At 69.7% G+C, this 54817-nt stretch carries 56 protein-coding genes, 1 pseudogene and 1 riboswitch (1 of these 58 running past the window's edge); of the genes and pseudogenes, 30 read left to right on the top strand and 27 right to left on the bottom strand.

Annotated features, from left to right (window positions below; translation table 11 throughout):
• From ACZ5CR_RS01680 to ACZ5CR_RS01630, 11 genes are all read left to right on the top strand, one after another.
• Nucleotides 1-129 carry the 3' end of a hypothetical protein gene (locus ACZ5CR_RS01680; RefSeq protein ID WP_468852495.1) on the top strand. Its footprint begins 267 nt before the window's first position, so 129 of the gene's 396 nt are visible here — the last part of the coding sequence; its start codon lies off the left edge, out of view; it ends in the stop codon at nucleotides 127-129.
• Between the two features lie 38 nt (nucleotides 130-167).
• Entirely contained in the window at nucleotides 168-533 is a 366-nt protein-coding gene (locus ACZ5CR_RS01675) for an SFCGS family glycine-rich protein (RefSeq protein ID WP_468852494.1), read from the top strand.
• Complete coding sequence (locus tag ACZ5CR_RS01670) at nucleotides 530-865, top strand: DUF4312 family protein (protein ID WP_468852493.1); 336 nt, start codon at nucleotides 530-532, stop codon at nucleotides 863-865. Before ACZ5CR_RS01675 ends, ACZ5CR_RS01670 begins: the two co-directional genes overlap by 4 nt.
• Nucleotides 866-869: 4 nt before the next feature.
• The gene (locus ACZ5CR_RS01665; RefSeq protein WP_389906189.1) at nucleotides 870-1658 is read left to right on the top strand and encodes a DUF4311 domain-containing protein; all 789 of its coding nucleotides are present in this window, start codon (nucleotides 870-872) and stop codon (nucleotides 1656-1658) included.
• 13 nt (nucleotides 1659-1671) lie between these two features.
• Nucleotides 1672-2427: a DUF4310 family protein gene (locus ACZ5CR_RS01660; protein ID WP_468852491.1), complete on the top strand. Its 756-nt coding sequence runs from the start codon at nucleotides 1672-1674 to the stop codon at nucleotides 2425-2427.
• Nucleotides 2428-2480: 53 nt separating this feature from the next.
• Nucleotides 2481-3608 carry a DgaE family pyridoxal phosphate-dependent ammonia lyase gene (locus tag ACZ5CR_RS01655; protein ID WP_468852488.1) on the top strand — a complete coding sequence of 376 codons (1128 nt, stop codon included), beginning with the start codon at nucleotides 2481-2483 and terminating at the stop codon, nucleotides 3606-3608.
• Nucleotides 3605-3868, top strand: a complete 264-nt coding sequence (locus tag ACZ5CR_RS01650; protein WP_468852485.1) for an HPr family phosphocarrier protein — start codon at nucleotides 3605-3607, stop codon at nucleotides 3866-3868. The genes ACZ5CR_RS01655 and ACZ5CR_RS01650 overlap by 4 nt, the downstream gene beginning before the upstream one ends.
• Nucleotides 3865-4500, top strand: a complete 636-nt coding sequence (locus tag ACZ5CR_RS01645; RefSeq protein ID WP_468852482.1) for a bifunctional 4-hydroxy-2-oxoglutarate aldolase/2-dehydro-3-deoxy-phosphogluconate aldolase — start codon at nucleotides 3865-3867, stop codon at nucleotides 4498-4500. Before ACZ5CR_RS01650 ends, ACZ5CR_RS01645 begins: the two co-directional genes overlap by 4 nt.
• Nucleotides 4501-4698: 198 nt before the next feature.
• Entirely contained in the window at nucleotides 4699-5712 is a 1014-nt protein-coding gene (locus tag ACZ5CR_RS01640; RefSeq protein ID WP_468852481.1) for a mechanosensitive ion channel family protein, read from the top strand.
• 299 nt (nucleotides 5713-6011) lie between these two features.
• Nucleotides 6012-7334 carry an RICIN domain-containing protein gene (locus tag ACZ5CR_RS01635; protein ID WP_468852479.1) on the top strand — a complete coding sequence of 441 codons (1323 nt, stop codon included), beginning with the start codon at nucleotides 6012-6014 and terminating at the stop codon, nucleotides 7332-7334.
• Nucleotides 7335-7616: 282 nt separating this feature from the next.
• Nucleotides 7617-8138 carry a cupin domain-containing protein gene (locus ACZ5CR_RS01630; RefSeq protein WP_468852975.1) on the top strand — a complete coding sequence of 174 codons (522 nt, stop codon included), beginning with the start codon at nucleotides 7617-7619 and terminating at the stop codon, nucleotides 8136-8138.
• Between the two features lie 10 nt (nucleotides 8139-8148).
• Here ACZ5CR_RS01630 and ACZ5CR_RS01625 read toward each other — a convergent pair whose 3' ends face one another.
• From ACZ5CR_RS01625 to ACZ5CR_RS01615, 3 genes are all read right to left on the bottom strand, one after another.
• A complete protein-coding gene (locus tag ACZ5CR_RS01625; RefSeq protein WP_468852477.1) occupies nucleotides 8149-8754 on the bottom strand; it encodes an HAAS signaling domain-containing protein in 606 nt (201 codons plus the stop codon).
• Complete coding sequence (locus ACZ5CR_RS01620) at nucleotides 8751-9125, bottom strand: PadR family transcriptional regulator (RefSeq protein ID WP_383264966.1); 375 nt, start codon at nucleotides 9123-9125, stop codon at nucleotides 8751-8753. The genes ACZ5CR_RS01625 and ACZ5CR_RS01620 overlap by 4 nt, the downstream gene beginning before the upstream one ends.
• Before the next feature lie 117 nt (nucleotides 9126-9242).
• Nucleotides 9243-10019 (bottom strand): alpha/beta fold hydrolase, encoded by a 777-nt coding sequence (locus ACZ5CR_RS01615; RefSeq protein WP_468852474.1) that lies wholly within the window; start codon nucleotides 10017-10019, stop codon nucleotides 9243-9245.
• A 92-nt stretch (nucleotides 10020-10111) separates the two neighbouring features.
• Here ACZ5CR_RS01615 and ACZ5CR_RS01610 point away from each other — a divergent pair, with 92 nt between their 5' ends.
• Nucleotides 10112-10963, top strand: a complete 852-nt coding sequence (locus ACZ5CR_RS01610) for a helix-turn-helix domain-containing protein (protein ID WP_468852473.1) — start codon at nucleotides 10112-10114, stop codon at nucleotides 10961-10963.
• 206 nt (nucleotides 10964-11169) lie between these two features.
• On the opposite strand, the gene ACZ5CR_RS01605 is transcribed toward ACZ5CR_RS01610, so the two are convergent.
• Nucleotides 11170-11355, bottom strand: a complete 186-nt coding sequence (locus tag ACZ5CR_RS01605) for an antitoxin (protein WP_468852472.1) — start codon at nucleotides 11353-11355, stop codon at nucleotides 11170-11172.
• Nucleotides 11356-11549: 194 nt separating this feature from the next.
• On the opposite strand from ACZ5CR_RS01605, the pseudogene ACZ5CR_RS01600 reads away from it, so the two are divergent.
• Nucleotides 11550-13133, top strand: a pseudogene (locus ACZ5CR_RS01600) (oleate hydratase); the annotation flags it as partial.
• 67 nt (nucleotides 13134-13200) lie between these two features.
• Here the strand turns inward: ACZ5CR_RS01600 and ACZ5CR_RS01595 are convergent.
• The 7 genes from ACZ5CR_RS01595 to ACZ5CR_RS01565 form a co-directional block, all read right to left on the bottom strand.
• Nucleotides 13201-14241, bottom strand: a complete 1041-nt coding sequence (locus ACZ5CR_RS01595) for a LacI family DNA-binding transcriptional regulator (protein WP_468852470.1) — start codon at nucleotides 14239-14241, stop codon at nucleotides 13201-13203.
• 62 nt (nucleotides 14242-14303) lie between these two features.
• On the bottom strand, nucleotides 14304-16748 hold the full coding sequence (locus ACZ5CR_RS01590) for a glycoside hydrolase family 3 C-terminal domain-containing protein (protein ID WP_468852468.1): 2445 nt from the start codon (nucleotides 16746-16748) through the stop codon (nucleotides 14304-14306).
• A gap of 80 nt (nucleotides 16749-16828) precedes the next feature.
• Nucleotides 16829-18583: a discoidin domain-containing protein gene (locus ACZ5CR_RS01585; RefSeq protein ID WP_468852466.1), complete on the bottom strand. Its 1755-nt coding sequence runs from the start codon at nucleotides 18581-18583 to the stop codon at nucleotides 16829-16831.
• A 128-nt stretch (nucleotides 18584-18711) separates the two neighbouring features.
• A complete protein-coding gene (locus ACZ5CR_RS01580) occupies nucleotides 18712-19800 on the bottom strand; it encodes a DUF1996 domain-containing protein (protein WP_468852465.1) in 1089 nt (362 codons plus the stop codon).
• A 498-nt stretch (nucleotides 19801-20298) separates the two neighbouring features.
• Nucleotides 20299-20652, bottom strand: a complete 354-nt coding sequence (locus tag ACZ5CR_RS01575; RefSeq protein ID WP_468852463.1) for a hypothetical protein — start codon at nucleotides 20650-20652, stop codon at nucleotides 20299-20301.
• Nucleotides 20653-20861: 209 nt separating this feature from the next.
• Nucleotides 20862-21170 (bottom strand): hypothetical protein, encoded by a 309-nt coding sequence (locus ACZ5CR_RS01570; protein WP_468852462.1) that lies wholly within the window; start codon nucleotides 21168-21170, stop codon nucleotides 20862-20864.
• A gap of 115 nt (nucleotides 21171-21285) precedes the next feature.
• Nucleotides 21286-21516, bottom strand: coding sequence for a hypothetical protein (locus ACZ5CR_RS01565; RefSeq protein ID WP_468852460.1), 231 nt, complete (start codon nucleotides 21514-21516; stop codon nucleotides 21286-21288).
• A gap of 123 nt (nucleotides 21517-21639) precedes the next feature.
• Between ACZ5CR_RS01565 and ACZ5CR_RS01560 the strand changes: the two genes are divergently transcribed.
• Entirely contained in the window at nucleotides 21640-22659 is a 1020-nt protein-coding gene (locus tag ACZ5CR_RS01560) for a YdcF family protein (protein WP_468852458.1), read from the top strand.
• A 53-nt stretch (nucleotides 22660-22712) separates the two neighbouring features.
• Here the strand turns inward: ACZ5CR_RS01560 and ACZ5CR_RS01555 are convergent, their stop codons facing one another.
• The gene (locus ACZ5CR_RS01555; protein ID WP_468852457.1) at nucleotides 22713-23537 is read right to left on the bottom strand and encodes a LysR substrate-binding domain-containing protein; all 825 of its coding nucleotides are present in this window, start codon (nucleotides 23535-23537) and stop codon (nucleotides 22713-22715) included.
• A gap of 58 nt (nucleotides 23538-23595) precedes the next feature.
• Here ACZ5CR_RS01555 and ACZ5CR_RS01550 point away from each other — a divergent pair, with 58 nt between their 5' ends.
• Nucleotides 23596-24000: a DUF5997 family protein gene (locus ACZ5CR_RS01550; RefSeq protein WP_468852455.1), complete on the top strand. Its 405-nt coding sequence runs from the start codon at nucleotides 23596-23598 to the stop codon at nucleotides 23998-24000.
• A 164-nt stretch (nucleotides 24001-24164) separates the two neighbouring features.
• Complete coding sequence (locus ACZ5CR_RS01545) at nucleotides 24165-24929, top strand: YqjF family protein (protein WP_468852454.1); 765 nt, start codon at nucleotides 24165-24167, stop codon at nucleotides 24927-24929.
• A gap of 39 nt (nucleotides 24930-24968) precedes the next feature.
• On the opposite strand, the gene ACZ5CR_RS01540 is transcribed toward ACZ5CR_RS01545, so the two are convergent.
• Nucleotides 24969-25916, bottom strand: a complete 948-nt coding sequence (locus ACZ5CR_RS01540) for an SLC13 family permease (protein WP_468852453.1) — start codon at nucleotides 25914-25916, stop codon at nucleotides 24969-24971.
• Between ACZ5CR_RS01540 and ACZ5CR_RS01535 the strand changes: the two genes are divergently transcribed.
• Nucleotides 25903-26952 (top strand): heterodisulfide reductase-related iron-sulfur binding cluster, encoded by a 1050-nt coding sequence (locus ACZ5CR_RS01535; protein ID WP_468852451.1) that lies wholly within the window; start codon nucleotides 25903-25905, stop codon nucleotides 26950-26952. The two genes, ACZ5CR_RS01540 and ACZ5CR_RS01535, sit on opposite strands and share 14 nt — an antisense overlap.
• A 55-nt stretch (nucleotides 26953-27007) precedes the next feature.
• Here ACZ5CR_RS01535 and ACZ5CR_RS01530 read toward each other — a convergent pair whose 3' ends face one another.
• The 4 genes from ACZ5CR_RS01530 to ACZ5CR_RS01515 are packed head-to-tail and all read right to left on the bottom strand — an operon-like array spanning nucleotide 27008 to nucleotide 31815.
• Nucleotides 27008-28156 (bottom strand): XdhC family protein, encoded by a 1149-nt coding sequence (locus tag ACZ5CR_RS01530; RefSeq protein WP_468852450.1) that lies wholly within the window; start codon nucleotides 28154-28156, stop codon nucleotides 27008-27010.
• Nucleotides 28149-30275, bottom strand: coding sequence for a xanthine dehydrogenase family protein molybdopterin-binding subunit (locus ACZ5CR_RS01525; RefSeq protein ID WP_468852448.1), 2127 nt, complete (start codon nucleotides 30273-30275; stop codon nucleotides 28149-28151). The genes ACZ5CR_RS01530 and ACZ5CR_RS01525 overlap by 8 nt, the downstream gene beginning before the upstream one ends.
• Nucleotides 30272-31264: an FAD binding domain-containing protein gene (locus ACZ5CR_RS01520; RefSeq protein ID WP_468852447.1), complete on the bottom strand. Its 993-nt coding sequence runs from the start codon at nucleotides 31262-31264 to the stop codon at nucleotides 30272-30274. Before ACZ5CR_RS01520 ends, ACZ5CR_RS01525 begins: the two co-directional genes overlap by 4 nt.
• Nucleotides 31261-31815: a 2Fe-2S iron-sulfur cluster-binding protein gene (locus ACZ5CR_RS01515; protein ID WP_468852444.1), complete on the bottom strand. Its 555-nt coding sequence runs from the start codon at nucleotides 31813-31815 to the stop codon at nucleotides 31261-31263. Before ACZ5CR_RS01515 ends, ACZ5CR_RS01520 begins: the two co-directional genes overlap by 4 nt.
• Before the next feature lie 302 nt (nucleotides 31816-32117).
• On the opposite strand from ACZ5CR_RS01515, the gene ACZ5CR_RS01510 reads away from it, so the two are divergent.
• Nucleotides 32118-32696, top strand: a complete 579-nt coding sequence (locus tag ACZ5CR_RS01510) for a TetR/AcrR family transcriptional regulator (protein WP_468852443.1) — start codon at nucleotides 32118-32120, stop codon at nucleotides 32694-32696.
• A 12-nt stretch (nucleotides 32697-32708) separates the two neighbouring features.
• Here the strand turns inward: ACZ5CR_RS01510 and ACZ5CR_RS01505 are convergent, their stop codons facing one another.
• Nucleotides 32709-32843, bottom strand: coding sequence for a hypothetical protein (locus ACZ5CR_RS01505; protein ID WP_468852442.1), 135 nt, complete (start codon nucleotides 32841-32843; stop codon nucleotides 32709-32711).
• 220 nt (nucleotides 32844-33063) lie between these two features.
• Between ACZ5CR_RS01505 and ACZ5CR_RS01500 the strand changes: the two genes are divergently transcribed.
• Nucleotides 33064-35265: an FUSC family protein gene (locus ACZ5CR_RS01500; protein ID WP_468852973.1), complete on the top strand. Its 2202-nt coding sequence runs from the start codon at nucleotides 33064-33066 to the stop codon at nucleotides 35263-35265.
• 39 nt (nucleotides 35266-35304) lie between these two features.
• Here the strand turns inward: ACZ5CR_RS01500 and ACZ5CR_RS01495 are convergent, their stop codons facing one another.
• Entirely contained in the window at nucleotides 35305-35793 is a 489-nt protein-coding gene (locus ACZ5CR_RS01495; RefSeq protein WP_468852440.1) for a hypothetical protein, read from the bottom strand.
• Between the two features lie 254 nt (nucleotides 35794-36047).
• Nucleotides 36048-36749, bottom strand: coding sequence for a TetR/AcrR family transcriptional regulator (locus ACZ5CR_RS01490; RefSeq protein WP_468852438.1), 702 nt, complete (start codon nucleotides 36747-36749; stop codon nucleotides 36048-36050).
• Between the two features lie 106 nt (nucleotides 36750-36855).
• Here ACZ5CR_RS01490 and ACZ5CR_RS01485 point away from each other — a divergent pair, with 106 nt between their 5' ends.
• Nucleotides 36856-37842 (top strand): NAD(P)-dependent alcohol dehydrogenase, encoded by a 987-nt coding sequence (locus ACZ5CR_RS01485; protein ID WP_468852971.1) that lies wholly within the window; start codon nucleotides 36856-36858, stop codon nucleotides 37840-37842.
• 285 nt (nucleotides 37843-38127) lie between these two features.
• Here ACZ5CR_RS01485 and ACZ5CR_RS01480 read toward each other — a convergent pair whose 3' ends face one another.
• On the bottom strand, nucleotides 38128-39603 hold the full coding sequence (locus ACZ5CR_RS01480) for an FG-GAP and VCBS repeat-containing protein (protein WP_468852436.1): 1476 nt from the start codon (nucleotides 39601-39603) through the stop codon (nucleotides 38128-38130).
• 121 nt (nucleotides 39604-39724) lie between these two features.
• A complete protein-coding gene (locus ACZ5CR_RS01475; RefSeq protein ID WP_468852434.1) occupies nucleotides 39725-40270 on the bottom strand; it encodes a GNAT family N-acetyltransferase in 546 nt (181 codons plus the stop codon).
• 330 nt (nucleotides 40271-40600) lie between these two features.
• Here ACZ5CR_RS01475 and ACZ5CR_RS01470 point away from each other — a divergent pair, with 330 nt between their 5' ends.
• Nucleotides 40601-41164, top strand: a complete 564-nt coding sequence (locus tag ACZ5CR_RS01470) for a dihydrofolate reductase family protein (RefSeq protein ID WP_468852433.1) — start codon at nucleotides 40601-40603, stop codon at nucleotides 41162-41164.
• Here ACZ5CR_RS01470 and ACZ5CR_RS01465 read toward each other — a convergent pair.
• Nucleotides 41161-42138, bottom strand: a complete 978-nt coding sequence (locus ACZ5CR_RS01465) for a helix-turn-helix domain-containing protein (protein ID WP_468852432.1) — start codon at nucleotides 42136-42138, stop codon at nucleotides 41161-41163. The two genes, ACZ5CR_RS01470 and ACZ5CR_RS01465, sit on opposite strands and share 4 nt — an antisense overlap.
• Before the next feature lie 306 nt (nucleotides 42139-42444).
• Between ACZ5CR_RS01465 and ACZ5CR_RS01460 the strand changes: the two genes are divergently transcribed.
• The 7 genes from ACZ5CR_RS01460 (at nucleotide 42445) to ACZ5CR_RS01430 (ending at nucleotide 50449) form a co-directional block, all read left to right on the top strand.
• Nucleotides 42445-43269 (top strand): alpha/beta fold hydrolase, encoded by an 825-nt coding sequence (locus ACZ5CR_RS01460; RefSeq protein ID WP_468852431.1) that lies wholly within the window; start codon nucleotides 42445-42447, stop codon nucleotides 43267-43269.
• Between the two features lie 62 nt (nucleotides 43270-43331).
• Entirely contained in the window at nucleotides 43332-44171 is an 840-nt protein-coding gene (locus ACZ5CR_RS01455; RefSeq protein ID WP_468852430.1) for an alpha/beta fold hydrolase, read from the top strand.
• A 14-nt stretch (nucleotides 44172-44185) separates the two neighbouring features.
• Entirely contained in the window at nucleotides 44186-44977 is a 792-nt protein-coding gene (locus tag ACZ5CR_RS01450; RefSeq protein WP_468852428.1) for an alpha/beta hydrolase, read from the top strand.
• 167 nt (nucleotides 44978-45144) lie between these two features.
• Nucleotides 45145-45654 (top strand): MarR family winged helix-turn-helix transcriptional regulator, encoded by a 510-nt coding sequence (locus ACZ5CR_RS01445; RefSeq protein WP_468852426.1) that lies wholly within the window; start codon nucleotides 45145-45147, stop codon nucleotides 45652-45654.
• A gap of 249 nt (nucleotides 45655-45903) precedes the next feature.
• Entirely contained in the window at nucleotides 45904-48309 is a 2406-nt protein-coding gene (locus tag ACZ5CR_RS01440) for an MFS transporter (RefSeq protein WP_468852425.1), read from the top strand.
• A 305-nt stretch (nucleotides 48310-48614) separates the two neighbouring features.
• Nucleotides 48615-49715 (top strand): sulfite oxidase, encoded by a 1101-nt coding sequence (locus tag ACZ5CR_RS01435; RefSeq protein WP_468852423.1) that lies wholly within the window; start codon nucleotides 48615-48617, stop codon nucleotides 49713-49715.
• Between the two features lie 143 nt (nucleotides 49716-49858).
• Nucleotides 49859-50449 carry a histidine phosphatase family protein gene (locus ACZ5CR_RS01430; RefSeq protein WP_468852422.1) on the top strand — a complete coding sequence of 197 codons (591 nt, stop codon included), beginning with the start codon at nucleotides 49859-49861 and terminating at the stop codon, nucleotides 50447-50449.
• A 249-nt stretch (nucleotides 50450-50698) separates the two neighbouring features.
• Here ACZ5CR_RS01430 and ACZ5CR_RS01425 read toward each other — a convergent pair whose 3' ends face one another.
• Both ACZ5CR_RS01425 and ACZ5CR_RS01420 read right to left on the bottom strand, forming a co-directional pair.
• A complete protein-coding gene (locus ACZ5CR_RS01425; protein ID WP_468852420.1) occupies nucleotides 50699-51457 on the bottom strand; it encodes a CbtA family protein in 759 nt (252 codons plus the stop codon).
• 19 nt (nucleotides 51458-51476) lie between these two features.
• Nucleotides 51477-51698, bottom strand: a complete 222-nt coding sequence (locus tag ACZ5CR_RS01420; RefSeq protein ID WP_389906117.1) for a CbtB domain-containing protein — start codon at nucleotides 51696-51698, stop codon at nucleotides 51477-51479.
• Between the two features lie 56 nt (nucleotides 51699-51754).
• Nucleotides 51755-51893: riboswitch (cobalamin riboswitch) on the bottom strand.
• A 110-nt stretch (nucleotides 51894-52003) separates the two neighbouring features.
• Between ACZ5CR_RS01420 and ACZ5CR_RS01415 the strand changes: the two genes are divergently transcribed.
• The gene (locus ACZ5CR_RS01415) at nucleotides 52004-52873 is read left to right on the top strand and encodes an alpha/beta fold hydrolase (protein ID WP_468852417.1); all 870 of its coding nucleotides are present in this window, start codon (nucleotides 52004-52006) and stop codon (nucleotides 52871-52873) included.
• Between the two features lie 202 nt (nucleotides 52874-53075).
• Nucleotides 53076-53207, top strand: a complete 132-nt coding sequence (locus ACZ5CR_RS01410; RefSeq protein ID WP_468852416.1) for a hypothetical protein — start codon at nucleotides 53076-53078, stop codon at nucleotides 53205-53207.
• 137 nt (nucleotides 53208-53344) lie between these two features.
• On the opposite strand, the gene ACZ5CR_RS01405 is transcribed toward ACZ5CR_RS01410, so the two are convergent.
• Together ACZ5CR_RS01405 and ACZ5CR_RS01400 are read right to left on the bottom strand one after the other, a co-directional pair.
• A complete protein-coding gene (locus tag ACZ5CR_RS01405) occupies nucleotides 53345-53593 on the bottom strand; it encodes a hypothetical protein (protein WP_468852414.1) in 249 nt (82 codons plus the stop codon).
• Between the two features lie 328 nt (nucleotides 53594-53921).
• Nucleotides 53922-54689: a hypothetical protein gene (locus ACZ5CR_RS01400; RefSeq protein WP_468852413.1), complete on the bottom strand. Its 768-nt coding sequence runs from the start codon at nucleotides 54687-54689 to the stop codon at nucleotides 53922-53924.
• Nucleotides 54690-54817 lie beyond the last annotated feature (128 nt).

Here is a 54817-nt window from a genome sequence, read left to right as displayed (position 1 = left end):
GTACGTCAGCTCATCGACAGCTACTGCACACCGCGGGGATTCGCCGCGCGCGACACCGAAGTCCTGTTGCTCGCCCTGCACTTCGAGGCGGCGGCACAGCTACAGGACCACACCGACCAGCAGGCATGACCGACACAGGTATGACCGACACACCAGGGAGCACCGCCATGACAGTGAAGATCGTGATCGGACACCGGCTCGGCAAGGGAAACGCGGTCGCCGACGGAGTGCGTGCCGCGGGCGGCGACCCCGTCGTCATCCCCGGGCCCGGAGCCGACATGAAGGTGGGCGACGTGATGGCCGCCGAGGGCGCCGACCTCGGCATCTCCTTCTGCGGCAGCGGTGGCGCGGGGGCGGTGACCGCCAAGGCCAAGTACGGGCACGACATCGAGTTCGGCATGCGGTCGGCGCAGGCCGGCGTGACCGCCGTCGAACAGGGCCGCACCGTACTCGGCTTCGGCTTCCTCGACAGCGAGGAACTGGGATTCAAGGTCACCGAGGCCCTCCTGAAGAAGCTGGGGAGGACGGCGTGAAGCAGTCCCGCCACACACTCCGCCTCACCGGCTCGGGTCCTACCCGCGAGAAGGCCTTCGCCACCGCCATCGGCCAGGTCCAGTCGGCGGTCGGCAAGCGCTCGGAAGGGGTCTGCTTCCGGGTGGAGCCGCTGGAGCTCGAAGTGCTCTCCGCCGCTGAACACCGTTGGACCGAAAGGTTCTTGGGCCTGCTCTTCCCGCGTACCCGCCAACGCTTCGAGATCACCCTGCGCGTCGAGGTGCAGGTGGCCTCACTCGACCTGGATGCCGTCGACTTCACGGTGCGCGAGGAGCGGCTCTCGCCGCTCCAGCACGCCCTGCACATGAGGTGACCCGATGAACGAGACCCTCACCGTCCTGCTGCAGTCCCTCGTCATCGGCGGCCTCATCGGCTTCGGCGCGAGCGCGGGCGTGGCCCGGATGTTCCACGCGCCCAAGGTCCAGGGCATGGGCGCCTTCCGCACCCTCGGCGAGCTGAACGCCTGCCAGAACGACCCCGTCGCGCACTTCTCCTTCGGCCTCGGCTTCCTCTTCAACGCCTGGTCGAGCGCCGTCGGCACCGGAGCGCTGACCGGCGACGTCGACCACCGCATCGTGCCCCACTGGACGGCCTCGGTCGCGATGGTCAAGAACCGCAACCTCGACCAGACCCTGCACAACCCCCGCCGGATGGCCCTCACCGGCACCGTCGTCGGCATGGTCCTCATCGCGCTGCTCAACACGACGGCGGCCTCGATCCCGCACTCCCTTCAGGACGTCGCCGCCAAGGTCCTGGGACCGGCCTCGGAATGGCTCATCAACCCCGTGATGCCCATCATCTTCTGGATGGCCGCCGTCGACGCGGGCCGCCGCACCGGAGCCTGGGGAACCGTCCTGGGCGGGCTCGGTCACCTGGTGATGGGCAACGCGGTCCCGGGCATCGTGCTCGGCATCGTCATCGGCAAGGGAGTCGACGACCTGGGCTGGACCAAGGTCACCAAGTCTCTCGCGGGGGCGGTCATCGTCCTGTTCGCCGCCAGCACCGTCCTGCGCGGCGCCGACATCACTCTGCTCCAGCAGCTGAAGGTCGACGTCCCGCACTGGCTCCTGCAGTTCCACGACGCGACCGGCACCAAGCCCCAGTGAGGCAGGCAGCGACATGACCGACACATCGACCGCCGCCGCGGGCGACATACCCGCGAACGGCTCCGACGCGACCGGCACGACCGGCACGAAGCCGGAGAAGCCCGGCTTCCTCACCAAGGTGCCGGGAGAAGGCAGCTTCTGGCTCTCCGAGTGGGCCTTCCCCGTCTTCGTCGCCTGCCTGGCCGCCGGGATCTTCACCGGCACACACCTCTATTACGTCTACCACACGGGTGTCTTCAACGAAGTCGCCGTCGTATCCATGCTCAAGGCCGGTATGGAGGGCGGAAGTTACGGCGCCGCGGCGGCCTTCGGCGCGGGCTTCCTGTTCGCCAGGATCATCGAGGGCCCCATGGTCGGCATCCTCGACATCGGAGGCTCGCTCCAGACCGGCGTCGGCATCGGGATCCCCGCGATGATGCTGTCCGCCGGGTTCACCGCGCCCCTTGAGCACTTCTGGCTCGCGATCCCCGTCGGCGCCGTGCTCGGCGCCCTGATCGGCGTCGCCATCCTCGCCATCCGCCGCGCCACCGTGAACTCCACAGGCGGCACCTCCACGTTCGGCGCCGACGTGATGATGGGCGCGGGCAACTCCGCGGGCCGTTACCTGGGCCCGCTCGTCATCATCTCCGCCGCCACCGCGTCCCTGCCCGTCGGTCTCGGCTCGACCGTCGGCGCCGCGCTCTTCTACAAATGGCGCAAGCCCCTCACAGGTGGCGCCATCATCGGCGCGATGGCCGCCGGCTTCTTCTTCCCCATACCCGGCAAGTGACCACCCGCGCCTTTCGAACCACCCCGCCCGCCCACACAGTTCAGGGGATCAGTGTGCACACTCTCCACCAGGATCTTGACGTTCCCCCCGCGATCAATGCCAGCGGCAAGATGACCGCGCTCGGCGGCAGCGTGCTCAGCGAAGCCGTCATCACGGCGATGAGCGAGGGCGCCCGTCACCACGTCGTCATGGCCGACCTGCTCGCCGCGACCGGACAGGAGATCGCCCGGGCCACGGGCACCGAGGACGGCTGTCCCACCACCGGCGCCGCGTCCGGCGTCGCCATCGCCGTGGCGGCCCTCGTCGCGGGCACGGACCTGTCCCGCATCGAGGCCCTGCCCGACCCGGGCGACGCGCCGTGCGAGGTGATCCTGCCGCGCGGTCACTCCGTCCACTTCGGCGCCCCCATAAGGCAGTTGATCGCGCTCGGCGGCGGCCGTCCCGTCGAGGTCGGCTCGGCGAACAGGGTCACCGCAGAACACCTCTCCGGCGCCATCGGCCCCCGCACGGCGGCCCTGTTGTACGTCCAGTCGCACCACGCCGTACAGAAGGGCATGGTCTCCCTCGCCCAGACCGTCGACGTCGGCCGGGAGCACGGCATCCCGGTGATCGTCGATGCGGCCGCCGAGGAGGACCTGCGCCGCTGGCCCGCCACGGGAGCCGACCTCGTCGTCTACAGCGGCGGCAAGGCCGTCGGCGGGCCCACCTCCGGAATGATCTGCGGCAGCGCCCGCCACATGGAGGCCTGCCGCGCGCAGTACGCGGGCATCGCCCGCCCGATGAAGGTCGGGAAAGAGACCCTCTTCGGTCTCGTCCGCGCCCTGCGCGACTACGGTACGGACTCCCCCGGCGGACACCGCGACCGCATGGAGAAGCTGGCCGCGCGCCTGGCCCCGCTGCCCGGCATCACGACACGGGTCGTCAGCGACGAGGCGGGCCGGGACATCCACCGCACCGAACTCACCGTCGACCCTGCGGCCGCCGGCCGCGACGCCGTACACCTGGCCGCCGAACTGGCCACGGCCGGAGTGTACTTGCGCGACCACCACGCCTCTACGGGCCGCCTGTACATCGACCCGCGCCCACTGAACCCCGACGAGGAGGAGCAACTGGTGCACCACCTGGCCACGCTGCTCGATGGGCACACGGCCCACAAGGGAGTCGAGGGAGAAGACCTGTGACCGTCGCCGAACGCCGCCTGATCGTCACCGAGCAAGCCGGGCTCCATGCCCGACCAGCCGCAGCATTCGCCCAGACCGCGGCCCGCAGCAGCGCCGAGGTCACCGTCGCCCGCGAGGACGGCCACGAAGTGCCCGCCCGCAGCGTGCTCTCGCTCATGACCCTCAACATCCGCTGCGGCGACGCCATCGTGCTGCGCGCACACGGCGCCGACGCCGAATCCACCCTCGACGCCCTCGCACGCATCGCGGACCCCGCATGAGCGCCACCCCGTCGCCCCGGGCGACCCCCCTGAGCCAGGCCGTGATCGGCACCATCGACCGGCTGCGCCTGGCCCGCATCACCCCGACCGTGCGCGCCGCGGACGCCGACACAGCAGACGAACTGGCGCACACGCTCCTCGCGAACGGCATCAGCACCTTCGAGTTCACCGCCACCACACCCGGCTGGGAAAGGCTGGTGGAGACCTGGTCCCGGGAAACTCCGCAGGCGACCGTCGGACTCGGCACCGTCACCTCGCCCGACATCGCGCAGCGGGCCCTGGCAGCAGGGGCCCACTTCCTCGTCAGCCCGTTCCAGGTGCCGGAGGTCCGCCCGGTCGCGGACGCGGCCGACCGGCTCCTGGTGGAGGGCGGACTCACTCCCAGTGAGCTGCGCGTCGCCGCCCAGCGAGGCGTCGCCAAGCTCTTTCCCGCACACATCGGCGGCATCGCCTATCTGAAGTCGCTGCTGTCCGTCCTGCCGGGCGCCCACATCATGGCGACCGGCGGCGTCACGCTCGACGACGCGGGCGAGTGGCTGGCCGCGGGGGCCTTCACGGTGAGCGTCGGCAGCGATCTGACCAAGGGGGACGTGGAGGCGAACGTACGACGGCTGCGGGCACAGCTCGACTGAGGGAGACGGAGACGGCGGGGGGGTGTGGTCGGTTGAGCCGGTTGGGGGACGTCGGTCCATAAGGTGTCGGCACGCCTCACCCACTCCGGTGGCACACTCCTTTCACACCCTCTACACACCTTTTGACCTGATTCGGAATCCGTGACTACGGTCCCCGCTGCGACAGGTGCTCACTTCGACTGACTGGAGCGGAATCCCGTGTCACCCACCGGCGCGTCGGCGTCGTATGTCCTCAGCAGCGACGTCGCCGACCAGGCGATATCAGCCCCGAGCTGGCTACGGGACAACGTCGACACCCTGATAGGCGTCCCGCTGCGCATCGCGCTCATCGTCGTGGGAACGATGATCGTCCGGGGACTGGCCAAGAAGGCCATCACCCGAGTCGTGCAGCGCATCCTCCAGCCGCCGGAGGAGCAGAGCGAACCTCGCCGCACCAGCCGCGGCCCGGCCGTGCTGCAGCGCGACCGCAGCCGGGCCAACGAACGTCGCGAGCAGCGCGCTCGCACCATCGGCTCGGTGCTCAGCAGCATTGTCACCGTAGTGATCGGCGTCATGGCCATGGCCATGGTCCTCGACCAGATCGGCATCGCCCTCGGCCCGCTGCTGGCAAGCGCCGGTGTGGTGGGCCTTGCCATCGGCTTCGGTGCGCAGAACCTCGTCGCGGACTACCTCTCCGGCATGCTCATCATGCTCGAAGACCAGTACGGCGTCGGGGATTCCGTGGACCTTGGGGAAGCCATCGGCGAAGTGGAGCAAGTCGGCCTGCGCCTCACCCAGATCCGTGATCTCAACGGTGGCCTGTGGCACATCCGTAATGGTGAGATCCTCCGGGTCCGCAACGACAGCCAGGAGTGGGCCCGCGCCGTTCTGGACGTATCGGTGGCGTACGAGTCCCATCTCGACACTGTCTACAGCGTCTTGGAGGAAACCGGCCACGCAATGCGTCAGGACCCGCAGTTCGACGGGGTTCTGCTGGAGGACCCGTCGGTCTGGGGAGTGCAGTCCCTGGACGCGGACGGCGTCGTGATCCGTGTGGCCGTCAAGACCGTTCCCCTCAAGCAGTGGGCCGTCACTCGCGAGCTGCGTCGTCGCGTCAAGGAAGCGCTGGATGCGGCGGGCATCGAGATCCCCTTCCCGCAGCGCACCGTGTGGATGCGTACGGACAACGATCTCGCCGTCACCCCAGGCGGCAAGGTCGCGGCATCGAACTGACCGTTGCCCGGACGCCGGCATTCAGGAGGAGCGGTCCGTCGCCTCGGGCCGCGCTCTCCAGTGCCGTTCACGCTGCGTGTTGGTCGGTGCCGGTGATGCTCGCGCAGGGGCCATCGAGGGCGCTCAGAACCGTTCCCTCACTCACGTGAGGCTGCAAGGACCCAGGGCCTGGAACGCTGACGTATCGGTTCCATCACCCACAACGCGCGCGGGTCAACACACCTGACGGCATAAAGAGCAAGGGAGTTGGCCGGAAGCCTCTCTCGCGGGAGCATATGCATGGTGACATTGTTCCCTCCATGAGACTACCGAGAGTGCACCGTACGGGCGCGCCCCCTGCTGCACGCGCACACCGTACGAACACCCGATTACGTTCTCTGGTATCCGCGCTGGCAGCACTGCTGTTGGCGTCCACCGCCCTGGTCGCCTCGGCCACGACGGCGCAGGCGGCCAACCCCGACAGCCACGTCGTGGCCTCCTGGAACATGCAGGCCGGCCCGGACCGCTGGGCAGGCGCCTACAACCTCGCCGGCACGCACGACCTCGTGGCCCTACAGGAAGTACCGCTGGGCGCACCGGCCGGATCTCACTACCAGGGCCAGATCAACGGTGTCGAGCACTACCTGTGGGTGCAGGGTGACAACGGCCCGCTGCGGCACCTCTACATCCTGCGCACGGGCAGCCGCAACCTCGGAATGATCACCGCCTGGCAGCCCGACAACGTACTGAACATCGAAGGTGTGTACCGGCCCGCGCTCGGCGTCGTCAACCGCGCCGACGGCATCCTCTTCGCGTCCATGCACGCCGCGTCCAACGGCGGGCGGCCCAACGACGCCGGCGCCCTGCTGCGCCGCATCTCCGACGCCGCCGACCGCGAGGGGTTCCTGGAGTACGCGGCGCTCGGCGACTTCAACTACAACCCGCAGACCCTGCCCGGTCTGGGGCTGCCCCCGGACGCCCGGATCTACAACAGCGGCCAGGCCACCCAGCAGAACGGCAACGAGCTCGACTACCTGGTCTCCGACGTCGTCACCGACCGCTGGCAGGCCACCGTGCTGCCGAACTACGGAAGCGACCACTGGCCGATCCGCTTCGGCTCCCTCCAGGCCGCTGCTGAGCCTGTCGACCTGACCATCCACGCCGACAACAGTGACCGGCTGCTGGACGTCTACGAAGGACAGACCGGCAACGGCTCGCACGTCATCCAGTACCACGCGAACGGTGCCGCCAATCAGGAGTGGTACCTGGCCGCAGTCGGCTACAACTCCCCTTCCGGCAAGCCGCTCTACCGGATCGTCAGCAAGCCGAGCAACAAATGCCTGGACGTCTCCAACGGGCAGAGCTCGCGGGCCGGGGACTACCTCAACGTCTGGGACTGCCACGAGCGCGACGGCGAGCCGGGCGGCGGCGGATACCCCCGCGACACCCAGAACTTCACCCTGGAACACCCCAACGCCGCCCGCCCCAACCTCACCCTGCTGCGCAACAACGCCACCGGCCTCTATGCGAACATCAACCGCAACGAGACCGGTGACGGCGCCTGGGTCGTCCAGTGGCCCGATCAGTTCGGCCCCTTCCCCGCCCCGAACGAGACCTTCTACCTGCACCCCGTCGTCGACTGACCTCCACCCCCGCAGGTCAGCGAATTCCGTCGGTTGGCCCGAGTTCCTCCACCCGGCCAAGGGTGTGCGCGGCTGACCGAGGCTGACACCCGTCAGCTGAGTGTTCTGCCCTGGCTGGCGACGTTGGTGACGGCACCTTCGCCGGGGGGCGCTACGTCGCCGGGCCAGGGCTTAGGTCCCTGGTCCCGGACGTAGGACCGGCCATCGTCATGCTTGCGGCCGATGCCGGGCCCGTGGGCGAAGGCCACGATGCAGGTGAACCTCAACGACAAGGAGCGCACGATGTCGTACCCGGAGCACCTGCGGTACCCCGAGCCCCGCTACCACGGAGACAGGGGCGAGGTGACCGCGTCCTTCCGCACCGCCGACACCCCGCCGGACCTCACGTCGTCCGGCGGCGGCGCCACCCACTACCTCGCCACGCACGAGTCGACCGGCGGCGAGTTCGGCCTGTACAAGGTGGACCTGGCAGCGCGGTCCGCCGGTGCCAAGACCCATTTCCACAAGGCCATGTCGGAGTCCTTCTACGTCCTCTCCGGGGAGTTGGAGCTCTTCACCGGCGAGAAGTGGGTGACCGGCCGCGCCGGTGATTTCCTGTACGTACCGGTCGGCGGCCTGCACGCCTTCAAGAACGTGACGGCCGAGCCCATGTCGATGCTCATGCTCTTCTCCCCCGGCGCCCCACGCGAGGAGTACTTCGAAAGGGTCGCGGAGATGTCCCGGCGCGGCAGCGAGGAACTCAAGGAGTTCCGCGTGCGGCACGACAGCTACTTCGAAGAGGACTTCGAGTCGGGGGCGGTGTAGGCCGCCGCACTCAGGGTCGGCGGACCCGCCAGAGCCATGCTGCCGTGCCGGCCAGCAGGGCGAGCGTCGCCAGGTTGGCCAGGAGGGCCGGAGTGTCGCCCGACAGGTCGGCGCTGGACGAGATCCAGATACTGATGGCGACGGTCGGCAGGACGGCGGCGAGCAGAACGCCGGAGGTCTTCTGGACAGCGGTCCAGTGCACCGAGGTGCAGAGCAGCACCGCGCCGATGACGCGGAACAAGGTGCTGCAGAACTGTGCGGCGGGGACGTCGGGGAGGAACACCGCGACGAGGAACGGGAGGGTGAGCATCAGGAGCGGAACCAGGGGGTGCACCTTGCCGCGGCGGGCGGGCGCGGGCGCACCGGCGCCGCCCGCGGGCGAGGCCGCGGTGCCCCCGTGTCCCGCCTCGGCCAGCGCCGTCGCCGCGATCGTGCGCGGGTCTCCCAGCTCCGTCAGAACCTCGCCGATCGCGGCGTCGGGGCGTTCGGCGCGCGTCACCTCGATGTGTTCGGCGAGGTCGGCGAGGAGTTCCTGACGGCGGTCGGGGGTGAGTGCGGAGGCCTCGCGCTCGACGGCGGAGAGGTAGTCGCGTATGGGGTCGGCTGAGGTCTTCATGCGAGGTCTCCGGTGGTGGGGGGTGGGGTGGTCAGGAAGGCGTCGACTGCGTTGCGGAAGCCCGGCCAGACGCGGGTGAACTCGTCGAGTGCGGCCCGGCCGCTGTCGGTGAGCGCGTAGTAGCGACGGGGTGGCCCGGTGGCGGACTCCTGCCAGGTGGTGGTGACCAGGTCGTCGCGGCGGAGCCGGGAGAGCAGCGGGTAGACGGTGCCCTGGCTGGTGGCCAGGGCACCGGAGTCCTCCAGGGCGTGGAGGAGTTCAACGCCGTAGCGGGGGCGATCTCGCATCAGGGCGAGTACGCAGTACTCCAGGACGCCCTTGCGCAGCTGGGCGGCTGCCCGGGCCTGCTTGGTCGAATCACCTGGTTCCATGCGATGCAAGATACCTGGTGGGGCAAGTGGATGGGAAGGAGGGGGCATGAATCCCCTCCTTCCCATCGGTCCGGTGATGTGACCGTCCGCATGAGCCGACGTGCAGTGATGTCCTGGTCAGGAAACCGGCACGAAGGCGACGATCGCGTCGACGAGGTCGGCCGGGGCTTCCAGCGGGATCAGGTGACCCGTGTGCGGGAGCACCGTGAAGTCCGCTCCGGAGAGGTAGGGCACCAGGTTGTCGCGGAGCACGCCGACGGGCTCGACGTGGTCGTTCTCTCCGGCGATGACGAGTGCGGGGACGCTGATCATGCGGGTGTGCTCGGTGATGTCCTCCGCGATGCCGCGCAGCGGCCACTCCGTACGGGCGGCGTCGGCGCTGGAACGTGAGTCGGTCACGATCTGCGACTTGATCGATTCGGGCAGCTCGGTCGCGGTGAGGACGTTGTCCCGTGCGCCGGCGACGGAGGCGTCGGAGTCGTAGGCGTGGGACAGTCCTTCCCTGTACTCGGCGGTGATCTCTGCGGCGGGCTTCGCCGGACCGGAACCGACGAGGACGATTCCGCGGAGGCCGGTGGGCCGGGTCGCCGCGATCAGTTGCGCGACTTTGCCGCCCATGGAGTGTCCGACGAGGACGTAGTCGGTGACGCCCGCGTCGGCGATCACGGCGAGCGTGTCGTCCGCGAGCCGACGGAGCGTGTAGGGCCCCGGCAGGCCGCTCGATCGGCTCCACCCGCGGAAGTCGACAGTGAGCACGTCGCGACCCGCGAGTCGGTCGACGACCAGATCCCAGGTGCGGGCGGAACCACCCCAGTAGTGCAGGAACACCAGGGTCGGTCCGGTCCCCGGGCGGTGGTCGTAAGCGGGCAGCAGTGACTTCTGTGCCGTGTTCATCGCAATTCCTCGATCAGTGTTCTGAGGCGCATCTTCCGAGATCAATTGAATCTCCGAGGTTCCTGCGGGACATCGGCACGACTGGTCGCCTCATGGTGGAAACTGGACACGTGACCGTGATCCGGCAGATGACCTACCAACCCGTCGGGGGCAGTGGCGGCCCTGTCGAGACGATGACGTTCGACCACCTTCGTGAGCTGAACGACGGCGGCACACAACGTGCCGACTTCCATGTCCTCGCCGTCATCGATGCCGGGCAGGGATCCGTCACCGTGGACTTCCGGCGGCATCCGCTCGAGGAGCGGTCCGCGGTGTGGGTCGTTCCTGGCGCGGTGCACCGATGGGATGACATCGCGGACGTGGCAGGGCACGTCGTACTGTTCCTGCCGACCGCGCCGGTCACCCACGCCACCCGAGAGCTCGTCGCGTCCCCGGACCTCGTCGCGCGGTGGCGCATTCCCGATGCCGACTGGCCGTTCGTCGACGTGGCGCGGAGTCATCTCCTCCTCGAAGCATCCGCCCCGCCCGAGGACCCGGCGACGGAGCTGCCCGCGATTCTGCTCTCCGCGCTCGTCGCCCGGCTGCGGCCACCGCGCGGCGAAGCGGGGCCGATGAATCCGACGTTCCGGCTGTTCCGGTCCAGCGTCGAAGCGCACTTCCGGGAACAGCACGGCGCCGCCTACTACGCCCGGGCTCTGGGATACGCGCCCCGCACCCTTTCAAGAGCGGTGCAGCAGGTCACCGGCCGCACCGCGAAGGCGTACATCGTCGACCGCATCATCCTGGAAGCAAAAAGACTCCTCGCCCATGACCGGCTCACCGCGGCCAGTTGCGCCGCCACGCTCGGCTTCCCCGACGCATCCAATTTCTCGGTGTTCTTCCAGAACGCCACAGGTGTGCGCCCGGGCGCGTGGCAGGAACTCTCGCGGGTACAGCCGTCGTGAAGCCGGTGCGTGGAGAAGCGCGAAGCTGATCAGGTGCCCCGTGACGGCGCCTGAACCTGAACCTGCCGCAACGCGACGCGGCAGGAAAACCGAGCGCCCCGCCCCTGCATCACGGGGGCGGGGCGGCAGCGCTGCAGCCACAGCGCGGATAGAAGACTCCAGGCTAGCGGCCGGGACTGACAACACGGCCCGGACGCGAACCGGCGCTACTGCTGGGGCTTGTCCTGGTCCCCGCCGAACTGGTCCTTCAGCTTGTCCTGGGCGGTGTCGACCTGGCCGGAGTACTTGCCCTGCGTCTTGCCGTCGACGAAGTCGCCCGCCTTGTCGATTCCCTGCCCGGCCTTGTCCTCGTGGCCCTTGAGCATCTGCTTGAGCTTGTCCATGACTGACATGGGCCAACCGCCTCTCTGTGTCGCCCCCACCACCAGGCTCACATCGCGAGGCGCGATACGCATCCGCTGGCCCGGCCCCGCCCGGCAGGCCCGTCCCTGGAGTAACCCGTTCGGGCGACCCCTGCTGCACCTGACCAGACGTCGGCCGAAGCTGAGGGCGCAGGTCATACGACGTACAGAACCCCAGGTCGAAAACTCGGAAGAAGGCGTTCATGGCGAAGGCGTATCTGGTGGGCAGCGGGATCGCTTCCCTGTCGGCGGCGGCGTTCCTGATCCGCGAGGGCGGGTTCATGGGATCCGACATCGTCGTGCTGGAGGAGCAGGACCGTGAGGGCGGCAGTCTGGACGCCTCCGGGTCGCCCGAGACCGGCTACACGATGCGCGGCGGCCGGATGTTCGAGATCCACTTCGACTGCACCTACGACCTGCTCGGTTCGATCCCCTCCCTCGACGACCCGTCGAAGTCGGTCACCGAGGACACCTTCGCCTTCCATGAGGACTTCGCCTGGGACGACCATGCCCGGCTCGTCGACGCCAAGGGCAAGGTGGTCGACTCGCACGCGATGGGCTTCACGGAGCGTGACCGCATCGAACTGGTCAAGTGCGTGGGCACACCCGAGAAACTGCTCGACGGCAAGCGCATCACCGACTGCTTCAGCCCGGAGTTCTTCCGCACGGACTTCTGGTGGATGTGGTGTACCACCTTCGCCTTCGAGCCGTGGCACAGCGCGATCGAGTTCCGCCGTTACCTCAACCGGTTCGTCCACCTCTTCAAGACCTTCGACTCCATGTCGGGCATCTACCGGACCCGCTTCAACCAGTTCGACTCCATCGTGCGTCCGCTGCTGAAGTGGCTCACCGATCAGGGAGTGACCGTGCAACTCGGCACCAGAGTCACCGATGTGACCCTGGCCGACGGTGACGCCCTCACGGTCGAGGCGCTCAGCTGCACGCGTGGCGACCGGAGCGAGGAGATCACGCTCTCCCCCGGCGACCTCGTCATGGTCACCAACGGCTCGATGACGGCCGGTTCGACCCTCGGGTCGACCAGCACGGTGCCCGCCCTCGACACCTCGGGATCCGATGGCGCCTGGCAGCTGTGGGAGACCCTCGCGGCCAAACGGGAGGGGCTCGGCAGACCCGCCGTCTTCAACTCGTCCATCCCGGACTCGACGTGGGAATCCTTCACGGTGACGACCAAGGACCCCACCTTCTTCGAGCTGATGGAGAAGTTCAGCGGCAGCGAGGCCGGCAAGGGTGGTCTGATCACCTTCAAGGACTCCAAGTGGCTCCTCACCATCGTCCTCAACCACCAGCCGCACTTCCATGACCAGCCCGAGGGCACCTACGTCTGGTGGGGCTACGCCCTGTTCCCGGACCAGGAGGGTGACTTCGTCGGCAAGCCGATGCGCCAGTGCACCGGCCGGGAGATCCTCGACGAGGTCCTGCACCACCTGCGCTTCGAGGAGGGTCCGCAGATCCTCGACCACTCGATCGTGCTCCCAGCCCTGATGCCGTACATCACCAGCCAGTTCCTGGTCCGCAGCGCGGGTGACCGGCCTCAGGTCGTGCCGGAGGGATCCACCAACCTCGCCTTCATCGGGCAGTACGCCGAGGTCCCCGACGATGTGGTGTTCACGGTCGAGTACTCGGTGCGCACCGCGTGGACCGCCGTCGCGCAACTGCTCGGGCTCAAGAAGCAGCCCCCGCCCGTCTACAAGGGCGGGCACGACCCGAAGGTGCTGGTCGAGGCGCTGCAGACCATGCACCGGCGCTGATCACTGCCGTCTCGGATCACTGCCGTCTCGGATCACTGTCTCCGCGGACCACGGCCGCCGCTGTGCGCTAGGCCGAATCGCGCACCACGAGTTCCGGTTCGAAGATCACCGAGGTGGGCTCTGTCCGTACGCCCTCCATCTGTTCCTGCAACAGTCGCGCCATCTCGGCGCCCATCTCCTCGACCGGCTGCCGCACCGTCGTCAACGGCGGCACGCAGGTGACCGCCACGCTCGAGTCGTCGAATCCGACCACCGCCACGTCCTCGGGTGCCTGCTTGCCCTGCTCCCTCAGGACCTGGCACACCCCTTGGGCCATCAGGTCGTTGGCCGCGAACACCCCGTCGATGTCCGGATGCTCGGCCAGCAGCCGGCGCATCGCCTTCGCTCCGCTCTCCAGGGTGAAGCCGCCCTCGGCGACGGGAGTGTAGGGCTGTCCGCCGCGCTCCATGCCGTCCTGGAAACCGGCGAGGCGTTCTCGGCCCGCGGGGATGTCCAGCGGGCCCGAGATGGTCGCCACCCGTCGGCAGCCGCGGGCCAGCAGGTGGTCCGCGGCCAGCCGCGCCCCGTCCCGGTGTGCGAAGTCGACGAACGTGACGCGGGCAAGGAGGGAGGGACGCGCGAAGAACACCGCTGGCACCTCGGCTTCGGCGAGCAGCGCCGGGAGCGGGTCCTGGGCGTGCGTCGAGACGACCAGGGCGCCGTCCGCGTTGCCCTGGCGCAGGTAGGTCAGGACCTGTTGGCGCGATTCCTCCGTCTCCGCGAACATCAGCACCGGATGCATGGCACGCGGACGCAGGAATCCCACCACCCCGCTGACGGCGCGGCCGAAGAACGGGTCCGCGAACACCCGCGCGGCGAAAGCGTTCTGTGCCGTGTCGGAGTTGTCTCCGGCGCCCGAGACGACCAGGGCGATGGTGCCCGCACGCTGGGTCACCAGGGAGCGTGCCGCCCGGTTGGGCGCGTAGCCCGTCCGCTCGATGGCCGCTCGGACCACGTCCTGGATGGCGGGGGCGACATTGCGCACGCCGTTGACCACACGGGAGACAGTGGCGCGCGAGACCCCCGCTTCGCGCGCCACATCCTCCAGCGTCGGCATCTGTCTGTCCATTCGGGAACCCTAACGCCCCACCTCCAGGCGTCATAGAGCGCTCTCCCGTGCCTACGCGCCTGCTAGGGACGGCTGTTTGACCTGCGTACCGTCACTGTGAGGGGGAGATCTCCCGCGCTGCGCCCGGCAAGAATCCGCCAGACACCGGCTTCGGTCCGCCATGCGCCCTCGTCCGTATCCCAGTGGCGCAGCATCCTGGCCGGTATCTCCACCGACGCCGTCACCTTCTCCCCCGGCTCCGCCCGGACCGCCGTGAAGCCCGCGAGCCAGCGGACCGGGCGGTCCACGGCGGAGTCGGGCCGTGCGAGGTAGACCTGCACCACCTCACGTCCCGGGCGCACCCCCGTGTTGCGCAACTGGACCTCCACGGCGAAGGCTCCTCCCCCGCCGTGCGCACGCACACTCGCGGCCCGAAGGCGTTCGTAGCTCCACGTGGTGTAGCCCAGGCCATGACCGAACCAATACGCCGGTTCGTGGCCCGCCCGCAGCCAGGCCCGGTAGCCGATGTGCAGGCCCTCCTCGTATACGAGTTCGCCGTCCCGCGGACGTGTCCGCGTGACCGGCGCGTCCGCGAGGGCGGCTCCCCACGTGGTGGGCAGTCGGCCGCCCGGTTCGGCCTTTCCGAAGAGGACGTCGGCCAGCCCGGCGCCCGCCTCCTGCCCGGGGAACCACGAGAGGAGCACCGCCCCGGCCTCTTCCCTCCAGGGCAGCTCCACGGGGCCGCCCGAGTTGACCACGACCACGGTGCGCGGGTTGGCGTCGGCGACCGCCGAGACAAGCTCGTCCTGGCGGCCCGGAAGGGTGAGCGAGGTGCGATCGTGCCCCTCGGCCTCGCCACCCTCCGTGGTGCCCACCACGACCACGGCCACGTCCGCGTGGCGTGCGGCCTCGACCGCTTCGGCCAGCGCCTGCTCGGGGTCAGGCTCGGGCGCCGCGGCCGTCACGACGACGGCGCGGCCGGTGTCGGGTGCCAGCTCGCGGCGTGCCACGACGTGTGCGGTGTGACCGCCCGCCAGCCATACCGATGCGTGGCGGCGCGGCGGATCGAGATGGATGACCGCGGGGTCGTCGGTGTCGCGCGCGAACTCCCCTTCGACCAGCGGCTGTCCGTCGACCACGAGGCTCATCCGGCCGTAGCCGCCCACCCCGAACGTCCACTTTCCGTCCCTTGCCGGGCGCACCAGCGCGCTGATCTCGGCGGTGTGGGCTTCCGGTGCGACAGGAGGCTCCAACTGCCTTCCGGAGAGGCGGTGTTCGGAGTGAAGCTCATGACCGGTCGCTGTCAGTACGCGCAACAGCACTCCGGGCTCCCCGGTGAGAGGGTTCTCGCACCGTGCGGAATCCAGCGGCAGCGGCTGCCCGCCCAGGTCCGGGCCCGGAGCGTGCAGCACCTCGGCCCGCCCCCGCAGATGGGCCCGGATCCCGTCCAGGGGTGTGACGGCGTCCGGCGGGAAGACTCCGGCGCTGCCTCCTCCCTGGAGGCGTGGGGCCGACGCATGCCGTCCGATGACCGCCACGCTGCTCAGCGCGGAGAGCTCCAGGGGCAGTAGGTCGTTGTTGCGCAGCAGGACGGTGCTCGCCGCCACGGCCCGGCGCAGCAGTCGGCGTGCCCGGCCGCCCGGCCACGCGCGCGGCGGGATGCTCCGTCCGCTCCCGAGCGCGCCGACCCGGTCGGCCAGGGTGAGCAGGCGCAGCACTTTGTCGTCGATCGCCTTCTCCGGAACGCTGCCGCCCCGGACCGCCGCCACCAGAGCAGCGCCCCACGGGCCGTCAGGGCCGGGCATCGCCAGGTCCTGGGCCGCCGCCGCGCTCTGGGCCGTCAGCCGCACGGCGCCCCAGTCGGAAACAACGGCCCCGTCGAATCCCCACTCTCCTTTCAGAGGCTCGGCCAGCAGTTCGTTCGCGGTCATGGTCGTGCCGTTGACGCCGTTGTACGCGCTCATGACGAGCCACACGCCCGCTCTGACGGCGGCTTCGAACGGGGCCAGATACACCTCGCGCAGCGTCCGCTCGTCCACCCGTACGTCCATGGTGAGCCGTTCGGTCTCCGAGTCGTTCGCCACGTAATGCTTGGCGGTCGCGGCGACGCCGTGGGCCTGGATGCCACGGATCAGGGCGGTTCCGGTGCGCGCGGCCAGTTCCGGATCTTCGGCCAGGCACTCGAAGTGGCGCCCTCCCAGCGGGGTGCGGTGGAGGTTCAGGGTGGGCGCCAGGACCGCGTGCACCCCCTTGCGCAGGGCTTCGAAGGCGAGCAGCTCGCCGAGCTCACCGGCCAGTCGCTCGTCCCAGAGTGAACCAAGGGCGGAGGCGGAGGGCAGGAGCAGCGAGGTCCTGCGTTCGTCCCACTCCTCCCCCCGCACACCGGCGGGACCGTCCGAGAAGACCATCTCCCGTAGCCCTACAGCCGGTTCGGCCCGGGTACGCCACACCGTGGCTCCGGTCAGCAGACCCACCTTCCGCACCAGGTCCAGCGCACCCACCAGCCGCAGCAGTTCGTCCCGCGTCATTCCTTGCTCCTCCTGCCCCCGACGAGGAAGCGGCGCCGAAGTCGGGTCAGCCGCGCATTCAGGTCTGCATCAGTCGCGCGTCACTTGTAGACGCCGAATTCGTAGAGCGAATAGCCGTATCCGGTGCCTCGCTGGGTGCCGTTGACCCGTACGTAGCGGCCGGAGCCGTTCACGTCGAAGTCGTCGACTCCGCCGTTGCCGCCGCTCACCTCGCGCACGGTCTTCCAGTTCCGTCCGTCGTCCGAGGTCTGGATCGTGTACGCCTTCGCGTACGAGGTCTCCCAGTTGAGCTGGACGTGCTTGAAGGAGGTGGTGGAGCCCAGGTCGACCTGGAGCCACTGCGGGTCGCTCCAATCGCTGGCCCAGCGTGTGCCGTTGTTGCCGTCGACGGCGTTGGCGGCGGTGCACGGGCAGTCGCCGCTGCCGGGCTGGAAGGAGGAGGCGGTGGCGGGCTTGCCCAGGGCGACGTTCCTGCCGTCGACCGGCGGCACGACCACGCGCACGGACCGTGTCTCGATGCCGACGTTGCCCTTGCCGTCACTGACCCTGACGTAGATCTTCCAGACGCCGGGCTTGTCCGGGGCCGTGACCTTCAGGCGGCCCGATCCCTGGTTCGTGACGGCCAGCGGAGTGAGGTCCTTGTTCTTGTCGATGTAGATGCTGCTGGCGAGCACCTCGTAGGAGAGCGCGTCCCCGTCAGGGTCACTGACCTTGGTGGTGAGTGTGAGCGGGGCACCGGCCGGGACCTTGCCCGCGTCGCCGTCGACGGTCAGATCGGTGATGACCGGCGGGGTGTTGTCACCGGCGGTGCTGCCCTTGTAGGCCTTCTTCACGGCGTAGTACGAGAGTCTCTTCTGGCCCGCGGGAAGCAGGTTGAACCAGACGCCGCCGAAGTCGTACTCCGTCCCGTAGTGGAAGAGGGTGGCTCCGAGCGCGACACCGCGGTGGCCGGTCACGCAGTCCCAGGCCTTCGTGTACCCGGCGGCCTTGGCCCGGTCGGTGGGCTCCTCGGGAACTCCGTTGGCGTCGTCGGAAACCTCCCACTCGCCCGCGGGCCCGGACTCGGTGACGATGTAGGGCTTGGTGTACCCGCCCTTCTCCCAGTCGGACTTGATGTCGCACGCGGCGTTGTAGGAGTTGACGGCGTAGAGGTCGAGGTCCGGGGCGTTCTTCTTGTAGTAGGGCCAGGCGCCGGTCCAGGCGTCGGTGGAGGTCACGGGGTGGTTGGGGTCCACCGTGTGGATCTTCTTGGCTATGTCGTTGACGAAGGTGGTGTACGCGTTGCGCTGCTTCTCCAGCTCGTCACCGGTGTAGCAGTTCTGCAGGCCGAGCACCGATTCGTTGCCGACGTTCCACATCAGGACGCCGGGGTTGTTCTTGTAGGTGTCCACCCACTTGGGGAACTCCGCCAGCATCTGGTTCTTGTACGCGGTGTCCGTCAGGTAGTTGACACAGCCGCCGCTGCCCGGGCCGCCGCCGGGCTGGAGCCAGAAGCCCGCGACGACCTTGATGCCGTGGGCGGCCGCGGAGTCGAACAGCGGTTTGCTGGAGGCGTCGGTGCCCCAGGTCCGGATGGTGTTGACGCCCATCGACCGCAGATCAGGCATGTACTTGTCGGCGTCGGCGACCGAAGGTCCCCAGGTCAAGCCCTTGACCTGGTAGGGCGAGCCGTCGACGGTGAGCTGCCAGTTGCCTTGCGAACCGGTCACTTTCACGACACTGCCGGCCGCGTGCGCCTGCTGCGCGGGAAGCACCAGCGCACCGGCCACGAGCAGGCCCGCAGCCGCGGGAACCACGACGCTGCGGAGGGAGAGAGCCGTACCAGGTCTGAGCATGGGGGTCTCCTGGATGGGGGGGGACGGGGACAGGGGGGGTGGGGAAGGTGCGGAGTGGGGGCGGGGGCTGTGAAGGGCGGAGGGAGCCCGCCCTTCACAGATCGAGCACCGCCCCTCGCAGGTCGCGGTCAGGGCAGTTCGTAGTTCTCGTCGAGCGCGGCGCCCGCCTCGGGGTGCGTCTGGTCATAGCCGCGCGGGTCGCATTGCAGGCCGCCGACGATGCAGTGGTCCACCAGCGCCTTCTGCGTCGCGTCGTCCCACGCGTTGAAGAAGTCGTAGTGGAAGGAGTGGCTCGCGCCGCTCGCCAATCGGGCCTTCGACAGATCCCCGTTGACGGGGAACGCCATCTTGAACTCGATCATCGGCAAGGCGACGGGGTGACTCGTCGGGCATATGTTGTCGTTGGTGCCGTTCTTGACCACGGGGTAGGACATGTGGCTCTGGTGGTTGGGCGAGTCCAGCGTCCTGCCGTCCCAGCAACTGGGCGCCTGGAAGCGGATGTTGAGCTGTGTGTCGGGCGTCGTGGGGCAGTCCTTGGGGAACTCGACGTTGAAGTAGCTGGTCCCGCACTCCCACCCTTCGACGAAACCGGGGTGATTGCGGAACTCCTGCGCGCTCTGCATCGGGCTGCCGACGACGAACCTGAGCCCCTTGGGGAACGGCCGCACGCTCGTGTAGTCGGTGACCCCGGCCTTGTAGTAGATCGTCTGGTCCCCTACGGGACGTATCTCCTTGTCGCCGTTGTAGAGCGTGGGCATCCAGTACGCCGACCTGTCGCCGGGGGCGAGGCACTTGGTGGAGCCCGCGTCCAGCGACGCCGTGGTGCTGTCGGCGTTCGTCGTGGTGTTGCCCATGAACGTGTGGTCGTGCGACTTCCCGGGCTGCCCGGGGTAGACGATGGGGTCGTCGGGGGCGGTGTGCGTGACCGAACAGTGCGCCTGGAACTCGTGGAAGTAGCGGTGCGGCGGCTGGTCCGCGGAGGGCTTGACGCCGGTGACGGGCGCCTTCGCGGGGATGTACCCGTCCCCGTCGGTGTCGTCCGTCGACGCTCGGGTGGATGCGGCCATGGTGTGTCCCGCGTGCGATGCCATGGCTTTCTGCGTCCGGGGCTGCGAGGCGTTGTCGGCGCTCATCGCGATGCCGCCGATGCCCAGTGAGCTCAGTATCAGGGCGCCCGCGATCAGCGCTCCCGAGATCGTTCTCGATCTCCGTGCCATGGAGACCTCCTGCCACGTGGAGAGGGATGTGGGGACCGGCCCGGGAGCCGTGGCCGTGCGCTCCCGAATGCCGGGTGGGGACAGGGACAGCCGAGGGTGCCAACCGGCCACCCGCAGCCACCTGTTGCAGAGCGCCCGTCGGAGTCAGCGTTGGGAGAGCGCTCTCCCGGAGTGTTCCCACCGTGACACGAGCGTGTCAATAGACGGTGAACGACTGGGTGCCGATGACTGCGGATCGGCGGCGCGCAGATGACGTACGAGACTGGCCACTCCCCCGGAATCGTGAGCCACTGAACGCAACTTCAATGTGGTCAGGGGGTGTTGAGAGCTGAGCATCGCGACATCCGCCGCCCCGAGCGCCACTCGGCGCGATACGGCGGCGGCTTGAAGAGGCACTTCTGGGGCGTTGACGTCTCAGTCAGGGGCGTGCAGGATGCAGGATGCAGCTCAGGAGAGCGCTCTCCTGTGGTTCACGGGCCAACCCGGGGCCTGTGCCTCTCACCGGAACGTGTGGACGAGCTGGATCTCGCCGACGATGTGGGCGTTGAAATCGTCGAGCTCCTCGGCCGGAACCCACAGTTCGAGGATCGTCCGGCCACCCGCCTGCTGGACGGGGTAACGGCGTAGGAACTCGGAGTCGACCTCGAAGCGTGTGACGTGACCGGCGCCGTCGTGCTTCACGTTCCAGTCTCTGGCGATCCTGATCGCGTAGTCCTCGTTGAGGACCGGGTAGAAGATCGGCTGCTCGGGCAGCCGGGGCGGCCAGGCGCGCCACTTCAACTCACGGACCAGCTCCAGCTCCTTGGGCCCAGTCGGTCGCCACAGGGTCGTCGTCGCGGGCCGGCCGGTCATGAGAAATCCACCTCAGCGTCGAAAGCCGCCGAAGCGGCTGGTCAGGAGGTGGACGATACCGGTACGGCAAGCGTGCGGGCCACGGGTTTCAGTTGCGGGCGCGGGTGCGGTTCATGGCGGGTGCGGTTCGTGGCGGGCCGGGGTGCGGCGGGCCCGCCACGAAGGGTCGTGATCTGCTGTCAGCCGTCGTGTTCCACTGTCAGCCGCCGTCAGCCGGCATCGCAGCGGAGGTCGGCCGCCCGCATGTAGCCGAGCTGCTGGCCGTTGTCGGTGCGCGAGACCCGCCACAGGGCGTCCTCGCCCTGGCGAGTGCCGTTCACCGGCGTGCCCGGATCGAGATAGCCGACGATCTCGGTCCACGGGTTGTCCCCCGCGTAGATCGGGGAATCGGCGTGGGTGGCGAAGCAGGTGCCGCCGGCCGCGGCAGTGCCGCCGAGCATCGGGAGAGTCAACAGGCTCAGCGTCAGCACGACCGCGAGTCGCGCCGCGCTCTTGCGCGCCTGTCGGGTGCGGGACATGCGGGTCCTCCAAGGATGGGCGAGTGCTCCACGTGTCCCTTCGGAGCGTGGGGTCCGGAGCCTGGGGTCGTAGGCGGGGCCGGAACGTGGACGTCCCGGCCCCGCGTCCGTCACCTCAGAGCATCTGAGTGCTGGAGACGTCAGGAGCGACCACACCTTGCTCGGCGGCAGGCTTCGACGAGGTGCTGTCGGTCCACTGCTCGACGTCACCGAGCTCGTCCACCGCCCCCGTCGAGTGAACGGGCCCCGCCGTGTCCGCCGTGTCCGCTCCCGGGGGCGGGCTGATCGCGGCGATGACAGCCCCGGCGGCAAAAGTGACAACGGCCAGTACGCTTCGCTTCTTCATACCGGGGTCAACTCCCCGTCCCCCGGAAAAGGCACGGCCTGGCTCCGGAGATCACTACAGCGGACGCCTCCGGATCCGCTCCGGTGGGGCGTGGCGGGGGCGCACGACGCCTACGCTGTGCGGATGTTGGTCTACGCCCCCGCGGTACTCCTCTTTCTCGTCTTCTGCGTGCGCGTGGCGCGCGAACGCAGGAAGTTCAGCAATGCCGTGATCCTGGGGCTCGCCGTGCTCTGCGGACTTGCGGCCTGGGCGTTCCAACTGATCAGGTCCGGCTCGGCATCGGGGCAGGCGGTCGCGTGGTCGCTGCTGGTGCTGGGGTCACTCGGCATCCTCGTACTGACGAGTCTCCTGATCCTCAACGGCCTGCAGATGGTGCGCAAGGAGGGCAGGAGTCCCACCAACCTGCTCTCGCTCGTGGCCGCGTTGTGCATCCTGGGCGTCGTGGCGCTGCTGGTCACAGCCGTAGTCGTGCGGACACCGGTGTGGGTCGGGGTGGGAACGGCGGCCGGTGGCCTTGCCGGCTATCTCTCGTTCCTGTTCCTGAGCTTCGTCTGTTACGCGTTCCTCTACGGGCGGCTGCGCGTGCGCCGCAAGGCCGACTACGTGGTGGTACTGGGCTCAGGGCTCGTCGGTGGCTCCACCGTGCCGCCTCTCCTGGCCAGCCGCCTCAAGCGGGCGCAAGCGGTACACGCGCGGCTCGCCGAGCGGGGTGACCCCCCGGTGCTCATCACCTCGGGAGGCCAGGGACCCGATGAGGACCTGCCGGAGTCCCACGCCATGGCCGACTACCTGATCGCCCGCGGTTTCCCCGCCGACCGGATCGAGCGGGAGGACCGCTCGACGACGACCGACGAGAATCTGAGGTTCAGCAAAGCGATCATGGAGAAGACGACACCGGACTACCGGTGCGTCATCGTCACGAACAACTACCACGCCTTCCGCGCCGCGCTCACCGCCCGGCGGACCGGGATCACCGGCCACGTGGTGGGCTCCCCCACCGCCGCGTACTTCTGGCCCACCGCGACGATCCGCGAGTTCACCGCGATCCTCGTCTCCTACAGGCGGACCAACGTGGCCATCTGCCTGCTGCTCGTCCTCGGCGGAGTGCTCGCCTGGTGGGCCCAGCGGAACGGCTTCGGGTGAGAACGGCTGCGGGCGAGGCTGCCGGTGGCCGTCCCGGGGACGGCGAAGCCGGACTAGGACCGACGGCCGCCGGGCTTGCCCCGCTTGGCGCTCTTCGATGCGCCGCCGGAACCGCTCCGTGCACTCTTGCCGGTCTTTCCGGTCGGCTTGCCCGTCTTGCCCGTCTTCCCGGTCGGCTTGCCCGCCGCGGGTTTGCGCCGGGCGCCACTCTTGTCGGGGCTCTTGCGCTTCGACTGGTCCGGGGCGGCAGCGGGAGTCTGGGAGCGGCCCCGTGAGCTGTTGACGGTGCGGCCCCGGACGATCCCGATGAAGTCCTCGACCAGGTCCGTGGTCGCGTCCTGCGGCCACGACAGCGCGATCCGTGATTCCGGGGCTTGTGAGAGCGGCCGGAAGGTGAGGTCCTTGCGGTGGTGCAGGCGGGCGAGGGACTGGGGGACGACGAGGACGCCGACGCCCGCCGCCACCAGCTCGATGGCGTCCGCCGTCGTGGCGGGGCGCTCGTTCGCGGGCTGTCCCGGCAGGGTCTGGTCGTCCCACTGGAGGGTGTCGTCGAGCGGGTGCAGCACGATCTCGTCGGCCAGGTCCTCCGCGGACACCTCGTCGACCGCCGCGACGACGTGGTCCTTGGGGATCACCACGACCGTCGTCTCGGTGTAGAGGGGGATCGCGCTGAGGTCCGTACGGTCGACCGGCAGGCGTACGAAACCGGCGTCGGCGCCACCGCCGCGCAGGAGCTCGAACGACTCGCCCGGAGACACGGGGACGAGGGTCAGCGGCACGTCGGGCAGCCGCTCGTTCCAGATCCGCACCCACTTGGTGGGCGTCACCCCCGGGACATACGCGAGCCTGAACGAAGGGGTCACTTGCGAGTCTGTCACTCCGCCAGGTTACCGGTCGTGGTCGGCGGTAGCTCACACGCTCGATACCCTGGTGACCATGACGTCGCACCAGACCACCCAGACCATGAAGCCCGCGACCGCGGCGAAGAAGCTGGGTGTGTACCTCGAGGCCACCCCCGCCGAGTTCCAGGAGGGTGTCATCTCGCGCACCGAGCTGAACGCCCTGCAGACCGAGCCGCCCGAGTGGCTGCAGGAGCTGCGGCGCACCGGCCCGCATCCCCGGCCGGTCGTCGCGGCGAAGCTCGGTGTGTCCATCGCCGGTCTCGCGCGTGGCGGGGTCACGGAGGCCCTCACCACGGAGCAGATCGACGCACTGAAGACGGACAATCCGGAGTGGCTGCAGAAGGAGCGTGCCACGCAGGCCGAGGTCCGCAAGGAAACGGTACGCATCAAGGAGAAGAACGCGGAGCGGGCAGAGCAGGACCGGGGGCCGCGTTCCTGACCTCCCTCGCAGACCCGAGCCCCCGGACACTGACACGGTCAGCCGGGGGCTCAGTCGTGCGCGGCTGACACTGATCGCCCTGGTCAGCGGCGCGCGGGCGCGTCGTCCGCCCGGATGACCGCCCCCAGGACGGGCCTGGTCGAGGTGCCTGCGATCCTGGTCCCGTGGCCATCGTCCCTGCCGTACCGGAACCGATATCCGCCGATCCCCCCACCTCCGCCGAGAATCCACTGCTCACGCAGTCGTGGCTCGACCTCGCCTTCGTGCACTGGGCCGTCGACCCCGCGGACGTGGCACCGCTCCTGCCCGCCGGGACGGTTCCCGACCTCCACGACGGGGCGACCTACGTGGGTCTCGTCGCGTTCCGCATGCACCGGGTCGGCTGGTTCCGGCTGCCCGGCATCCCCTATCTGGGTACGTTTCCCGAGACCAACGTCCGCCTCTACTCGGTGGACGCCCATGGCCGCCGCGGAGTCGTCTTCCGCTCCCTGGACGCCTCGCGCCTGATACCGGTGGCGGTCGCGCGCGGCGCTTTCCGGCTGCCGTACCAGTGGTCGCGGATGAGCATCCGGCACAGCGGCGACACCGTCACGTACACGAGTGCCAGGCGTTGGCCCGGGCCGCGCGGCACGCACAGTCGTATCGCGGTCAGGGTGGGCGAGCGGGTCGAGGAGCCGACCGACTTCGAGCACTTCCTGACGGCCCGGTGGGGCATGCACAACACGTTCTTCGGGCGGCAGATGTTCCTGCCGAACGTGCATCCGCGCTGGCCGCTGCACCGGGCCGATCTGATCGAGTGCGACGAGGATCTGGTCGCGGCCGCGGGGCTGCCGCGGCCGGTCGGGGACCCGGTGAGCGTGCTGTATTCACCGGGTGTTCCGGTCCGTTTCGGGCGTCCCGCCCGGCCGGGCGGCATCCCGACTCCCTGACGGGCGCCACGACGGCGTACGGCATCGCCCTGTGCGGCCTCACAGCGAAGTGGGCACGACGAACAGACCCCAGGTGACGAGCGGGCCGACCAGGCTGATGCCGAGCCCCCAGGCCATGAGGCGACGGAAGACGAAGTCTCGTTGGTCTTCGGGGGTGTTGGCGGTCACCAGTGCTCCGCTGGTGGAGAACGGCGATGCGTCCACGACGGACGCCGAGATGGCCAGTGCCGTGATGAGTCCGACGGCTCCCACCTCGCCGGCGAGCAGGAAGGGCACGGCCAGCGGGATCAGCGCACCGAGCATTCCGGTGGTCGAGGCGAAGGCGGAGACCAGGGCGCCGATGAGGCAGATCAGCAGGGCGCCGACGAGGGGCGCCCGGATGGAGGCGACCTGCTTGCCGAGGTAGTCGATGGTGCCCATGCGCTCCATCTGGCTCACATAGGTGACGATGCCGCAGACGAGCAGCACGGTCGACCACGCGCAGCGGTCCACGGCGCCGGTGACCGACTTCGGGGAGACCAGGGAGAGGACGACGGTGATGGTGAGCGCCATCAGGCCGACGTCGAGGTCGAAGAAGAGCGCTCCGGCGACAAGGCTGAGCAGTCCGACGAGGGTGAGCGTGCGCGGCCCGTCGAGCCTGAGAGGCTCCTCCGGTGCCGTGCGTGCGGTGGTGGCCGCGACGGCGACGGCGCGCCCGGGCATGGCCCCTCCCGCCTCGACCAGTCGTCCACCGGGCGGCGATGCGCCGTCGCCTCGCTCGCTGCCGCTCTTCCCTCCGCCTGCACCTCCGCCACCGCCTCCGCCTCCGCCTCGGCCTCGGCCTCTGTACGTTTCCGCACGTTGCCCGAGCAATCGTCGTCCGCCGAAGGCGAAGAAGACGATGACGCAGAGCACCACGTTGAACAGGAACGAGGCGGTGAACAGGAGGGCGGGGTTGCCCGGCAGGTGGTTGCGCTCGACCACGTTGTTGGTGATGCTGCCGAACACGCCGATCGGCGAGAAGCCTCCGGCGCTGGCTCCGTTGGCCCTCAAGAGCGAGACCCTCTCGCACTACCACGACACTCACGGAGTGCCCTTGCGCACCCGCCTGTTCGGTGCGATCCGGCTCCTGAACCGGCTGGGTTCGGCGACCGCACCGCTGTCCAACCTGCCGGGACGCATCACCCCCGTGCGGCGGCTCATGGACCGGGTGCTCGGCATCGCCCCGGAGCGGCCGCTGCCGGTGTTCACGCGCCGCAATTTGCTGCGCTGGTTCCGGCGACGTACGCCCGGCACGTATCCGCTCACCCAGGGCACCGTCACCTACCTCGCCGACTCCTTCACCACGTTCACCGAGCCGGGCATCGGCAGGGCGGCCATCGAACTGCTCGAACGGGCGGGCTGGCGGGTGCGGTTGGAGAGCGGGGGCTGCTGCGGCAGGTCCAGCCTCTCCAAGGGCCTGGTCGGCGACGCGAAGAACAAGGCACGTCAACTCGCCCGTTCCTTGCGGCAGTCGACCGAGCCCGGTTCGCCGATCGTGGGCTGCGAGCCCTCGTGTCTGATGACCCTGCGCGACGAACACCGGGCCCTGCTGCCGGACGATCCCGCCGTCAAGGACATCGCCGGCCGGGTCCGCCAGGTCGAGGAGCTGCTCGTGGAGGCCATCGACGACGGGCGGCTGCGACTGCGCGACGACTCCTGGCTCGCCGGACGCAAGCTGCTCTACCACGGCCACTGCCACCAGAAGGCGGAGGTCGGCACGGCCGCGACCGTCGCACTCCTGAACCGGATCCCGGGGGCGTCGGTCTGTGAACTGGACGCCGGGTGCTGCGGGATGGCGGGCTCCTTCGGCTTCGAGTCGGAGCACTACGAGGTGTCGATGACGGTCGGCGAGGACCGGCTGTTCCCCGCGATCAATGCGGAGGGAGCCGACACGGTCGTGGTCGCCACGGGTGTGTCGTGCCGCCAGCAGATCTTTCACGGGACCGAGCGGAACGCCTGGCATCCGGTGCAGTTGCTGGGGGAGGCGGTGGAACCGGCATGAGTGCGAGGGCGGCCGTGGTGCCCGAGCACCGCGGCCGCCCTCATACTCGGCCAGGTCACGCGGCCGCGGTGGAGCCGCCCACCCCCGCCTCGTGCTCGTGGTGGATCGGCATCCCTGAGTCGGTCAGCGGAACGCCCGTCCCGCCCCGCCGCGCGGCGACGATCTCCGCCGCTATGGACAGCGCGGTCTCCTCCGGGGTGCGGGCCCCGAGATCGAGCCCTATCGGGGAGTGCAGGCGGGCCAACTCCTCTTCCGTTACGCCGACTTCACGCAGACGCCGGTTGCGGTCCTCGTGGGTGCGGCGCGAGCCCATCGCGCCGACGAACGCGACCGGAAGGCGCAGGGCCACCTCCAGCAACGGGATGTCGAACTTGGCGTCATGGGTGAGTACGCACAAGACCGTGCGCCCGTCGGTCGCGGTGTCCCGGAGATAGCGGTGCGGCCAGTCGATCACGATGTCGTCGGCCTCGGGGAAACGGGTCCGCGTGGCGAAGACCGGACGGGCGTCGCACACGGTCACGTGGTAGCCGAGGAACTTGCCGGTACGCACCAGGGCGGCCGCGAAGTCGATCGCGCCGAACACGATCATGCGTGGCGGGGGAACGCTCGACTCGACGAAGAGGGTCAGAGGCACCCCACAGCGCGATCCGCTCTCCGAGACGACGAACTCGCCGGTGCGGCCCGCGTCCAGCATCGCGCGGGTCTCCCCCACCACCGTACGGTCGAGGTCCGGATGGCCGTCGAGACCTCCTTCGTACGATCCGTCGGGGTGCACGAGCACGACCCTGCCGAGGAGTTCGGCCGGGCCCAGGGCCACGCGGGCGATCGCCGCCGCCTGTCCCCGGGCCGCGGCCGAGAGTGCCGCCGCGAAGACCTGCCTGCCCGGCGCGTCCACGCCCAGCGGCGTGACGAGCACCTCGATGACGCCGCCGCAGGTGAGGCCGACCGCGAAGGCGTCCTCGTCGCTGTAGCCGAATCGCTCGCGTACCGCTTGGCCGTCCTGGAGCGCCTGGACGCACAGGTCGTACACCGCCCCTTCCACACAGCCGCCGGAGACCGAGCCGATGGCCGTGCCCTCGCTGTCGACGGCGAGGGCCGCGCCGGGCGCGCGCGGCGCACTGCCGCCCACCGTCACGACGGTGGCGACGGCGAAGGCGCGGCCCTCCTCGACCCAGCGGTGCAGCGCGTCGGCGATGTCAAGCATCCAGGGCTCCTCCCGCGTTCAGGACACGGTCGGGCCGGATCGGCAGGTTCCGGTGGCGTACGCCGGTCGCGTGCCAGACCGCGTTGGCGATCGCCGCGGCGACTCCCACGATGCCGATCTCGCCGATGCCCTTGATGCCGATCGGGTCGTCGGCGTCCGTGTCGTCCACCCAGTCCGCCTCGATGAGCGGCACGTCGGCGTTCGCGGCGAAGTGGTAGCCCGCGAAGTCCGCGCCGACATGGCCGCCCGACGCCTGGTCCCGGTGGGCCTCCTCGTGCAGGGCCATGGACAGGCCCCAGGTCATCCCGCCGACGAACTGGCTGCGTGCGGTCAGCGGGTTGATGATCCGGCCCGCCGCGAAGATGCCGAGCATGCGCCGCACACGGACCTCACCGGTGGTGACGTCGACGGCGACCTCGGCGAACTGCGCTCCGTAAGAGTGCCGTTCCTTCTGCGAGAGTGCCCCGACGGCCGCGCTCGTGTCGGAGCGCACCGTGATCCCCTGCGGCGGAATGTCGCCGCCCAGGGCCAGCTGCTCGCGCAGCTCACCCACCGCGGCCGTGACCGCCCAGCCCCAGGATCGGGTGCCCATCGAGCCGCCCGAGATCGCCGCCTGGCCGAAGTCGCTGTCGCCGATGCGCACATGGACGCGGTCCTGGGACACCTCGAGGGCTTCCGCCGCGATCAGGGTCAGGGCGGTCCGCGCGCCCGTCCCGACGTCCGCGGCGGTGATCCGCACGGTGAAGGTGCCGTCGGCCTCCGCCGTGACGGCCGCCGTGGACGGCGCGACGATCACCGGGAAGGTGGCCGACGCGGTGCCGGTGCCGAGCAGCCAGCGCCCTTCGCGTCGCACGCCGGGACGCGGGTCACGGTCCGCCCAGCCGAACCTGCGGGCGCCCTCCTGATAGGCGGACAGCAGATTGCGGCTGGCGAACGGAAGCCCGGAGACGGGTCCCACGTCCGGTTCATTGAGGGCGCGCAGCGCGATCGGGTCGATGCCGCACCGCTCGGCGAGTTCGTCGAGCGCGGACTCCAGGGCGAACGAGCCAGGAGCCTCACCGGGCGCACGCATGTAGGTCGGCGTCGGCACGTCGAGACGCACCAAGCGGTTGACGCTGCGGTGGGCGTCGGAGGCGTACATGGGGCGTCCGAACCCGGCGCTCGCCTCGACGAATTCATGGACCGTCGAGGAGAGGCTGTGCGCCTGGTGGTCGACGGCGCGCAGCCGTCCGTCGGCGTCGGCGCCGAGCCGCACGCGCTGGGCGGTGGGGCTGCGGTAGCCGGTGAGCGTGAAGAGCTGGCGCCGGGTGATGACGACCCTGACGGGGCGGTCGAGCTGCGTCGCCGCCATCACGGCGAGGATCTGGTGCACGCGCACGCCCTTGGACCCGAAGGCGCCGCCGACGTGTTCGGACCGTACCCGTACCGAGGAAGGGTCGAGCGAGAACAGCTTCGCCAGTTCGTCCGCGACCCAGGTGCTGCCCTGGTTGGAGTCGACGACTTCGAGGCGTCCGTTGTCCCAGCGCGCCATCGCCGCGTGCGGTTCCATCGAGCTGTGGTGCTCTTCGGGGGTGGTGTACTCCTCGTCCACCACATGGGCGGACGAGGCGAGTTCCGCCTCCACGTCGCCCTTCTCCATCAGCATGCCGTCGCCTTCCGGCGTGTACGTGCCGGGGTGCCCCGAGGAGAACGCGACGTCGTGCGGCTCCTCCTCGTACCGCACCACCAGCGCCTCGGCGGCCTCCCTTGCCTGCTCGGAGGTCTCGGCGACGACCAGCGCCACCGGCCAGCCGACGAACGGGATCCGGTCGTGCTGGAAGACCTCCACGATCGGGTCGGGCTTGCCGAGCATGCTGACGTAGTCACCGTCGACGCGCGGCGCGTTCCCGTGGTGCAGGACGGACAGGACACCGGGCATCGTGCGGACGGGATCGCTCTCGATCGAGAGGATCCGGCCGCGGGCGATCGTGGACAGCACCAGCCAGCCGTGGGCGAGTTCGGCGAAGGGGATCTCCCCCGCGTACCGGGCCGCGCCGGTGACCTTGTCCCGGCCCTCCACACGGGTGAACGAGGTGCCGACGGCGCTCGCAGCCCCGGTGGATGTGGTCGTCGCCGTCATCGCGCGGCCTCCTCGGTGAGCTCGGTCAGCAGGGCGACGACGAGGTTGCGCATCAGCGTCACCTTGTAGCCGTTGTGGGGCAGTGTCCGCGCGGCGGCCAGCTCGGCGTCCGCCGCGGCGGCGAACGCCTCGGCGGTCGCCGGGCCTCCCGTCAGGACCCGCTCGGCCTCCCGGGCGCGCCAGGGCCGGGACGCCACCGCGCCGAAGGCCAGGCGCACTTCGCGTACGGCACCGTCCTGGACGTCGATCGCGGCCGCGATCGAACCGATCGCGAAGGCGTACGACGCGCGCTCGCGCACCTTGCGGTAGCGGGAGTGGGCGGCGACCGGTGCGGGCGGCAGGGTGATGCCGGTGATGAGCGCGCCGGAGGGCAGCGCGGTCTCCAGGTGCGGAGTGCTGCCCACGGCCAGATAGAAGTCCGCGAGCGGCAACTCGCCGGTGCCCTCAGCCGTTTCGTACGAGATGACGGCGTCGAAGGCGGCGAGTGCCACCCCCATGTCGGAGGGGTGGACGGCCACGCAGTGCTCGGTGGCGCCGAGGATGGCGTGGTTGTGGTGTTCACCCTCGACGGCGGGACAACCACTGCCGGGGTCGCGTTTGTTGCAGGGTTTGGACAGGTCGGCGAAGTAGCCGCAGCGGGTGCGCTGGAGCAGGTTCCCGCCGACGGTGGCCATGTTGCGCAGCTGACCCGACGCGCCGGCCAGGACGGCCTCGGACAGCGCCGGGTAGCGGCGGCGCACTTCGGGGTCGGCCGCGAGGTCGCTGTTGGTGACGGTGGCGCCGATCCGCAGACCGCCGTCGTCCGTGACCTCGATGCGGTCGAGGGGCAGCTCGCGTACGTCGATGAGCAGTCCGGGCCGCTCCACGCCGGTCTTCATCAGGTCGACGAGGTTCGTGCCGCCGCCCAGGACGCGCGCGTCGGGGTCGGTGCCGAGCAGCGCGACCGCGCCGGGGACGTCGAACGCCCGCTGGTAGCCGAATTCCCTCATGCCACGGTCTCCGCACTCTCGGTCTCGGTGGCTGCCGCCTGCGCGACTGCCTGGACGATCGACACATACGCGCCGCAACGGCACAGGTTGCCGCTCATGCGCTCCCGGATCTCGTCGGCGCTCAGCTCGGGCACGCCCGCTTCGGGCCGTACGTCGGTGGTCGCGGCGCTCGGCCAGCCCGCCGCGTGCTCCTCGATGACGGCGATGGCCGAACAGATCTGCCCCGGTGTGCAGTAGCCGCACTGGTAGCCGTCGAGGTCGAGGAACGCCTGCTGCACCGGGTGCAGCCGCTCTCCTTCCGCCACGCCCTCGATGGTGGTGATCTCGCGGCCCTCGGAAGCGACGGCGAGTTGCAGGCAGGAGACCGCCCGGCGCCCGTCGATGAGGACCGTGCAGGCGCCGCACTGCCCTTGGTCGCAGCCCTTCTTGGTGCCGGTCAGATCGAGGCGCTCGCGCAGGGCGTCGAGCAGGGTGGTGCGGTGGTCGACGGGCAGCGTGTGCTTTTCGCCGTTGATGTTCAGGGTGATGGCGCTGGACGTCGATAGGGCCACGATCAGCCTTCTTTCGCTTCTGTCAGCTTCTGTCACGTGAGGGGGGTTACGTGGTGCGGGGCGATCCCGACGGAGAGTGCGGGAAGGGGATGGCGCTGTGCGTAAAGGGGGTCCGCTCGGGGCAACCATGGCGTACGCGATGGAGCGAGCGGTCCGCGGTGAGCGCGGCCGACCACACCCACCGGCTGAGTCTGCCGCTATGGTGACCCTAAGCGGACAACTGTCCGTTAGCCTCAGAACTTAACGGACAGCTGTCCGCTTAGCAAGAGCGGCCCGGGCCGCGATTCTCGGTAGGAGGTCGAGTGCACCCGAAGAAGGACGCACAGTTGCGCTCGGACGCGCAACGGAATCGCGAGCGCATCCTGGAAGTGGCACTGGCCGAGCTGACTCGCTCGGCGGACGCCCCGCTGAGCGCGATCGCGAAGAAGGCGTGCGTCGGACAGGGGACGTTCTACCGCAACTTCCCCAACCGCGAGGCACTCGTCCTCGAGGTCTACCGCTACGAAGTCCAGCAGGTCGCCGACACGGCCTGCCAACTCCTCGACACCCGCGCCCCCGATCAGGCGCTGAGAGAGTGGATGGACCGCCTCGCGCAGTACGCCATGGCCAAGGCGGGCCTGGCCGACGCGATTCGCAAGGCCACCAGCACGATGGGCACGCTGGCCGGAGTGGGGCACGGCCCTGTCACATCGGCCGTCACGCTCCTCCTCAAGGCGAACGAGGAGGCCGGCACCATCCGCCCGGGGATCACCCCCGACGACTTCCTGCTCGCGATCGCGGGTCTCTGGCAGATCGATCCGCACGGCGACTGGCAGTCGCGCGCCGGACGGCTCATGGACCTGGTCATGGACGGACTGCGCGCCGGGGCGCCCGGGCGCTGAGGCGTCACGCGGTCAACGGGACCGCGAGGACCTGGTCAGCGGCGCCGCGACGCACGCGGCGACGGCGGTCTCGCCTGGTGTGTCGTGAGGTTCCGGGGTGTCGGCGCGCAGTTCCGTCCCGGTCAGTTCGTCGTCTGCTGGATTCATGGATTCAAGTGTGTCGTTGAACTCGCCCCGGAGACTTCTTCTCGCTTCCGGCCGACGCCCTGGGCGTATCACGCTGTGAACCCTCAAGGCCCGGTTGCACCCGCCATGACAGAATCTCGCCTTGAACAGCGGCGATGAGGGTGTGAGCGCAGTGACACGGCGGACCAGGACCGGCACATGGGATCGTTTTGTGGCGTCGGACCCCGGGCTCCTGCGCCTCATGGCGGGGCTGCGGACGGTCGGCTCGATCGCGCTCACGCTCGTCGTTCTCGCGCTGATCGGCACCGACGTCACCCACATGGTCGCGGGCGCCATGACCGCGATGGTCTCCACCTTCGCCATCAAGGAGAAGGAGGTGCGCGGCCAGGCGATCACGCTCGCGCTCAGCCTGCCCGTAGCGATCACGGCGATCTCGCTGGGTGCGCTGCTGCACGATCAGGTCGTCGCGGGTGACATCTTCTTCATCGCGCTGATCTTCGGCGCCGTCTACAGCCGCCGGTTCGGCGACCGGGGCACGACACTCGGCCTGATCGGCTTTCAGGTCTACTTCGTCTCGCTGTTCGTGGGCGCCACCACGTCCGCGCTGCCCAGCCTGTACCTGTCTCTGGCCGTCGCCTTCGCGTGCAGTGCCGTCGTACGGTTCGCCGTCGTGCCGGAGACGCCAGGGCGTGATCTGGGGCGGCTGCGCGTCGCCTTCAGAGCGCGGCTCGCGCAGCTGGTGGCGACGCAGACAGAGCTCCTTGACGCCACGCCCGAGCAGTTGGAGAAGGTGCTCGGCGAGCTGCGGCGAGGCACCGCCCGGCTGCACGAGACCGCCCTGATGATCCAGGGCCGCCTCGAGGAGGGCACGCCCGACGCCGCCACGGCGACGCTGGTCCAACGCCGCGTGGCGGACGCGGAGATCGCGGCGGAACGTCTGGGCGTGCTGCTCCTGAACGCGCGCAGCGCCGAACGCGCGGACACCCTCACCCTGCACCTGCCGCACGCGCCCGTACCGGCGACGGGCACGCACATCCGTGCCGAGGACGACGCGACCGTCACTCTGCGCCGCGATCTCGGCGCGCTGCATCTGCTGGTCGGCCGCCCGGTCGCCGACGACCGGGGCACGGCCCTCGCCCACGTGCGCAACAGGCTGCTCGGCTACCGCGACGAGGACAATCTGCCGCGGGCCTCGATGGCCGTCCAGGACGTCTTCCGCGGAATCGGTGAGGCCGCGCGCGCCGTGCTCGGCCTGCGGATCGCGCTCGACGGTCCCCAGGACGAGTCGGACGACTCACCGGCGACGACCCGCTCCCGCGAGGAGTTCGACGCCGAGGACATCGCGATCGCCGGTGCCGAGGAGGCCGCCGAGACCGACGAGGACGACCGCACCGGGCTGCGGCGCCCCACCACCAGGGCCGCGTTCCAGGTCGCGGTGGGCTCGACCCTGGCCATCGTCGGCGGCGAGTTCCTCTCCACCCAGCGCTGGTACTGGGCGGTGCTCACCTGCTGGGTGGTGTTCCTCAACACCGCGTCCACGGGCGAGATCCTGGTCAAGGGCTACCGACGGCTCCTGGGCACGGTGCTCGGGGTGGTCGCGGGTGTGGCCCTCGCGGGTCTGGTCGGCAACCACACGTGGGTCGCGTTCGCGCTCGTCCTGGTCTTCATCTTCGCGATGTTCTTCACCGCTCCTCTGTCGTACGCGCTCATGTCCTTCTTCGTCACGGCGATGCTGGGCCTGCTCTACACGCTCCTGAACACCTACAGCCTCTCCGTGCTCTGGCTGCGCATCGAGGAGACGGCACTCGGAGCGGCCTGCGGCATCATCGCGGCGGTACTCGTACTGCCGGTGCACACCGACCGGCGCACGGACGAGCTCCTGAACACGGTCCTGACCAGGCTCGCCGACGTCATCTCCGCGTCGGTCGAGCAGCTCAGTGGAGGCCCGGCCGCCGACCTCCTGGACAAGGCGCGGGATTTGGACACCGCGCTCGACGATCTGCGGGCCTCCATCCAGCCGTTGACCCACCCGATCACTCCGCTGCGCGGCCGCCGCCGTACCGCCCGCTACCTGGTGGCGCTCCTGGAGACCTGCGCCTATCACGCCCGTTCCCTTGCGGCGACGGCCGAGCTCGTGCCGTACAGCAAGAACATCGCGGCCGATCCGCGTCTGGAGCGGGCGGGCCTGCGCATCGCCCACAACATCGAGGTCATCGCCGCGTACGTGGAGGACGACAAGGCCACCGGTGAGGTCGAGTCGGGTGCCAGCATCGCCTCGATGCTGGATGCCGAGGGATCCGGCGCTCCCCGCTCGGGCACGGTGACCTACCGCGTCCTGCGCCATCTGCAGCGCCTCGACGAGGGAGTGGTGGGCCTCGCCCGGCCGCTCGATGTGCCGGTCGAGGGCCGGGGCCGGTCGGCGAGCAGGGCTCCGCGGGTCTGAACGCCTCCTGTTACCTCCCGACGGATTCCTGAGGGGTCGTCACCTCGCGACGGCGCTCCTGGGGGCCTGTGTCGCCGCGAGCCGCAGGTGCGCCGCCCCGCGCAGTGCGGTGCGGTGGCCGGAGAGCGCGGGGTGGGTCAGGGCCAGGAACCAGGCGTCCAGGGCGGCGTGCATGCCGCAGGCCGCGGCGGCGCGACGGCACGCGCGCAGTCCGTCCACACTGACGATCCAGCGGGGCCGGGCCACGACGGTGACGGAGCTGACCCAGGGTTGGGCGTCGGTCAGGTCGTCGGTCTGCATGGCGACCAGTCTGCGCGGGGAGATCACGGCCGAGAGGGCCCGCGCGATGTCACTGTCGTCGGGCAGCAGGGCCACCGGATCGCCGTCGAGGTCGATCAGGCCGACCAGTTCGATGTACGGAAGGCCGCGATGGACGACGGTCAGTCGAGCGGCCAAGGCACAGGCCAGCAGCTCGCGGCATTCCTGCTCGGTCAGCGCACTGCGTTCACGTCGTTCGCGTCGGTCCATGTCCCGGCTCCCCCGGCGGGATGCCCGCTGGGCGGGCAGGGTCCACATCACAGGCGTGATCTGTCGCCAAGGTCCGGGGCGAGCCCTCCGCGGGCGAGCCGTCAACTCGCCCCTACAGAGGCCACTTTGACTGTCGTACGACTGGGGCGCGGACGCAATACGCCGCGGGGCGGCTCCGGCCCAAGGCTGAATGTCGCCCCCAGCGGAGCCGTCAGATGTGTCAGGTGCCCCCGGCGCACCGTGCGTGCGTCACCTCACCGGCCGGTCCCCACGTGGCGCAGCTCCAGGGGAACCGGTGCGGGCAGCGGCTCGGGCGGGGCGGTGCGGTCGGCGCGGAAGGAATCGAGGAGGTAGGCGACGAAACGTCGGGACGCGGCCGCTGCCGCCTCGGCGGAGCCCACGGCGATGCCGCAGTTGGCCATGAGGAGGAGCGCGAGGTCCGCCGGGTCGAAGTCGGCGCGCAGCCGCCCGGCGTCCTTGGCGCGCCGCACCAGTCGCGCGAAGCCCCGCTCGGCACGCGCGCGTTCCCCCTCGTAGTCGATCGCGTCCGGGAACGCCGTCAGGAACGCGGCGGTGAATCCACGGTCGGCCACGTGCATGGCACACACCTTCTCGATGGCCGTTCGGAACCCGTGCCACGGATCGGGGTCCGCGAGGGCATCGTCGACGACTGCCACGCAGGCGGCGAACTGGTCCGCGAAGACCTCCGAGACCAGGGAGTCCCTGGTGGGAAAGCGGCGGTAGAGCGTGGCCACGCCGACGCCCGCGCGGCGGGCGATGGCGGCGATCGGCACGTCGAGGCCGCGTACGGCGAACAGATCGCGGGCGGCTTCGAGGACGCGTTCGCGGTTGTGGAGCGCGTCCGCGCGCAGCCCTGCCGCCGCGGCCGGGGCGAGCTCCGCCGTCGGCCGCGTCGGCGAGGAATCGGGCCGCATCCGAGAGGAATCAGCAGGCATGTCTCTCACATTAGCTCAAGTGGACGACCCTCTCCGTTTAGCGCGTTAACGTCGCTGACAGTTACATCCGGCGGCCACAGACAGGGATACGGAAACGATGAGTGACATGCGCGCGGCGTTGTACGGCAGCTACGGCTCTCCGGAGGTCCTGTACGAAGGCACCCTGGCGAAGCCGGACGCGGGCCCGGGTGAGGTGCTGGTGCGCGTCCACGCCGCCAGCGTGAACGGCGGCGAGCTGATGGGCCGGGCAGGGAAGGTGCGGCTGGTGACGGGACTTGCCGGGCGGGGCTTCCCCAAGCGCACGGGGATCGACTTCGCCGGTGAGGTGGCGGCTCTGGGCTCCCCCGTGCCCGGCCTCGCGGCGGGCGACCGGGTGTGGGGCGCCCTTGCACGCTCCCAAGGTTTCGGCAGCGCGGCGGAGTTCGTGGTCGTACGCCCTCGGCAGCTGGCCCTCGCTCCGGCCGGCATTGATCTGGTCAGGGCCGCGGCTCTGCCCGGTGTCGGCACCACGGTGATCACGGCGCTGCGGGACAAGGCCCGTCTGGCGGCGGGTGAGCGGCTGCTTGTGCGTGGTGCGAGCGGCGGCGTCGGGAGCGTGGCCGTCCAGCTCGGGCGGGCGTACGGCGCACATGTCACGGCGCTCGCGAGCGCCAAGAACCTCGACTTCGTGCGGGACCTCGGAGCCGATGCGGCCTTCGACTACGCGACCACCGGGCCGGCCGACCTCGGCCGCTTCGACGTCGTACTCGACACGGTCGGCACGGAGTTGAGCGCGTACCGCCGACTGCTTGCACCGGGAGGCCGCATGGTGGCGGTCACCTTCGACGCCCGGCGCATGGCCGCGTCGCTCTCCTACATCGTGGGGTCCACGGTGTTCGGTTCGCGACGTGTGCGGATCTTCAGCGGGAACCCTGGCCACCAACTCTTCGCGGAACTGACCCGGTTGACGGAGAGCGGTGCGATACGGCCCGTTGTGGACACCGTGTACCCACTGGCTGACGTCGCCGGTGCGCACCGTGCGCTGGAGGCGGGCGGCGTCCGAGGGAAGCTCGTGGTGGACGTCAGGGCCTCACAGGCGATGGAGCTGGGCTGAGAGCCCCACTCAAGCCCTCTGCCCCCGGCAGGGACTCCAGCAGGAACACCGCTGCTTCCCGCAGCGGTACGGGGATCACGGGCCCGCGCCTCTCGATCAGGCCGGACGCCGCCCCTTCGAGTGTCCGGGTCGTCCGTACGGAGCCGATGCGGGCGGCGCGGGGAGCGAGCTCGGGGATGAGATCCTCCGCCACTCCTCCAGGCTCCGGCAGGAAGGACCGGGCGCGGACGGTTCACGTCCTTCTGCGGCAGGCTTCACATCCCGCTCATGATCGTGTCGCGAGCTCTAGGGGATCACCGTTCCGGGGCCGTTGTCGCCGCTCAGGTTCAAGCCGAACAACGCCTTCGCCGCCGGTGCCCCGATGTCCGTCGGGTTCTGCGCGGCCGACTTCGAGGCCGTCACGCCGGAGGCGGCGCCGCGCAGCAGCCACACCGCGCCGCCGTTCACGACGGTACCCAGGTTCTCGCCCGGCGCGCCCGCGGCCAGGTCCGCCTTGCCGTCCCCGGTCACGTCGAGCAGTCGTACCGAACCGCCGAAGAGGTCGCCGGACTCCGCGGCACCCGGCACGCCCTCCGTGTCCTGGTGGAACGCCTGCGCGTCCTTGCCGGTGAGTCCGCCCTTGCCGCTCTTGAGCAGCACCACGGCACCGGCCTTCGCCTTCGAGCCGATCGCCTCGCCGGGGACGCCGACGGCCAGGTCGGGGTATCCGTCACCGTTCACGTCGCCTGCGCTCAGCCGTCCGCCGAACTGGTCGCCCTTCTCGCTCGCCCCGGGCACGCCCGCCGTGTTCTGCGTGATCGTCTGCGTACGGGTCTGGCTGGGACCGGACGACGAACCGTAGGAGATCTTTACGGTGCCGGGGTCCTCCTCGGTGCCCTCGGTGTCGCCGTTCGGGAAGATGCGCGTGGCGAGGTCGGCGTAGCCGTCCTGGTCGAAGTCGGCGACGGCGGTGCTGGACGAGGAGTCGAGCCGCTGCGGGACGGTGGACAGGCCGGCCTTGGTGCCGAGCCACAGTTTGCCGCCCTCGGCGTGGTTCTCGTAGACGTAGAAGGTCGCGAGGTCCTCGATGCCGTCGCCGTTGAAGTCGCCAGCGGCGGTCGAGTTGATGGAGTTGTCGGTGCTGTACACCTTCACCTGCTGCTCGCGGGCGGGGGCGCCGTCCCGGCCGAAGGGGCCGTAGAGCACGTCGTGGTAGTCGTAGTCCTCGCCGTTGCGCATGAACAGGTCCATGTGCCCGTCGTCGTCGAAGTCGCCCGCGGTGATGTCTTCGCCGACCTGGGCGTTCGCCGGTGCGTCGACGCGGACGGCGTCCTGGCCGGAGATGCCGGTCTTGCGGCCCCACAGCACGATCACCGATCCGCTGACGTTGTTCTCCGCTCGGTAGCCGCGGGCCACCACCGCCAGGTCGGTCAGGCCGTCGCCGTCCAGGTCACGGGAGACCATCGCGTAGCCGAAGACCTGGTCGTCGCCGGAGTCGCCGGGCACACCGGGGGTGTCCTGGGTGATGACCGTGGTGCGCGCGGGGTCGAGGCCGTGCGCCGAGCCGTAGCTGATCGTGATGTATCCGGCCCAAGCATGGCCACCGACCTTCGCGCCGGGGGCGGCGACGGCGATGTCCTGGTAGCCGTCACCGTCGAAGTCCTCGCGCACGGTGGTGGCGCCGTCCCTCGCAGATGCGGTGCCCGCGACGATCGGCACGCCGAGTGACCCGATCAGGGCGGCGGCCACGGCGGTCGAGATGGCAGGTCTGCGGATGCCCACGGTTCCTCCTCATGGCGCGAGCGATGTCGAGACGCGTGCGCGCAGATGTGATTCATCTACGAGACACGCGGAAACGCCTGATGGTTGTGCGCCGAACGGCACGTGAACGGGCGCAGACCGACTACGGGACGGACCCGGCTTCGGATACCTGAGCTGTGTTCAGAAAGATCCAGTTGTCGTTCGGCAGAGTCGCAGGAGCCGGGGGTGGCACCGGACGGGTCTCCTCGTGCCATGCGGAACCCACGGCCGCCACGGCGACTCCCCGCCAGAAGCGCGCGGCACCCGCGTTGGCTTCCTGGAAGGCGATGGCCCACGCACCGGGCCGGGAGCGCAGCAGTCGCAGGGCAGCCTGTCGGCCGACGCCGCGCCCGCGAAGCGCACGTACGACGAAGAACGCCGAGATCGAGGTCGCCCCCTCGGACGTGGGACGGGTCAGGATGAAACCGGCCGGTGCAGCGCCGTACTGGATCAGCAGGGCCTGACGCCCTGGCTCATCGAAGAACAGCGGCAGAGTACTGAACCCGAACGTTCCGTCGGGTGCCGGGAGATGGCCCAGGAACTCCGACAGGTCGTGTCGGTACAGCTGCGCCAACTGTTCGATGACGGGGCGCAGTTCAGTGGTCGCGGGGTGGATGGTGAGCGGCGCGCAGTCCATGATCGAGCCCATCGGGAGATTCTGGCACGATACGCGGTCTGGGGCCGAGGGTCGTCTTTGAGGCGTCGTTTTTGGGGCGAGTGGCGAAGAGCCCCGGCGTCAGGTTGAGGGCGCAAGATGTGGCCGGGCTGTCGAGACCGGCGTGGCGGCTCCGTCGCCGAGGCCACCTCGTTCGAAAACGGCTTGGCGCTTCTGCGCTACGAGATCAAGAAACAGGCACCGAGGCCTTCTCAGCGGAATGATCTCGTGGGGTGACTCGGCTCAGGGAATTCCGCGAGCCGCGATGAGTCCCGCGGCGTCCGGCGGTCGTATGAGTGAACCCGTTACCGAGGAGGGCATTCCATGCGCAGCGTGACCTATTCGATGAACGTCTCACTCGACGGCTACATCGTCGGGCCGGACGGCGGCTTCGACTGGACGGCGCCCGACGCGGAGGTCTTTCGCTTCTGGATCGACGAGATTCGAGAAGTAGGCGTCCACCTTTTGGGGCGACGGCTGTACGAGACGATGCTGTACTGGGAGACCGCCGACCAGGATGCATCGCTCGACGACTCGACGCTCGAGTGGGCCGCGCTATGGAATCCGCTGCCCAAGGTGGTGTTCTCCACCACGCTGTCGGCGGTGCGGGGCAGTGCCCGCCTGGCCTCCGGCGGCCTGGCGGAGGAGATCGAACGGTTGCGGGCCGAGCCGGGGGCGGGTGACATCGCGATCGGCGGCGCGACTCTCGCCGCCGATGCGGCCGCGTTGGGTCTAATCGACGAGTACCGGGCCATGGTCTACCCGGTCCTTGTGGGCGGTGGCGTTCCGTTCTTTCCGCGGCGCGAGCACCGGGTGGATCTCGAACTCGTCGAGACCCGCACCTTCGGCTCGGGTGTCGTCTACCTCCGCCATCGCGTGGCGCGTTAGCCGCGCCGTCCGCCGAGCCCCACCGTGTGGTGGTGGAGGCGGCGCCACTGGCGGGGTGTGGCGCCGTAGGTCTGGTGGAAGCGGCGGGAGAAGTAGGCGGGGTTGGTGAAGCCCCAGGATCGGGCGATGGCCTCGATCGTGCGGTGGGCGTACTCGGGCGTGGCCAGGTCGTGGCGGGTGCCTTCCAGGCGTCGTCGGATGATCCATTTCTCCAGGCCGAGGCCGCCCTGCTCGCACAGCCGGTAGAGAGTGCGTTCCGATATGTTGTGGGCCGCGGCGATACGGTGGGGCGTGAGTCCGGGATCAGTCAGATGCGCGCGGATGTAGGCGAGGACGCGGGTCAGGAGGGTGTCTTCCGCGACCGACCGCCGGGTGTGTTCGTTGGCGGCCACCGAGACGATGAGGGCACGGGTGAGTTCCAGGGTGGCGGAGGCGAGCGCCTCGGCGCCGGGGCCGGCGCTGAGCTGGTCGGCGCGGTCGTGCAGATCTCGTATGTGACGCAGCAGCAACGGCGCCACGTTGCTGTGCTGCAGGAGCGGTATCGCGGTCCGGATCTGGTGTTCGGGCAGTCCGAGACGTTCGGTGTCCACCATGAACGCGACGGACAGGCCGGCCCCGGACCACGCGTACTCGTAACCGGCGGTCTTGTGTGCCAGAACCAGGGAGTCGGGCCCCACGTGCTGTTGATGGCCGTTCCAGGTGAAGGTCCCCGTCCCCTGGCTCTGGGTGATGATCGAGATGGTGTTCATCGAGTCGGATCGGGCGTGCCGCGAGGTGCGCCAGATGCGCATGCCGGAGCCGCGCGTGGCGAACAGGGTCAGCGGACCGAAGTTCCAGACTTCCAGCTTCTTCCGTATGCCGCCCTCGATGTGTTCCTGCTCCACCGAACAGCTGCCGCTCTCACCGACGGCCGCGGCCTGAAAGGCCTCGATCCGGTCGGTGGCGGGTAAGTCGTCTGTGTCCAAGACCAGCATGGTCCCCCCTGGGTGGAAGCCTCGGGCAGTGGCCTTTCCGCTGCCGTGCAGCGTCAGAATTCTTCAGCACCGCGGGCGGCTTGGACAGGCAGGTTCACGTAATCCTGGGCACCCTGGAACCGGTACTTCACCTCGCGCCGCAGCCGTCACCGGAACGGACGATGCCTTGGCGCGCAGGAAACAGTTGTCGGCGCGCACGGTAAAGAACCTCGGCCGAGGGGCTGACACCATCCTCCTCACCTGAGTCGGGCACCACGACCGACACCGACACCGACTCCGACACCGGCTGCTGAAGGGTCTGCTCTCATGAGCAACTTCATCACGACGCACGACGGCACAGGGATCTTCTACAAGGACTGGGGCAGCGGCCGACCGGTGGTGTTCAGCCACGGCTGGCCGTTGAACGCCGACGCCTGGGACGATCAGCTTTATCTGGTCGCCTCGCGCGGCTACCGTGCGATCGCGCACGACAGGCGCGGCCACGGCCGCTCCGGTCAGCCGTGGAGCGGCAACGACATGGACACGTACGCCGACGACCTCGCCCAGCTGATCGAAACCCTCGACCTGCACGACGCCGTGCTGGTCGGCCACTCGACGGGCGGCGGTGAAGTGACCCGCTACATCGGGCGGCACGGCACGTCCCGGGTCGCCAAGACCGTCCTGCTCGGCGCGGTCCCGCCCCTCATGCTCAAGACCGGCACCAACCCGCGGGGCCTGCCGATCGAGACGTTCGACGCCATGCGTTCGAGTGTGTCGGAGGACCGGTCGCAGTTCTACCGGGAGCTGAGCCTGCCCTTCTACGGATTCAACCGGCCCGGCGCGAAGGTCTCGCAGGGTGTGTCGGACGCGTTCTGGCTGCAGAGCATGCAGGTCGGGCTCAAGGGCGCCCTCGACTGCATCCGCGCGTTCTCCGAGACCGACTTCACCGCGGACCTGGGACGCTTCGACGTCCCCACCTTCATCGCCCACGGCGACGACGACCAGATCGTCCCGATCGTGGCTGCCGGTCCGGAGTCGGCCAAGCTCGTCAAGGACGCGACGCTGAAGGTCTATCCGGGTGCTCCGCACGGTCTCGTTGGCGCGCACAAGGCCGAGTTCAACGCCGATCTGCTGGCGTTCCTCGCCTCCTGATCCGCACCGCCATCCCCCGGTACATCCGCACCGTCCGACCCGCCTGTCCGAAAGGGTTAGTCATGCGTGTTCCAGCACCGCGCCGTCTGTTGACGGCACTGGCCGCCGCCGTTCTCATCGTCGCCTGCGCGGTCTCCGCCCAGGCGACCTCCCGGGGAGCCGTGGCAGCCGTGCGGGCCGGGAAGGAGAATCCGAAGCCGACCGTCGTCCTTGTGCACGGGGCGTTCGCCGACGCCTCCGGCTTCAACGGCACGATCGCTCTGCTGCAGAAGGCCGGCTTCCCTGTCATCGCGCCCGCCAACCCGCTGCGGGATGCCGCGGACGACGCCGCTTACATCTCCAGCGTGCTCGACACCATTGACGGCCCGGTCATCCTGGCGGCCCACTCGTACGGCGGCTTCGTCATCACCAACGCCGCCCGCGGCCACGCCGACGTCAAGGCATTGGTGTACATGGGGGCGTTCGCGCCGGACAAGGGTGAGAGCGCGCTGCAACTGGCGGGCCAGTTCCCCGGTAGTGAGCTGGGCAGCGCCCTCATCACCCGGCAGTACCCGGTGCCCGGTGGCGCTCCGGGCACCGACGGCTACATCGATCCCGCGAAGTTCCGGTCCGTGTTCGCCCCCGACCTGCCCGCTTCCCAGACCCGCCTCATGGCGGCCACCCAGCGCCCCGGCAGCGTCCAGGGCCTCAGCGGCGCCAGCGGTGCTCCCGCCTGGAAGACGATCCCGTCCTGGTATCTGATCCCGACCGAGGACAAGGTCATTCCGCCCGCCGCCCAACGGTTCATGGCCGAGCGCGCAGGCAGCAGGGTGACCGAGGTCCGGTCCTCGCACGTGGTCATGATCTCCCACCCGGAAGCCGCCGCGAAGGTCATCAAGTCGGCCTACGCCGCCACCCGTTGAAGGAGCGAAGGCTCATGAAACCGGACACGATCGTCCTCGTCCACGGCTTCTGGGTGACGCCCCGCAGCTGGGAACACTGGATCACTCACTACCAGTCCCAGGGTTTCAGGGTCCTTGCCCCGGCCTACCCCGGTTTCGAGGGGGAGGTGGAGGAACTCAACACCGACCCCACCCCGATCGAGGAACTCACCGTCCCCGCGATCATCGCGTCACTGGAGAAACTGATCGACGGCCTGGGTACGCGCCCGATCATCATGGGCCATTCCGCCGGCGGAGTGTTCACCCAGATCCTGCTCGACCACGGATACGGCAGCGCCGGAGTGGCCATCAACTCCGCGCCCACCGAAGGGGTGGCTACGGTTCCGCTGTCGCAGCTGAAAGCGACGTTCCCGGTCCTGAAGAACCCGGCCAACCGGCACAGGGCCGTCGGACTCACCTACGACCAGTGGCGCTACGCCTTCACCAACACCTTCCCCGAGGACGAGTCCCGAGCCCTGTACGCGCGCTATCACATCCCCGCATCCGGCCACGTGTTCTGGGGCAGCGCGCTGGCCAACATCCACCCGGGCCACGCCGACACGTACGTGAACTACCGCAACGACGAGCGGGCACCGCTGCTGTTCATCTCGGGCGAGAACGACCACCTGATGCCGCCGAAGATCCAGCGGTCCAACGCCAGGCACTACAAGTCCCACACCGTCACCGACATCGACGAGTATCCGGGAAGGTCCCATCTGATGCCCGCGCAGAACGGCTGGGAGGAGATCGCCGATCACGCCCTGGCATGGGCGCTCGACCACACCTGACCACCGCCTGACCACCGTCTGGCCAACCCGGCCGTGGTGCCCGGTCCCGGTCGATCCCGGTCAAGATCCGGCCGTCACTCCGCCACGAGCCCCTCCCTCGCGAGTGGTCGGGCCGGGCCGGTCCCGCACCGCTAGGATGAGGGCCGTTTGCCCGCAGGGAGTTGAAGATGCCGAGCCGTCGCCCGGAGGGGACCGCCTCCGACACGCCGTGGAACCAGACGTTCAACCACTCGATGTGGCGGGCGAACAACTCCGTGCATCGCGCCCTGAACGAACGGCTGCGCTCCCTGGACGTCACGATGACGCAGCTCGGGATCGTGATGACGCTGGACCAGTACGGGCCGCTGTCCGGGGCGGACCTGGCCCGGATGCAGAACATCACGCCGCAGAGCGTGACGACGGCGCTGGCGCACCTGGAGCAGATCGGGTGGATCGAGCGGCATCCGCACGCCGTGCACAAACGGGTGGTGCTGGTCGAGCCGACCGAGGCCGGACTGCTCGGCATGGTCAAGGGGCGGCGGCTCGTCGAGGGGGTCGTGGAACGGCTCTCCGACGCGGTCGGGGGGCCCGAGGAGCTGGCCCGTCTGACGCTCGGTATGCGCCGTATCGCCGTCGCTCTCGACGGCCCCGACTCCCCCGTGGCCCGCATGTGGCCCGACCCGCCCAAGGCCGACTGACCGGCAGACCGGCTGAGAGCCTTTCGTTGCCGGGCCGCCCGGCACCAGGCCCGCGACGAACAGGCGCCGCCTGCGACCGGCCGCCCCACGCCTCGACGGCCGAGCAGGCGCCACAACCCCTGATATCGGACGGGCCCACGCGTCCCGACAGGGGCCAAGCCCCCCACCCCCTCTGATCTCAGCCATTTGGGACTTTGACAGGCAACTGATAACTTGACCGGCGCGTTCGATCAGGAGGTCCGTCTCACCATGTCCGCGATATCCACCCCCCACCACCGCGCCGTCGCGCGCCCGGCACTGACCACCGTGCTGGCGTGTCTCGGGATGTTCGCCGCATACGTGCCCATCGGCAGCGTCTCGGTGTCCCTGTCGCGCATCCAGCAAGGGCTCGGCGCATCCACGTCCGACCTGCAATGGGTCTCCGACGCGTTCATCCTGCCGATGGCCGCGCTGATCCTCACCTTCGGCCTGATCGGCGACCTGTACGGCCGCAAGAAGGCCTACCTCGCGGGCATGCTCCTGTTCGCCGCCGGTTCCGTGACCTCCCTGACCGCGCACAGCGTCGAGCAGGTCTGGGTCGGCCAGGCCGTCGCCGGCGCGGGTGCGGCGGCTCTCGCCTCCTCCACGCTCGCCCTCATCAGCCACGCCTACCCGGACTTCCGGGCCCGCGCCAAGGCCATCGCCGCCTGGGCCGCGTCCCTGAGCATCGGCATGGCCCTGGGCCCGCTGATCAGTGGCGTCATCCTTGAGCACGCCTCCTGGCGCTGGATCTTCCTGCCGGCCGCCGTCATCACCGCCGTCACCGGCCTGGTGGCCATGCGGATGCTGGAGGACTCCCGCTCCGCGCACGGCCGCGCCATCGACGTCCCCGGCCAGATCGCCGCGATCATCTTCATCATCGGCCTGATCTACGGTGTGATCGAGGGCGGCGGGGCCGAAGGCTGGGGCCAGACCAAGGTCGTCGTCGCGTTCGCCGCCGCCGCACTCGGCCTGATCGCCTTCGTCATCGTCGAACTGCGCTCCCCCTCGCCGATGCTCTCCCTGAAACTGTTCGCGGTGCGCCCCTTCACCGGCGCCGGCGTCGTCAACGCCATCGTCATGTTCGGGATGATCGGCTCCGTCTTCACCCTCAGCCTCTTCTTCGGCAGCGTCCAGCAACTCTCCGTCCTCGACATCGCCTGGCGGATGCTGGTCTTCAACGGCGTCTCCATCGTCGCAGGGCCGCTCGTCGGCCGTCTGATGGGCAAGGTCGCCCCCGGCGTGCTCCTGTGCGTCGGCCTGCTCGGCACCGGCGGCGCCATGCTGTGGCTGACCGGCCTGGAGACCGACTCCGGATTCGGCGCGATGGCAGGCCCGCTCGCGCTGTTCGGCCTCGGCATGGGCTTCGTGATGACGCCGATCAGCGCGGTCGCCGTCAGCAGCGTCCCGCACCACCTCGCGGGCATGGCGGGCGCGGGCAACAACACCCTGCGCCAGCTCGGTGGCGCCCTTGGCCCCGCCGTCCTCGGAGCCGTCCTCACCAGCAGGCTCACCTCCGCCCTGCCCGGGCACCTCGCGGACTCCGGACTGCCCGTCGCCGACCAGCAGCAGGTGAGCGAGGCCCTCGCGAAGGGCGGTGTGGGCGCCGCGGGTCACCTCGGTCTCTCCCCCGAGGCGACAGGACCCGCGCTCGGCGCGATCGGTGCGAGCTTCACCGACGCCGTCCACGTCTGCATGACCATCGGCGCGGTCGGCATGCTGGTGGCCCTGATCGCCACGGCCACCTTGATCGGCTTCCGCCGCCCGCAACCGGCCGGGCCGACTCCGTCCTCCGCCCAGGCGACGCCCCCGGCCTCTGCCACAGCGGCGGCACACGAGACGCCCCCGTCCCAGGCCCGGCAAGCGGCCGTCCGGACCGGCCCCGTCGTCCACGGACACATCCACAGCTCGACCGGCGCCGCCCGCTCCTCCACGGTCACCCTGATCTCCCTGACGGGACGCCAACTGAGCCGTACCGTGGCCCGTTCCGACGGCGGCTACGAGCTCACCGCACCGGGCGCCGGCACTTACGTGCTGATCGCCGCCGCCGAGGGGCACCAGCCGCAGGCGGCCACCGTCACCGTCGGCGACGAGCCGCTCGCGTACGACATCCTGCTCTCCGGCACCCGAGGCCTGAGCGGGGGCATCCGCGACGCCGCCGGACTGCCGGTCGGCGCCGCCATGGTGATCGTGACCGATGTGCGCGGCGAGGTGCTCGCCACCGGACAGACCGGACAGGACGGAGAGTTCGCCTTCGGGGATCTGCCCGCCGGTGAGTTCACCGTGGCCGTGAACGCGGAGGGACACCGGCCGGCCGCCGCCCCCGTCATCGTCGGCGACGGCGGACCCGGCCGGGTGGAGATCGCCCTCGTCTCCGGCACCTGGCTCCGGGGCGAGGTGCGCTCCGGAGCCGACCAGCGCCTGCTGCCGGACGCCCGCGTCACCCTCGTCGACGCGGCCGGCAACGTCGCGGCGACGGCCACCACCGACGCGGAGGGTGTGTACGCCTTCACGGACCTGGACACCGGTGAGTACTCCGTCATCGCCAGCGGCTACCCGCCTCTCTCCACCCCGTTGCGCGTCACTGGCCCCGGCACCGAGGCCCTCGACATCGAGCTGTCCCACCCAATGCCCTGAGCATCTGTCTCCTCCTTCGGGGGCAGAACCTGTCGCCCCCGAGAATCACCTGTCCAACGCGCTCGATCCGCGCCTTGCGGATCAGGGACTTTCCGGCCTCACGCGCCTCCTCGAACGCCGCGTCGTTGAGCAGCACACAGCTGCTCAACGGCGAGGTGACCTCCGCCAGCTGGACGCTGTTCGTCTCAAAAGCCCCACCAACAACCGTCCCACCAACAACTTGCTCACCAGCGGGATGAGTCCTCAAGGCCAAAAGAAGCCGGTCGCCCGTGCGCGTCCGGCCCGTGCGGGCTCATCATGGAGGCATGAAGCGGACATCGCTCGGTGATGTCAGCACACCGGGGCGCGTCGCCGCTCCCGGTGAGGGCATCGGCGAGGAAGAACTGGCGCTCGCGGCACGTAATCACGGGCTGCCGCTTGAGGCCCTGCGCTATGACGTCACACCGCTCGGTCTCCACTATGTGCTGGTCCACTACGACATTCCCGCTGTCGACGCGGGCGCGTGGCGGCTGTCCATCGGCGGGCAGGTCCGTACCCCCCTGGAACTGGGTCTTGACGAGTTGCGGGCGCTGCCGGCCGTTACTCACCGGGTCACGATGGAGTGCGCGGGCAACGGCCGTGCCCGCCTGAGCCCGCGCCCGGTCAGTCAGCCCTGGCTGGTGGAAGCGGTGGGTACCGCCGACTGGACGGGCGTACCTCTGCGGACGGTGCTCGCGGAGGCGGGGGTCCAGGACAGCGCGGTCGAGGCCGTCTTCACGGGCGCCGACCACGGGGTCGAGCGTGGCGTCGAGCAGGACTACCGGCGCAGCCTGCCACTCCCCGTGGACGCGGACGTGCTGCTCGCGTACGCGATGAACGGCGGCCCGCTGCCGCCCCAGCACGGCTACCCGCTGCGGCTCGTGGTACCCGGCTGGTACGGCATGGCGCACGTCAAATGGCTCCGCGCCGTGGAACTCGTCGACACCCCGTTCACCGGCTTCCAGCAGGCCGTGGCGTACCGCTTCCGGCAGTCTCCCGACGACCCGGGCGAGCCCGTCACCCTGATCGCCCCGCGCGCCCTGCTGATCCCGCCCGGCTTCCCGGACTTCATGTCACGTGTACGGGTCGTGCGCCCCGGGCCCGTGGTGCTGGAGGGACGCGCCTGGTCCGGGTACGGGCCAGTGACACGGGTCGAGGTCAGCGCCGACGACGGCCGCACCTGGATCGACGCCGAGGTCGCTCCCCGCGGGCCGCACCGCTGGGGATGGCAGACCTGGCACACCGACTGGACCGCGGCCGCCGGCCGCCACACCCTGACCGTCCGGGCAACCGACGCCGACGGCCATACCCAGCCCCTGGATCAGCCGTGGAACCGAGGAGGCTTCGGAAACAACCTCGTACAACGCGTCCCTGTCCTGTGCTGCTGATCGACGACCAGGTGGCCGGGGAACCTGTGACAGTGCGACAGAGCAGATCGACTCGCCACCGCCGGACGCACGTATAGTGCGCCGCTGCGATCCCACGCGAACGTCGTGCGCGCTCACCCGGCACGAAGAACAGGAGCGAAGGCGTGACCAGTCGCGTCACCTTGATCTCGCCGGCGACGAGCCGATCCCTGCGGGAGGCCCGGTTCGACGACGGCAGCCCGCTCGACACGCGGGGCACCGCACTCGCCAAAGCGGCCGCCGGTACGCTTCCCGCCGCTGACCGGGTGTTGGCCTCGCCCACTGTGCGCTGCCGGGAAACGGCGTCGGCCCTCGGTCTCGCGGCTCTGGACCAAGCCGAATTGGGCGCTCTGGACATGGGGCACTGGCGGGGCAGAACACTCGAAGAAGTCAGCACCTGGGAGCCGGAAGCGGTGAGCCGCTGGCTGTCGGCCCCGGCCGTCGCGCCTCCCGGCGGGGAATCGGTACTGGCCCTCTGTGAGCGCGTCGCCACCTGGCTGGACGCGGCTTCTGAGGTCGCGGGCAGAACCCTCGCCGTGGTGGAGCCGGAGATCGTTCGGGCCGTCGTGGTCACGGTCCTCAGAGCACCCTCCGCGGCCTTCTGGCGGCTCGACGTGCCTCCACTGACGGCTACCCACATCAGCGGACGCTCCGGGCGATGGAATCTGCGGCTCGGAGAGACGCTCGGCACGCAGCGGCCCGACGCCGAAGACTGATGCCGCGGCATCTGCGGATGCCCGGCCCGGATTGAGGCGAGGCGAGCCGTCAGCCACCGGGGTCGCAAGCCGCCTGCTGCCCGTCTCGCGACGACGAGATCTGCCCGTTGTCTGAGGCTCCCGCGCCGCGGCCGTTTCGATGGCGCTGGAGCAGTGCGGCGAGCGCGCAGCCGAGGCATCCGCTGTCCAACTCTCCCGCGGCGTCCGCGGAGATGTCTCGGACACCCGCTCGGCATGAAGGTGAATGTCTCAGTGCGGTGCGGAAGTCGCCTCCGGCGATACTGCCGCTTCCGGTCGCGGAGTCAGCACACGCTGCGCCAACTCCCCGAAGATCAGCCCGAATCCAGTCCACAGAGTGAGCTGGATGGCGAGCGCCGAGGTGCGGAACCGCCACAGCAGAGCGGCGGGGAAGTCCTTCGGTACCTCGTTGATCACCGGCAGGAACTGATACGCGAGAGCGATCACCAGGGTGAAGAAGGCGCCTGCCGCGACAGTGGCGTACCAGGTGCCCCATCTGGGCGCGAGCCGCTTGCCGAGGATCACGGCGGCGATCGCGAGGAGCACGCTGAGCACCATCATCAGGAAGTACAGGATCGTGCGCTTGCTGATGGTGTCGGGGTCGCCGACGGACGGCGGGTTGGCCGGGTACTTCAGGAACGGCACGACGTATACGGCGAGCAGGGCCGTGCCGGAGAGCAGGAGGGCCGTGGCACGAGGGGTGAAGCGGCCGACGCGCCCGAGGGCGAAGCAGTAGGCGAGGGCGGCGATGCCGCCGAAGGCCACGCCGTAGATCAGGACACCTGTGGCGAGGCCGCCGGTGGACTGGAGGCTACGGCTGACCAGCTCGACCTCGTGTTCGTGGGCAGGGGCGTGTGCCTCTTCGAAACCGATCGCGTTGTCGACGCTGGGCTCGCCCAGGAAGTAGGCGACGAGAAGGGCGAGCACGCCGGCGCCCAAGCCGGCGAGCATGCCCCGCACAAGCAGTCTTCTGACAGTTGCGGAGTTCATGGGTGCGCGGTCTTCCTCGTCAGTGGCAGGGGAAGCCGAGCAGGTGGCGGGCGTCGTGGACCCACTCGTGAACATCCGCGCCGTTGACCACGGAGGTGGCACCCTGCTCCGCGCCGACGAAGTACAGCAGGACGAGCATCAAGATGCCGAAGAAGACCGCCCAGGGGACGATCGCGCCGATCGGCAACTTGGCGGGAAGAGCAGGGGTGGTGGCTGTCGACTGGGCGACGGTCTGCGCCATGGCAGATCCTCCTCGGGAGTTCGCGTCCCATCTCGGTGGTGCACAGGACGACAGCTGCGGGTCTGACTCACGCGACATCTCCCGCTCTACGGGGAAATGCCTCGTTCACAGTGGCGCGACCGTGCCGGAGTTCCACCGGCTTCCGCCTGCCGTCGTCGATATCGAACAGACCGTACCGCGCGCAAGCTGCCTGGCCAAGAGCGCCTTCAGTTCCGTGACCTCGCGACAGAAGCCGCGAGCCCCACCAGCCGTCCATGTGCATCGGGGCCGGCTCGAGATCCCGGGACATCGGTAGGTTCTCCACGGTGAAACTGACAGAGACGCAGGGCCTTGCGCGGATGACCGACGAAGCTCACATACGCTGGATGGCGCTGGGCGACACGACTCGGAAGCCGCCCGTGATCCTGCTGCACGGCGGCCCTGGCCTGCCGGACTATCTGGGCGACGTCGCCACCATGATCGCGGACATCGCTCCCGTGTACCGCTACGACCAGCGCGGCACCGGCGAGTCCCGGTGGCAGGGCCGCCATACCCTCGCCCGGCATGTGGACGATCTCGCTGAGCTTCTCGACGTGTGGGACGTGCCTGAGGCTGTGCTGATCGGACACTCGTACGGCGCCACCCTGACCGGCCGGTTCTGCGTGGCCCACCCGGATCGGGTGGCCGCGATGCTGCTGATGTGCGGGCCGTTCGTCGGCGAGTGGCGTACGGGGTATCAAGCGGAACGCGAGCGCCGCATGTCGGCACCGCAAGGGGAGCGGCTGCGCGAGTTGCAGGAATTGCCGCACCGTTCCGAGGACCAGGAAGTCGAGTTGCTCACGTTGTCCTGGTTCACCGACCACGCCGATCCCGAACGCCGTTGGCACTGGGCCGCGCAGGAGGCCCGCGAACGCCGTCCCGTCAACTGGGTCATGAACCGTGAACTCGGCGCGGAATCACGTGCGGACCCACTCGACCAGCACCTTGACGCGCTGCGCAGGTGCCTGCCGGAGCGGGTGGAGATCCTCGGCGGTGCTGACGATCCCCGCCCGCTGTCGGAACTCGAGTCCCTTGCGCACCGGCTCAATGTTCCCCTGACGCGGATCGACAGCGCCGGCCACGAGCCTTGGCTCGAACAGCCCGATGGGGCACGCGCGCACCTTCGGAGATTCGTGCAGGGCGCGGTGGGACCGTAGAGCCGCGCCCCACACGCCGACGAGCACCGGCACGATGCGAAGCCTTGCCACAGAACGTCAGTCACCGGAATCGAGATGCCGGGACGACATACGGAGTGCGCATGAATGCGTGCTCTCCTTGCAGTTGGCAGCTGCCTTCTCCGTCCCGATACGTGTGACCGTAGGCTCAGCATCCGCCGTGAGAGGCGTCTCGTCTGCCCGGATGAACGAGGAACCCCGCACGGTGAAACTGGAGTTTGACGCCACCGGCCTGGTCGTGGCCGAGCACCCCGATGAGGACGGGGCCTTCCTCGCCGACAGCATCCACGACCTCCACGCCGACTGCACGTGGTGAGCGCCGCGGGGGGTCGTGATCCTGCATGACATGGGTACAAGGGTGCTGCCCCTGGCGCGACACGCCAGGGGCAGCGGACTTGCTCGCAGCGACGTCAGCGGGACGAGTCCCCGCCGAGCGGAGACCGGTCAGTGACGTCAGCGGTAGAAGATGGGCATGATGGTCTTGCTGTCATCGCACCACACCTCGTTGTACCCGGCATCGTGAGCCATCGGAAGCTCCGACGCCTCACACGCCGCCTTCGAGGGATAGGCCTCAGCGCCGACAGGGACCCAGCCGGCACCAGGGGGATCGGCGGCGAAGGCGGTGGTGCTGGTCAGCGGGATGGTGACCGCCGCCGCGCCGACGGCGAGGCCGACACCGATCCGAGTGCGCCATGACTTCATAGACATCTCCTTGCTTGGCTTTCACGTACTGAGCCGTCCGCGACCCGAACCGGTGGCCGGGCCTGGACACTCCGACCTTGCGGAGTGAACCGTCCCAACCGCCACAGCAAACGGCGATGTTGGAACGCGGGAACACAAGGACAGGCTCTGACCAGGGCGGACGGAATCCGCCTGGAATGCGGGAATGAGACGCTCCGCCGAGTGGTACGGCCTTACCGGGGCGCCGGCCTCAGACGCGCCGGAGCGTACTGCCCCCGCTCGGGCACGCTCACCGTCCACATCAGGCGCCTGCGCGAGAAGCTCGGTTCGGGGCGGCCACCGCCTCGTCTCACCGGTACACGTCGGCGGAATGCGAGCGGCCGATATCGCGGACGACTTCGAGACCGAGTACGCGGTCGAGGTACGCGAACGTCTCGAACTTGGCGCCGCCCGGCACGTCGACGGCCGCCTCCAGATCGTCGAGGAGCCGCAGCACGGCCGGGGTGTCGAGCCCCTCCTCCAGGGCGGCACTGGCCCGTCGCACGATGTCGGCGGGCATCGCCTTGGATGGTTCGTCGGCCCAAGCGGCCACCGTTTTGCGCCAGTTGGCCAGCTTCTCAGCGGCGGCGGCGACGGCTTGCCCCGTGACGTCGACGGGTTCGTGGTGCGGGTGGCCGAGCAGGAGCAGCCGCAGGGCGAGCGCGTTCCGATCAGAATCCCGGTCCGCGTCCGGGCCCGCGTCCCGGCCCATGTCGCGATCCACACCTGTGGCGGCGGCCTCGCCGATGTGCAGGGACAGACCGTCCGCACCTGCGTACGTACGGCTGGTGAGGTGTACGGTCGGCGGGCCGCCGAGAGCCGCGACGATCTCGTCGGGGGTGCCGTGGGCGTCGGCCGGACGGATACCGGCGGCGGCGGCCGAGGCCGACGGCGGGCAGGTCCACCCGATGAGGACGGCCCGGCCGCGCAGCTCGACGACGCGGGCCAGGACGTCCGCGACGAGGAGCACGCGCAGACCGGTCAGGTCGTCCGGGTCGTCAGGGCCGCCGACTGACGGCGCGTGGGCGCACATCCGCAGCGGTCCGAACCCGGCCAGATCATCCACGATGCTCAGCACACCACAGAGACTAGGCGTACCGACCTTCGATGGCACCCCGGGGGGGGGGGGGGGGGGGGGGGGGGGGGGGGGGGGGGGCGGTGGCGGCCCCCGCTCCTCTTCCCTCTTCTGCCTCCTCCCGTATCACC

This window comes from Streptomyces sp. NPDC031274 (assembly GCF_055570235.1).
This window is presented reverse-complemented; position numbering and strand designations above follow the sequence as displayed.

What these genes read in the sequence shown, in the direction of transcription:
- ACZ5CR_RS01675 (WP_468852494.1), top strand. Translation starts at nt 168, where the DNA reads ATGACAGTGAAGATCGTGATCGGACACCGGCTCGGCAAGGGAAACGCG.
- ACZ5CR_RS01665 (WP_389906189.1), top strand. Translation starts at nt 870, where the DNA reads ATGAACGAGACCCTCACCGTCCTGCTGCAGTCCCTCGTCATCGGCGGC.
- ACZ5CR_RS01660 (WP_468852491.1), top strand. Translation starts at nt 1,672, where the DNA reads ATGACCGACACATCGACCGCCGCCGCGGGCGACATACCCGCGAACGGC.
- ACZ5CR_RS01645 (WP_468852482.1), top strand. Translation starts at nt 3,865, where the DNA reads ATGAGCGCCACCCCGTCGCCCCGGGCGACCCCCCTGAGCCAGGCCGTG.
- ACZ5CR_RS01635 (WP_468852479.1), top strand. Translation starts at nt 6,012, where the DNA reads ATGAGACTACCGAGAGTGCACCGTACGGGCGCGCCCCCTGCTGCACGC.
- ACZ5CR_RS01630 (WP_468852975.1), top strand. Translation starts at nt 7,617, where the DNA reads ATGTCGTACCCGGAGCACCTGCGGTACCCCGAGCCCCGCTACCACGGA.
- ACZ5CR_RS01625 (WP_468852477.1), bottom strand. Translation starts at nt 8,754, where the DNA reads ATGAAGACCTCAGCCGACCCCATACGCGACTACCTCTCCGCCGTCGAG.
- ACZ5CR_RS01620 (WP_383264966.1), bottom strand. Translation starts at nt 9,125, where the DNA reads ATGGAACCAGGTGATTCGACCAAGCAGGCCCGGGCAGCCGCCCAGCTG.
- ACZ5CR_RS01615 (WP_468852474.1), bottom strand. Translation starts at nt 10,019, where the DNA reads ATGAACACGGCACAGAAGTCACTGCTGCCCGCTTACGACCACCGCCCG.
- ACZ5CR_RS01610 (WP_468852473.1), top strand. Translation starts at nt 10,112, where the DNA reads ATGGTGGAAACTGGACACGTGACCGTGATCCGGCAGATGACCTACCAA.
- ACZ5CR_RS01605 (WP_468852472.1), bottom strand. Translation starts at nt 11,355, where the DNA reads ATGTCAGTCATGGACAAGCTCAAGCAGATGCTCAAGGGCCACGAGGAC.
- ACZ5CR_RS01595 (WP_468852470.1), bottom strand. Translation starts at nt 14,241, where the DNA reads ATGGACAGACAGATGCCGACGCTGGAGGATGTGGCGCGCGAAGCGGGG.
- ACZ5CR_RS01590 (WP_468852468.1), bottom strand. Translation starts at nt 16,748, where the DNA reads ATGACGCGGGACGAACTGCTGCGGCTGGTGGGTGCGCTGGACCTGGTG.
- ACZ5CR_RS01585 (WP_468852466.1), bottom strand. Translation starts at nt 18,583, where the DNA reads ATGCTCAGACCTGGTACGGCTCTCTCCCTCCGCAGCGTCGTGGTTCCC.
- ACZ5CR_RS01580 (WP_468852465.1), bottom strand. Translation starts at nt 19,800, where the DNA reads ATGGCACGGAGATCGAGAACGATCTCGGGAGCGCTGATCGCGGGCGCC.
- ACZ5CR_RS01575 (WP_468852463.1), bottom strand. Translation starts at nt 20,652, where the DNA reads ATGACCGGCCGGCCCGCGACGACGACCCTGTGGCGACCGACTGGGCCC.
- ACZ5CR_RS01570 (WP_468852462.1), bottom strand. Translation starts at nt 21,170, where the DNA reads ATGTCCCGCACCCGACAGGCGCGCAAGAGCGCGGCGCGACTCGCGGTC.
- ACZ5CR_RS01565 (WP_468852460.1), bottom strand. Translation starts at nt 21,516, where the DNA reads ATGAAGAAGCGAAGCGTACTGGCCGTTGTCACTTTTGCCGCCGGGGCT.
- ACZ5CR_RS01560 (WP_468852458.1), top strand. Translation starts at nt 21,640, where the DNA reads ATGTTGGTCTACGCCCCCGCGGTACTCCTCTTTCTCGTCTTCTGCGTG.
- ACZ5CR_RS01550 (WP_468852455.1), top strand. Translation starts at nt 23,596, where the DNA reads ATGACGTCGCACCAGACCACCCAGACCATGAAGCCCGCGACCGCGGCG.
- ACZ5CR_RS01535 (WP_468852451.1), top strand. Translation starts at nt 25,903, where the DNA reads ATGCTGCCGAACACGCCGATCGGCGAGAAGCCTCCGGCGCTGGCTCCG.
- ACZ5CR_RS01530 (WP_468852450.1), bottom strand. Translation starts at nt 28,156, where the DNA reads ATGCTTGACATCGCCGACGCGCTGCACCGCTGGGTCGAGGAGGGCCGC.
- ACZ5CR_RS01525 (WP_468852448.1), bottom strand. Translation starts at nt 30,275, where the DNA reads ATGACGGCGACGACCACATCCACCGGGGCTGCGAGCGCCGTCGGCACC.
- ACZ5CR_RS01520 (WP_468852447.1), bottom strand. Translation starts at nt 31,264, where the DNA reads ATGAGGGAATTCGGCTACCAGCGGGCGTTCGACGTCCCCGGCGCGGTC.
- ACZ5CR_RS01505 (WP_468852442.1), bottom strand. Translation starts at nt 32,843, where the DNA reads ATGAATCCAGCAGACGACGAACTGACCGGGACGGAACTGCGCGCCGAC.
- ACZ5CR_RS01500 (WP_468852973.1), top strand. Translation starts at nt 33,064, where the DNA reads ATGGCGGGGCTGCGGACGGTCGGCTCGATCGCGCTCACGCTCGTCGTT.
- ACZ5CR_RS01495 (WP_468852440.1), bottom strand. Translation starts at nt 35,793, where the DNA reads ATGGACCGACGCGAACGACGTGAACGCAGTGCGCTGACCGAGCAGGAA.
- ACZ5CR_RS01490 (WP_468852438.1), bottom strand. Translation starts at nt 36,749, where the DNA reads ATGCCTGCTGATTCCTCTCGGATGCGGCCCGATTCCTCGCCGACGCGG.
- ACZ5CR_RS01485 (WP_468852971.1), top strand. Translation starts at nt 36,856, where the DNA reads ATGCGCGCGGCGTTGTACGGCAGCTACGGCTCTCCGGAGGTCCTGTAC.
- ACZ5CR_RS01475 (WP_468852434.1), bottom strand. Translation starts at nt 40,270, where the DNA reads ATGGGCTCGATCATGGACTGCGCGCCGCTCACCATCCACCCCGCGACC.
- ACZ5CR_RS01470 (WP_468852433.1), top strand. Translation starts at nt 40,601, where the DNA reads ATGCGCAGCGTGACCTATTCGATGAACGTCTCACTCGACGGCTACATC.
- ACZ5CR_RS01465 (WP_468852432.1), bottom strand. Translation starts at nt 42,138, where the DNA reads ATGCTGGTCTTGGACACAGACGACTTACCCGCCACCGACCGGATCGAG.
- ACZ5CR_RS01460 (WP_468852431.1), top strand. Translation starts at nt 42,445, where the DNA reads ATGAGCAACTTCATCACGACGCACGACGGCACAGGGATCTTCTACAAG.
- ACZ5CR_RS01455 (WP_468852430.1), top strand. Translation starts at nt 43,332, where the DNA reads ATGCGTGTTCCAGCACCGCGCCGTCTGTTGACGGCACTGGCCGCCGCC.
- ACZ5CR_RS01450 (WP_468852428.1), top strand. Translation starts at nt 44,186, where the DNA reads ATGAAACCGGACACGATCGTCCTCGTCCACGGCTTCTGGGTGACGCCC.
- ACZ5CR_RS01445 (WP_468852426.1), top strand. Translation starts at nt 45,145, where the DNA reads ATGCCGAGCCGTCGCCCGGAGGGGACCGCCTCCGACACGCCGTGGAAC.
- ACZ5CR_RS01440 (WP_468852425.1), top strand. Translation starts at nt 45,904, where the DNA reads ATGTCCGCGATATCCACCCCCCACCACCGCGCCGTCGCGCGCCCGGCA.
- ACZ5CR_RS01435 (WP_468852423.1), top strand. Translation starts at nt 48,615, where the DNA reads ATGAAGCGGACATCGCTCGGTGATGTCAGCACACCGGGGCGCGTCGCC.
- ACZ5CR_RS01425 (WP_468852420.1), bottom strand. Translation starts at nt 51,457, where the DNA reads ATGAACTCCGCAACTGTCAGAAGACTGCTTGTGCGGGGCATGCTCGCC.
- ACZ5CR_RS01420 (WP_389906117.1), bottom strand. Translation starts at nt 51,698, where the DNA reads ATGGCGCAGACCGTCGCCCAGTCGACAGCCACCACCCCTGCTCTTCCC.
- ACZ5CR_RS01410 (WP_468852416.1), top strand. Translation starts at nt 53,076, where the DNA reads ATGAACGAGGAACCCCGCACGGTGAAACTGGAGTTTGACGCCACCGGC.
- ACZ5CR_RS01405 (WP_468852414.1), bottom strand. Translation starts at nt 53,593, where the DNA reads ATGAAGTCATGGCGCACTCGGATCGGTGTCGGCCTCGCCGTCGGCGCG.